The 55,427-nt window shown below is 67.5% G+C and carries 54 protein-coding genes (1 of these 54 only partly in view); 18 read left to right on the forward strand and 36 right to left on the reverse strand.

Annotated elements, in window-relative coordinates:
- The 12 genes from nifH to hemB form a co-directional block, all read right to left on the reverse strand.
- Positions 1-833: nitrogenase iron protein (gene nifH / locus DSD19_RS10835; RefSeq protein WP_113669645.1), on the reverse strand; the 833-nt coding region annotated here is incomplete at its 3' end.
- 369 nt (positions 834-1,202) lie between these two features.
- A complete protein-coding gene (locus tag DSD19_RS10840; protein ID WP_113669596.1) occupies positions 1,203-2,030 on the reverse strand; it encodes an SIR2 family protein in 828 nt (275 codons plus the stop codon).
- Positions 2,031-2,035: 5 nt separating this feature from the next.
- Positions 2,036-2,245, reverse strand: coding sequence for a putative nitrogen fixation protein NifT (nifT, locus tag DSD19_RS10845; RefSeq protein WP_075786404.1), 210 nt, complete (start codon positions 2,243-2,245; stop codon positions 2,036-2,038).
- Positions 2,242-2,529, reverse strand: a complete 288-nt coding sequence (locus DSD19_RS10850) for a nitrogen fixation protein NifZ (RefSeq protein WP_075786403.1) — start codon at positions 2,527-2,529, stop codon at positions 2,242-2,244. Before DSD19_RS10850 ends, nifT begins: the two co-directional genes overlap by 4 nt.
- Positions 2,516-3,304, reverse strand: coding sequence for a 4Fe4S-binding leucine-rich repeat protein (locus tag DSD19_RS10855; protein WP_113669597.1), 789 nt, complete (start codon positions 3,302-3,304; stop codon positions 2,516-2,518). The genes DSD19_RS10850 and DSD19_RS10855 overlap by 14 nt, the downstream gene beginning before the upstream one ends.
- Positions 3,305-3,312: 8 nt before the next feature.
- Positions 3,313-3,507: a 4Fe-4S dicluster domain-containing protein gene (locus DSD19_RS10860; protein WP_075786401.1), complete on the reverse strand. Its 195-nt coding sequence runs from the start codon at positions 3,505-3,507 to the stop codon at positions 3,313-3,315.
- A 32-nt stretch (positions 3,508-3,539) separates the two neighbouring features.
- Positions 3,540-5,018, reverse strand: coding sequence for a nitrogenase cofactor biosynthesis protein NifB (gene nifB, locus DSD19_RS10865; protein WP_075786400.1), 1,479 nt, complete (start codon positions 5,016-5,018; stop codon positions 3,540-3,542).
- Positions 5,019-5,267: 249 nt separating this feature from the next.
- Complete coding sequence (gene nifA / locus DSD19_RS10870; RefSeq protein WP_371412577.1) at positions 5,268-7,058, reverse strand: nif-specific transcriptional activator NifA; 1,791 nt, start codon at positions 7,056-7,058, stop codon at positions 5,268-5,270.
- 325 nt (positions 7,059-7,383) lie between these two features.
- A complete protein-coding gene (locus tag DSD19_RS10875; protein ID WP_113669598.1) occupies positions 7,384-8,427 on the reverse strand; it encodes a cytochrome-c peroxidase in 1,044 nt (347 codons plus the stop codon).
- A gap of 375 nt (positions 8,428-8,802) precedes the next feature.
- On the reverse strand, positions 8,803-9,297 hold the full coding sequence (gene tagF, locus DSD19_RS10880; RefSeq protein WP_165828109.1) for a type VI secretion system-associated protein TagF: 495 nt from the start codon (positions 9,295-9,297) through the stop codon (positions 8,803-8,805).
- 159 nt (positions 9,298-9,456) lie between these two features.
- Positions 9,457-9,939, reverse strand: coding sequence for a type VI secretion system tube protein Hcp (locus tag DSD19_RS10885; RefSeq protein ID WP_113669600.1), 483 nt, complete (start codon positions 9,937-9,939; stop codon positions 9,457-9,459).
- 605 nt (positions 9,940-10,544) lie between these two features.
- Positions 10,545-11,546 (reverse strand): porphobilinogen synthase, encoded by a 1,002-nt coding sequence (gene hemB / locus DSD19_RS10890; RefSeq protein WP_113669601.1) that lies wholly within the window; start codon positions 11,544-11,546, stop codon positions 10,545-10,547.
- A 106-nt stretch (positions 11,547-11,652) separates the two neighbouring features.
- Here hemB and DSD19_RS10895 point away from each other — a divergent pair, with 106 nt between their 5' ends.
- Both DSD19_RS10895 and mfd read left to right on the forward strand, forming a co-directional pair.
- Positions 11,653-12,174 carry a component of SufBCD complex gene (locus DSD19_RS10895; protein ID WP_113669602.1) on the forward strand — a complete coding sequence of 174 codons (522 nt, stop codon included), beginning with the start codon at positions 11,653-11,655 and terminating at the stop codon, positions 12,172-12,174.
- Between the two features lie 67 nt (positions 12,175-12,241).
- Positions 12,242-15,685: a transcription-repair coupling factor gene (gene mfd, locus DSD19_RS10900; RefSeq protein WP_113669603.1), complete on the forward strand. Its 3,444-nt coding sequence runs from the start codon at positions 12,242-12,244 to the stop codon at positions 15,683-15,685.
- Between the two features lie 8 nt (positions 15,686-15,693).
- Here the strand turns inward: mfd and DSD19_RS10905 are convergent, their stop codons facing one another.
- The 3 genes from DSD19_RS10905 to DSD19_RS10915 all read right to left on the reverse strand — a co-directional run bounded on the left by DSD19_RS10905 (position 15,694) and on the right by DSD19_RS10915 (position 19,207).
- A complete protein-coding gene (locus DSD19_RS10905) occupies positions 15,694-16,890 on the reverse strand; it encodes a multidrug effflux MFS transporter (RefSeq protein ID WP_113669604.1) in 1,197 nt (398 codons plus the stop codon).
- Positions 16,891-17,040: 150 nt separating this feature from the next.
- Entirely contained in the window at positions 17,041-17,691 is a 651-nt protein-coding gene (locus tag DSD19_RS10910) for a DsbA family protein (protein WP_113669605.1), read from the reverse strand.
- Positions 17,678-19,207, reverse strand: coding sequence for a class I adenylate-forming enzyme family protein (locus DSD19_RS10915; RefSeq protein WP_075786390.1), 1,530 nt, complete (start codon positions 19,205-19,207; stop codon positions 17,678-17,680). The genes DSD19_RS10910 and DSD19_RS10915 overlap by 14 nt, the downstream gene beginning before the upstream one ends.
- Positions 19,208-19,268: 61 nt before the next feature.
- Here DSD19_RS10915 and DSD19_RS10920 point away from each other — a divergent pair, with 61 nt between their 5' ends.
- Complete coding sequence (locus DSD19_RS10920) at positions 19,269-19,892, forward strand: helix-turn-helix domain-containing protein (RefSeq protein WP_113669606.1); 624 nt, start codon at positions 19,269-19,271, stop codon at positions 19,890-19,892.
- 17 nt (positions 19,893-19,909) lie between these two features.
- On the opposite strand, the gene DSD19_RS22080 is transcribed toward DSD19_RS10920, so the two are convergent.
- Complete coding sequence (locus tag DSD19_RS22080; protein WP_202241669.1) at positions 19,910-20,035, reverse strand: entericidin EcnA/B family protein; 126 nt, start codon at positions 20,033-20,035, stop codon at positions 19,910-19,912.
- Between the two features lies 1 nt (position 20,036).
- Positions 20,037-21,869 carry an extracellular solute-binding protein gene (locus DSD19_RS10925; RefSeq protein WP_113669607.1) on the reverse strand — a complete coding sequence of 611 codons (1,833 nt, stop codon included), beginning with the start codon at positions 21,867-21,869 and terminating at the stop codon, positions 20,037-20,039.
- A gap of 399 nt (positions 21,870-22,268) precedes the next feature.
- On the opposite strand from DSD19_RS10925, the gene DSD19_RS10930 reads away from it, so the two are divergent.
- Positions 22,269-23,042, forward strand: a complete 774-nt coding sequence (locus tag DSD19_RS10930) for a 3-hydroxybutyrate dehydrogenase (protein ID WP_075786387.1) — start codon at positions 22,269-22,271, stop codon at positions 23,040-23,042.
- Between the two features lie 7 nt (positions 23,043-23,049).
- Positions 23,050-24,093: a patatin-like phospholipase family protein gene (locus DSD19_RS10935; protein WP_113669608.1), complete on the forward strand. Its 1,044-nt coding sequence runs from the start codon at positions 23,050-23,052 to the stop codon at positions 24,091-24,093.
- 8 nt (positions 24,094-24,101) lie between these two features.
- Here DSD19_RS10935 and DSD19_RS10940 read toward each other — a convergent pair whose 3' ends face one another.
- The 4 genes from DSD19_RS10940 to DSD19_RS10955 all read right to left on the reverse strand — a co-directional run bounded on the left by DSD19_RS10940 (position 24,102) and on the right by DSD19_RS10955 (position 27,465).
- Positions 24,102-24,707, reverse strand: a complete 606-nt coding sequence (locus tag DSD19_RS10940) for a LysE/ArgO family amino acid transporter (protein ID WP_113669646.1) — start codon at positions 24,705-24,707, stop codon at positions 24,102-24,104.
- Between the two features lie 22 nt (positions 24,708-24,729).
- Positions 24,730-25,506: a DUF502 domain-containing protein gene (locus DSD19_RS10945; RefSeq protein WP_113669609.1), complete on the reverse strand. Its 777-nt coding sequence runs from the start codon at positions 25,504-25,506 to the stop codon at positions 24,730-24,732.
- 175 nt (positions 25,507-25,681) lie between these two features.
- The gene (locus DSD19_RS10950) at positions 25,682-26,581 is read right to left on the reverse strand and encodes a pseudouridine-5'-phosphate glycosidase (RefSeq protein WP_113669610.1); all 900 of its coding nucleotides are present in this window, start codon (positions 26,579-26,581) and stop codon (positions 25,682-25,684) included.
- Positions 26,566-27,465 carry a PfkB family carbohydrate kinase gene (locus DSD19_RS10955; RefSeq protein ID WP_113669611.1) on the reverse strand — a complete coding sequence of 300 codons (900 nt, stop codon included), beginning with the start codon at positions 27,463-27,465 and terminating at the stop codon, positions 26,566-26,568. The genes DSD19_RS10950 and DSD19_RS10955 overlap by 16 nt, the downstream gene beginning before the upstream one ends.
- Before the next feature lie 222 nt (positions 27,466-27,687).
- On the opposite strand from DSD19_RS10955, the gene rpsB reads away from it, so the two are divergent.
- Both rpsB and tsf read left to right on the forward strand, forming a co-directional pair.
- On the forward strand, positions 27,688-28,464 hold the full coding sequence (rpsB, locus tag DSD19_RS10960; RefSeq protein WP_113669612.1) for a 30S ribosomal protein S2: 777 nt from the start codon (positions 27,688-27,690) through the stop codon (positions 28,462-28,464).
- Between the two features lie 83 nt (positions 28,465-28,547).
- Positions 28,548-29,444, forward strand: coding sequence for a translation elongation factor Ts (tsf, locus tag DSD19_RS10965; protein ID WP_075786381.1), 897 nt, complete (start codon positions 28,548-28,550; stop codon positions 29,442-29,444).
- 151 nt (positions 29,445-29,595) lie between these two features.
- Here tsf and DSD19_RS10970 read toward each other — a convergent pair whose 3' ends face one another.
- Positions 29,596-30,957 carry a diguanylate cyclase gene (locus DSD19_RS10970; RefSeq protein ID WP_113669613.1) on the reverse strand — a complete coding sequence of 454 codons (1,362 nt, stop codon included), beginning with the start codon at positions 30,955-30,957 and terminating at the stop codon, positions 29,596-29,598.
- Positions 30,958-31,134: 177 nt separating this feature from the next.
- Here DSD19_RS10970 and DSD19_RS10975 point away from each other — a divergent pair, with 177 nt between their 5' ends.
- Positions 31,135-32,517 carry a hypothetical protein gene (locus DSD19_RS10975; RefSeq protein ID WP_113669614.1) on the forward strand — a complete coding sequence of 461 codons (1,383 nt, stop codon included), beginning with the start codon at positions 31,135-31,137 and terminating at the stop codon, positions 32,515-32,517.
- A gap of 417 nt (positions 32,518-32,934) precedes the next feature.
- Here DSD19_RS10975 and DSD19_RS10980 read toward each other — a convergent pair whose 3' ends face one another.
- From DSD19_RS10980 to DSD19_RS11020, 10 genes are all read right to left on the reverse strand, one after another.
- Complete coding sequence (locus DSD19_RS10980; RefSeq protein WP_371412578.1) at positions 32,935-33,723, reverse strand: LuxR family transcriptional regulator; 789 nt, start codon at positions 33,721-33,723, stop codon at positions 32,935-32,937.
- A 516-nt stretch (positions 33,724-34,239) separates the two neighbouring features.
- Entirely contained in the window at positions 34,240-34,446 is a 207-nt protein-coding gene (locus DSD19_RS21430; protein WP_133260403.1) for a hypothetical protein, read from the reverse strand.
- A gap of 647 nt (positions 34,447-35,093) precedes the next feature.
- Entirely contained in the window at positions 35,094-36,197 is a 1,104-nt protein-coding gene (locus DSD19_RS10985) for a cytochrome-c peroxidase (RefSeq protein WP_207802449.1), read from the reverse strand.
- A 243-nt stretch (positions 36,198-36,440) separates the two neighbouring features.
- Positions 36,441-37,133 carry a phosphate regulon transcriptional regulator PhoB gene (gene phoB, locus DSD19_RS10990; protein WP_075786378.1) on the reverse strand — a complete coding sequence of 231 codons (693 nt, stop codon included), beginning with the start codon at positions 37,131-37,133 and terminating at the stop codon, positions 36,441-36,443.
- Positions 37,134-37,137: 4 nt separating this feature from the next.
- Positions 37,138-37,848, reverse strand: coding sequence for a phosphate signaling complex protein PhoU (gene phoU / locus DSD19_RS10995; RefSeq protein WP_237399714.1), 711 nt, complete (start codon positions 37,846-37,848; stop codon positions 37,138-37,140).
- 25 nt (positions 37,849-37,873) lie between these two features.
- Complete coding sequence (pstB, locus tag DSD19_RS11000; RefSeq protein ID WP_075786377.1) at positions 37,874-38,671, reverse strand: phosphate ABC transporter ATP-binding protein PstB; 798 nt, start codon at positions 38,669-38,671, stop codon at positions 37,874-37,876.
- A gap of 25 nt (positions 38,672-38,696) precedes the next feature.
- Positions 38,697-40,082, reverse strand: a complete 1,386-nt coding sequence (gene pstA / locus DSD19_RS11005) for a phosphate ABC transporter permease PstA (RefSeq protein ID WP_113669615.1) — start codon at positions 40,080-40,082, stop codon at positions 38,697-38,699.
- Positions 40,079-41,542, reverse strand: coding sequence for a phosphate ABC transporter permease subunit PstC (gene pstC / locus DSD19_RS11010; RefSeq protein ID WP_113669616.1), 1,464 nt, complete (start codon positions 41,540-41,542; stop codon positions 40,079-40,081). Before pstC ends, pstA begins: the two co-directional genes overlap by 4 nt.
- 78 nt (positions 41,543-41,620) lie before the next feature.
- A complete protein-coding gene (locus DSD19_RS11015) occupies positions 41,621-42,655 on the reverse strand; it encodes a substrate-binding domain-containing protein (RefSeq protein WP_113669617.1) in 1,035 nt (344 codons plus the stop codon).
- A 166-nt stretch (positions 42,656-42,821) separates the two neighbouring features.
- Positions 42,822-43,862: an ATP-binding protein gene (locus DSD19_RS11020; protein ID WP_075786373.1), complete on the reverse strand. Its 1,041-nt coding sequence runs from the start codon at positions 43,860-43,862 to the stop codon at positions 42,822-42,824.
- A 204-nt stretch (positions 43,863-44,066) separates the two neighbouring features.
- On the opposite strand from DSD19_RS11020, the gene DSD19_RS11025 reads away from it, so the two are divergent.
- Positions 44,067-44,447, forward strand: coding sequence for a hypothetical protein (locus DSD19_RS11025; RefSeq protein WP_075786372.1), 381 nt, complete (start codon positions 44,067-44,069; stop codon positions 44,445-44,447).
- A gap of 37 nt (positions 44,448-44,484) precedes the next feature.
- On the opposite strand, the gene DSD19_RS11030 is transcribed toward DSD19_RS11025, so the two are convergent.
- From DSD19_RS11030 to DSD19_RS11040, 3 genes are read right to left on the reverse strand one after another with little or no spacing between them, the layout of a single operon-like run.
- Complete coding sequence (locus DSD19_RS11030) at positions 44,485-45,012, reverse strand: gamma carbonic anhydrase family protein (RefSeq protein ID WP_075786371.1); 528 nt, start codon at positions 45,010-45,012, stop codon at positions 44,485-44,487.
- Positions 45,009-45,650: a guanylate kinase gene (gene gmk / locus DSD19_RS11035; RefSeq protein WP_075786370.1), complete on the reverse strand. Its 642-nt coding sequence runs from the start codon at positions 45,648-45,650 to the stop codon at positions 45,009-45,011. Before gmk ends, DSD19_RS11030 begins: the two co-directional genes overlap by 4 nt.
- Positions 45,651-45,656: 6 nt before the next feature.
- Complete coding sequence (locus tag DSD19_RS11040) at positions 45,657-46,550, reverse strand: YicC/YloC family endoribonuclease (protein ID WP_113669618.1); 894 nt, start codon at positions 46,548-46,550, stop codon at positions 45,657-45,659.
- Positions 46,551-46,708: 158 nt separating this feature from the next.
- Between DSD19_RS11040 and DSD19_RS11045 the strand changes: the two genes are divergently transcribed.
- A complete protein-coding gene (locus DSD19_RS11045; RefSeq protein WP_113669619.1) occupies positions 46,709-47,347 on the forward strand; it encodes a PAS domain-containing protein in 639 nt (212 codons plus the stop codon).
- Between the two features lie 183 nt (positions 47,348-47,530).
- Here DSD19_RS11045 and DSD19_RS11050 read toward each other — a convergent pair whose 3' ends face one another.
- The gene (locus DSD19_RS11050; protein ID WP_113669620.1) at positions 47,531-48,901 is read right to left on the reverse strand and encodes a class II 3-deoxy-7-phosphoheptulonate synthase; all 1,371 of its coding nucleotides are present in this window, start codon (positions 48,899-48,901) and stop codon (positions 47,531-47,533) included.
- Between the two features lie 320 nt (positions 48,902-49,221).
- Here DSD19_RS11050 and DSD19_RS11055 point away from each other — a divergent pair, with 320 nt between their 5' ends.
- The 8 genes from DSD19_RS11055 to DSD19_RS11090 form a co-directional block, all read left to right on the forward strand.
- Positions 49,222-50,139 (forward strand): GlxA family transcriptional regulator, encoded by a 918-nt coding sequence (locus DSD19_RS11055; RefSeq protein ID WP_113669649.1) that lies wholly within the window; start codon positions 49,222-49,224, stop codon positions 50,137-50,139.
- A gap of 129 nt (positions 50,140-50,268) precedes the next feature.
- The gene (locus DSD19_RS11060) at positions 50,269-51,453 is read left to right on the forward strand and encodes an ABC transporter substrate-binding protein (protein WP_113669621.1); all 1,185 of its coding nucleotides are present in this window, start codon (positions 50,269-50,271) and stop codon (positions 51,451-51,453) included.
- A 115-nt stretch (positions 51,454-51,568) separates the two neighbouring features.
- Positions 51,569-52,357 carry an ABC transporter ATP-binding protein gene (locus DSD19_RS11065; RefSeq protein WP_075786364.1) on the forward strand — a complete coding sequence of 263 codons (789 nt, stop codon included), beginning with the start codon at positions 51,569-51,571 and terminating at the stop codon, positions 52,355-52,357.
- A gap of 114 nt (positions 52,358-52,471) precedes the next feature.
- Positions 52,472-53,182, forward strand: a complete 711-nt coding sequence (locus tag DSD19_RS11070) for an ABC transporter ATP-binding protein (RefSeq protein ID WP_075786363.1) — start codon at positions 52,472-52,474, stop codon at positions 53,180-53,182.
- Positions 53,183-53,184: 2 nt separating this feature from the next.
- Positions 53,185-53,628 carry a hypothetical protein gene (locus DSD19_RS11075; protein WP_075786362.1) on the forward strand — a complete coding sequence of 148 codons (444 nt, stop codon included), beginning with the start codon at positions 53,185-53,187 and terminating at the stop codon, positions 53,626-53,628.
- Between the two features lie 54 nt (positions 53,629-53,682).
- Positions 53,683-54,144: a hypothetical protein gene (locus DSD19_RS11080; protein WP_113669622.1), complete on the forward strand. Its 462-nt coding sequence runs from the start codon at positions 53,683-53,685 to the stop codon at positions 54,142-54,144.
- Complete coding sequence (locus DSD19_RS11085) at positions 54,144-55,154, forward strand: branched-chain amino acid ABC transporter permease (RefSeq protein ID WP_113669623.1); 1,011 nt, start codon at positions 54,144-54,146, stop codon at positions 55,152-55,154. Before DSD19_RS11080 ends, DSD19_RS11085 begins: the two co-directional genes overlap by 1 nt.
- 2 nt (positions 55,155-55,156) lie before the next feature.
- A protein-coding gene (locus DSD19_RS11090; protein ID WP_113669650.1) for a branched-chain amino acid ABC transporter permease crosses the window boundary here: on the forward strand, positions 55,157-55,427 show its beginning. 1,022 nt of this gene lie beyond the right edge of the window; the window shows 271 of its 1,293 coding nt (coding positions 1-271); its start codon is at positions 55,157-55,159; the stop codon falls past the right edge of the window.

Here is a 55,427-nt window from a genome sequence, read left to right on the forward strand (position 1 = left end):
GACTGCATGATGCCGAAATCCATCAGCATCTCTTCCAGCTCTTCCATGGTGATCGGGGTGGGGACGACGCCCTGGCCCGAGTTGTTATGGATCTTCTGGGCCAGCTGGCGGTACTCGTCCGCCTGGCTGCTGTCGGGGGCGTACTGGATCACGGTCTCGCGGCGCAGCTCGGCGTGCTGCACGATGTTGTTGCGCGGCACGAAGTGGATCATCTTGCAGCCGAGCTTCGAGGCCAGCGCCTCGGCCAGTTCCAGCTCGCGGTCGGTCTGACGTTCGTTGCAGATCAGGCCGCCCAGACGCACGCCGCCGGAGTTGGCGTATTTCAGGATGCCTTTCGAGATGTTGTTGGCGGCGTAAAGCGCCATCATCTCGCCCGACATGACGATGTAGATTTCCTGGGCCTTGTTCTCGCGGATCGGCATGGCGAAGCCGCCGCAGACCACGTCGCCGAGCACGTCGTAGGACACGTAGTCCACGTCATCGTAGGCGCCGTTTTCTTCCAGGAAGTTGATGGCGGTGATCACGCCGCGACCGGCACAGCCGACGCCCGGCTCGGGGCCGCCGGCTTCGGTGCATTTGATGCCCTTGTAGCCGATTTTCATCACGTCTTCGAGTTCGAGATCCTCGACCGAGCCCGCTTCGGCGGCGAGGTGCAGCACGGTGTCCTGCAGCTTGGTGTTGAGGATCAGACGGGTCGAGTCCGCCTTGGGATCGCAGCCGACGATCAGGATCTTCTGACCCATCTCGACCAGGGCGGCCAGCGTGTTTTGCGAGGTGGTCGACTTGCCGATCCCACCTTTACCGTAGAAGGCGATCTGTCTCAGAGAGCCCATGGGGATATCCTTTGCAGCTAGGTTCGTTTCCGTGTCGTGTCGCGAGAAGGCATCGCGGCCGCTCTCGAATGGAAATAAGCAGGAAGCGTGCCAAGCTGCTTCGGGGTTTAAAATCACATGAATACAAAGGCCTTTTGGGATTTCGTTGGCGGTGCCCCGATGTGTCGAACGCGACAAAGACCCGACAATTCCGCCCTGCTTCCGGCGTCTCGCCTGCGGCGGGTGTCCGGTCATGGGTATTTGGACCAAGAAGAAGCGGCAAAGGGGGGCATATTTCTTCTTGGCCGAAATACCCAAATGCAGACGGCCCCCGAAGGGGCCGCCAGGTGAAACCATGCGCGCGGGATATGTGCGCCGCCGGATCTGTCATCAGGCGGGGGCGGCCAGCGCCTCGGTCACCGCATCGAGCGGCAGGTCGAGCCGTTCGATCCCGAGTTCCTCGAGAAAGCGCGCCTCCATCCGGGTCAGATCGCCCTCGATGACCGCGGCATGGCCTTTGGCCGAGCGTTTGGCGATCTGGCGGGCGAAGGTTCTCAGCATCTGGTCGTCGAACCGGCAGCCGAGAAACAGGAAGGGGCGGCCGGTACGGCGGTTCTGCACCTCTTCGGGGATCGGCGACTGGATGTCGATCTCTGTCAGAACCTCGACATAGTCGTTGTCGGACATCAGGAAGGCATGGCCTTCGCGGATCAGCCCGTGGGGCTTGTAGATCAGCATGTCCCAGGCGGGATCGGGCTCTTCGCCCACAAGGCTGCCCGCCGCATCATAGGCGCGGGTCCAGATCTCGCTCCATTCGCCGTGGCGGCTGACGCCCTGAACGAAGCCCCACCCGCCGGTGCCCTCTGCGGCCGCGATCAGCGCGCCGTCATACCAGGCATCGACCACCAGCGGCGGGCGGACCTGCGCGATCCAGCGATGCACCGGCCCGGGGTCGGGCCGTCCCGCGAAGGCTTCCTGCACGATGGCATCGAGGGTGCGGCGGAACCGCCGTCCCTCGACATATTGCGCCACCGACCACAGATTGCCCGAGGCGCGTTTCGGCGCGCGCACCCTGGCCTCGATCGCGGCACAGAGCGCCCCGGGCGAGGCGGGCTGGCCGCCGGCGGCGGTGGCGGCGACGCCCGCGCCCAGATAGGGCACGCGGCGCCCGGCCGCGACCTCGTCGAGCAGGGCGGACAGCCGGTCCGCGGCCGCCATCCCGCTCACTCCGTCGAGAGGCGGCGCGCCTCGATCGTGATCGGCAGCGAAGGCGGCGTGTCATAGGCGGGCATGTCGAACACCCAGCCATTGGTCAGCTTCGCCCAGCCGCCCCAGATCCCGGGATGCTCGGAATCGACGATCAGCTCTTCGAGGTCCTTCTTGGCCACGTAGACTTCCATGCCCTTGGGCGTGTCGCGAACGGTGATCTTCATGCGGTCTTCTCCTTGGCGGGGGTGTCGAGGCTGTCGAGTTCGTCGCGGCGCATGCCGACGATCGAGCGGCTGTCGATGAATTCGACCGCGTAGACGTAGAACTGCTGCAGGAAGGTGCCGATGTCGCGCACATAGCCGACCTCGCCCTTCCTGACCACGAATTCGCCGATCTCGCGGCCGGGCACGGTGCCGTCGTTGCGGATATGCTTGCGCGCGCGAACCTTCTCGCCGGGCTGGAAGGCGGGCGGGCCGTAAATCTCGATTTCCTTGTCATCCGTCGACATCGCTGTTCCTTTCGGCGGGAGGGGCGGCGGCACCGATTTCGGCCAGCCGGTCGGCGGCGGCCTGACGGACCGGCGCTTCGGGGTCGTCCAGAAGCCTGCGGGCAAGCGCGGCCCCGGCGCGTTCGGCCACCGCGTGACGGACCCTGAGGTCGCTGTCCTCGGCGAGCGGCCCGAGCCGGGCGGGGTCGATCCGATGGGCCACGGCGCGGCGCACCGCAGGGTCAGGATCGACCATCAGCGGGTCGAGCCAGCGCGGCGCCACCCGCTCGGCGACCAGCTTGCGGATCTCGGGGGCGGGGTCACGGGTCAGGATCGGCAGCACACCGGGATCGGCGCGCCGGGCCGCGACCTGCCGCACGAACGGATCGGGGTCGCGCAGAAGCGGCACCAGATCGGCAAAGGGCATCCGCCAGGCCAGCGCGATCCGCACCTCGCGGTCGGGATCGTCCAGCGCGGCCTTCGACTGCGCGGCGGGCAGGCGGACCGCCGCGACCGCGCGCACCCCCGGATCGGGGTCGTTCAGCAGCGGGCGCAGGCGGAAGATGTTGGCGATCCGCGCGGCATGGGCGCGGGTCTCCGAATAGGGATCGTCGAGACAGCTGTCGGCCGTGTCGGGGTTCATCATGAAGAACCGCGCGATCCTTGCCGCATAGCGGTCGAAGGCGCAGGACCAGCCCGGGCCGCATTGCCGGCGGGCCAGAAGCCCGGAAAACCGGCAGGCGGCGCAGTCAAGCGCCGTTCCCTGCCAGTCGACCGGGTCTGGACCGCCGGTCATGGGCGGGCTCAGGCCGGAACGCAGGTGTTCGGCACCGGGCAGACGGCCGCGCATTGCGGGGCGTCGAACTGGCCTTCGCATTCGGTGCATTTCTCGGCATCGATGATATAGGCGTCGCCCTTGAACTTGATGGCGGCGTTCGGGCATTCGAATTCGCAGGCGCCGCAGACGGTGCATTGCGATTTGACGATTTTCAGGGCCATGGGAGTCTCCTTCGGGTTTGGTCTTGGTCGGGTCACGCGCTCTCGGCAGTCCGTCCGGGGTGCGCGGTTTTCGAGTGCAGGACGGCGGCGATGGCCGTCTCGATGTAATCCTGGGCGAGGCCGTCGATCGCCTCGATACCTGCCTCGGCCAGGCGTTTCTTCGGGCCGGCTCCGATCTTGGAACAGAGCACGTAGGGCACATCCTCAAGCACCCTCAGGATCTCGTCCATGCGCGCTTTGTCGCCATGCCCGCCCAGGCAGTAATTGTCGGCGCGGCGGTGGCCGACAAAGCGGATGCCCTCGGCATCGGCCTCGTAGATCTGGAATTCGGTGACCTTGCCGAAATGCATGTTGATGCGGCCCGAGCCGCGCGTGCAGACCGCAAAAAGCGTCGATTTCCCGGTCTCGGCCACGGTCGCCTCGGCCTGCGCCGCGGCGGCGGCGCGGTCGCGGCGTTCCTCGGCCACCCAGTCGCGATAGGCGGTGCGGGCTTCGGTCGCGTCCGCGATCACCTCGGGCAGCTTGTCCAGCGTGAAGTCCTGGCCCCGGTCCTCGCCCAGAAGACCGACCGCATCGGCGCGGCACTGGCGGCAATGGCGCATCAGGTTGGCGCCGCCCGCGCAGGCGTCCTGCACCTTCTTCAACTCGGCGCCGGTCGGGCCGCGCTGGCCGGTCAGGCCGAAATGGGTGCCATGGGCCGGGTCCGAGATCAGCGGCATGATGTTGTGCAGGAAGGCGCCGCGCGCCTTCACGGCCTTGTTCACCTCGATCAGGTGGTCGTCGTTGATGCCGGGGATCAGGACCGAGTTGACCTTCACCAGGACGCCGCGCGCCTTCAGCATCTCGAGGCTCAGCAACTGGCGGTCGCGCAGGATGGTGGCGGCCTCGATCCCGGTGCGGCGCTTGCCGTCGTAGAAGATCCAGGGATAGATGTGCTGCCCGATTTCGGGGTCGATGGCGTTGATGGTGATGGTGACGTGGTCGATGTTCATCGCCACGATCTCGTCGATATGATCGGGCAGGGCGAGCCCGTTCGAGCTGAGGCACAGCTTGATGTCGGGCAGGTCCTTCGAGACCAGATCGAAGGTGGCCTTGGTGCGGCGCCAGTCATAGGCCGCATCGCCCGGGCCCGCGATCCCCAGCACCGACAGCTGCGGCACCGAGGCCGCGACCGCCAGCACCTTGCGGGCTGCCTGTTCGGGCGTCAGTCGTTCCGACACCACGCCGGGGCGGCTTTCATTGGCGCAGTCGTACTTGCGGTTGCAGTAGTTGCACTGGATGTTGCAGGCGGGCGCGACCGCCACATGCATCCGGGCAAAGTAGTGATGCGCCTCTTCCGAATAACAGGGGTGATCCTTGACCTTGGCCCAGGTCTCGGGGTCCATGTCGGCCGGGCCCTGCGACGATCCGCAAGAGCCCGAGGAACAGCCGCCGCCCTTGGCCATCGCCTCGCCCATGTCCTTGCGGGACGCGACCTGAAGGCCGGAAATCGGGATCAGAGTGGCGGACATCGGCACGTCTCCTCGCAGAAATCGGGTTCCGGGTAGGTAGAAGCATTCAGCGTGCCAAGTCTTGTGGGCAGACCGGACCCCTTGTTTGCAGTGCGTTCGGGCGCTGCGGCGCGGGCGGCGACGGAACAACGATCCGACAGAACGTCCGAAACCCGACAAAGAGGTGTGGGCGGTGCGGGGGCGCACACGAAAAGGGCGGCCCCGTCCGGGACCGCCCCTCGTTTCGTCTGCGTCGGTGTCGAGGCCCGCCTAGAACCGGCGCAGCGGAATGTTGTGCTTTTTCAGCGCATAGCCGATCTGGCGCGGGGTCAGGCCCAGAAGCCGCGCGGCCTTGGCCTGCACCCAGCCCGCCCGTTCCATCGCGTCGACCAGCCGGGCACGCTCGTCCTGGGGCTCGGGCTCGGGCGGACGCGCCGCGGCGGCAGGCGCCTGGCAGGCGGGGGCCGCCGCCGGTCCCTCTCCGAAGCCGATCGGACAGGCGGTCGCCGGCGGGCGCTGGCCCGACCCGCTGTCGATCACCGGCAGGGGTGTGCGCACCGCGGCAAGCCCGCCGATCGGAGACTGCTCGCCCGTCTGCATCCGCCACAGCTCGGCCGAGAGGCAGGTACCCTGATGGCAGGCCAGTTCCTGCGCGCCGATCTCGCTGCCCGAGGACAGCGCCGCCACCCGGCTGATGCAGTTTTCCAGCTCGCGCACATTGCCCGGGAACTGACAGCGCGCCAGCGCCGAGACGGCCTGCGGCGTCATCCGCTTGTTCATGCCGTTCTGTTCGTTGAACCGGTCGAGGAAGGCCTGCGCCAGTTTCGGAACGTCCTCCAGCCGGTCGCGCAGCGGCGGCAGCAGGATCGGCACCACGCAGATCCGGAAGTACAGATCGGCCCGGAACGCACCGCGCGCCACCGCCGCCTCGAGATCGCGGTTGGTGGCCGTCACCAGCCGCACGTCGACGCGCAGCGTCTTGGCGCCGCCCACGCGTTCGAATTCGCCCTCCTGCAGGATGCGCAGCAGCTTGGCCTGGAATTCGGGGCCGATCTCGCCGATCTCGTCAAGGAACAGCGTCCCCTTGTCGGCCAGTTCGAACCGCCCCTTCTTCTGCGCCACGGCGCCGGTGAAGGACCCTTTCTCATGGCCGAACAGCTCGGATTCCAGCAGCGACTGGCTCAGCGCGGCGCAGTTGACCTTGACGAAGGGCTTGTCCTTGCGGTCCGACAGCGCATGCACCGCGCGGGCGAACAGCTCCTTGCCGGTGCCGCTTTCGCCGCGCAGAAGCACCGGCGTCCGGGTCGTCGCCACCTTGCGGATCTGCGCGATCACCGACTTGATCGCCGGGCTGTCGCCGATGATGCCCCGGATCGGTTCGGCCGGAACCCGCGCCTCGGCCACGGATTTCTCGTTGGCATGGCGCAGCGCCAGCCGCGCCTCTTCCATCAGCCGTTCGCGGTCGCGCGCGACCAGACGGCGGAACTTGACCGACTGTTCGAGGATCGCGGCGACCATGGTCATCACCCGCTGGTCCTCGTCGATATTGGGGTAAAGCTCTTCGGTCAGGTCGCGCCAGGCGCCGAGCACGCCGATCACATAGGGCGAATGCACCTGTTCGCGGATCGGCACGGCGATGAAGGCAAAGCGGTCATGCGGCGCCTGCGGCGGCAGCGCCTCGGGGCCAAGCTCGCCCGCCACGTCGCAGGAGACAAGCGCCACCCCGGTCCGGAACACCGCCCTGGTGGCGGCGACCGGCATCGCGCGGCTGGCCGCGGGCGCGCTGGCCGCCCCGCGCGAGGTGGCCGCGATCACGAAGGGGTTGACCTTGCCGGATGCGGTCTGACCCGCGCCGCTGTCGTCGAGCAGCGCCAGAGCACCCATTTGAAGGCCCATGAACGAGGACAGGACGTTCAGGACGGACGGCATGGCCGCGACCGGGTCGCTTGCGCCGGTCAGGATCTTGGCGGCCTCGCAGACGGTATCGAGCGGAAACCGCTCGCGGACGTCAAACTTGGGCAGCGCGGGGCTGCCGCTCAGAGTCATACTGGTGGAGGACATCGCGCATCTCTATGCTTCTGATTGAATAATTCCAACGCTTTGCGCGCTTGTCCAATGGATTGTCGGAAACGGGACAAAATGACAGGTTACTTTCCGTTTTCTTTAATCGCCCTGCCTGAATGAAAGACAGTTGATGTCGCGCTGCCGCATATTTCGGCGGTCGTTTGAAATGAATCGGACATGATTTGTCATTGGCGGCGCAATCTTTTCACCCCGGGCCCGCCGGGACGGGTCTTGGCCGAGTCGAAACCGGGGCGGGGCCTGCAAAGGGAAGGGCCGGCGCGATGGCCGGCCCTTCCGAGGTTCGCGGAGACAGACGGCCGGGCTAGCGTTGCATCACCTCGGCGGTCGGGCGCGGCGTGGCATCGGTTTCCGGCGGCAGCACCGGCGTGGTGATCGCGGGCATGGTGCCGGTCAGGCTGTCGAGGAAGGCCACGATCCGGGTCGCTTCCTCGTCCGAGACATCCTCGCCCAGCTGGGCCGCGCCCATCACCTGCACGGCGGTCCTCAGGTCCCAGACCTTGCCCGAATGGAAATAGGGCGCGGTCAGCGCGACGTTGCGCAGCGGGGCCGCGCGGAACACGTATTCGTCGCTGGCCGTGGCGGTCACCGAATAGCGGCCCTTGTCGCCCTCGGGCAGGATGTCGGCGCCGGGTTTCTCGACCAGGCCGAAGGGGAAATAGCCGTTCCCGCCCAGGTTGACGCCGTTGTGGCAGGTCACGCAGCCCTTGTCGACAAAGAGCTGAAGCCCCTCTTTCTGGGTGTCATCCAGCGCCATCTCGTCGCCGTTCAGGAAGGCGTCGAAGGGGGCGGGGGTGATCAGCGTGGCCTCGAAAGCCTCGATGGCGCGGGCCATGTTGTCGAAGCTGACGGCATCGGCCTCGCCCGGGAAGGCGGCCTCGAACCAGTCGACATACTGTCCCATGGATTTCAGCGTCACGACCACGTTGTCGGGGGTGTTGGCCATCTCGACCCCGGCCTGCACCGGCCCCTTGGCCTGGGCCTTCAGGTCTTCGGCGCGGCCATCCCAGAACTGGGCGATGTTCAGCACCGCGTTCAGCACGGTGGGCGCGTTGCGCGGGCCTTTCTGCCAGCCATGGCCGATCGAGGTTTCCAGGTTGTCGTCGCCGCCGGTGGTCAGGTTGTGACAGGAATAGCAGGAAAAGACGCCCGAGGCCGACAGGCGCGGGTCGAAGAACAATGCCTTGCCGAGGTCGATCTTTTCGGGCGTCACGCGGTTGTCGGCCATTTGCGGCACGGTCGAGGGCAGGGGCTCGAAATAGTCGAGCGCCATGTCGCGCAATTCGGACGCCGAGGCCGGAACGGCGAGTGCGGTGGAGAGAAGGGCTGTTGCAAGGAGGCGTGTCATGGGAGGAACCGTTTCTTTTTGGATGGCGCGCGCAAGGTTGAAATTAGAAGACTTCCAGATGGAAGCTTTGACCTGCATCAAGTTTGCCCGCCATTGCGGTCGCTGCGGCCGCAGGTCGCAATCGGGTGGGGTGCCGGGGCGTGGTGGCAGGGTCGAGCCGACCGGGAAAACGGTTCGGAATCAGGATGCTCAACCGGGTTCCGCATGTTGCGCACAAGCCGGACGTGTCGCGCGGCCTTCAACCGGCGGCGACATCGCCGCATGGGACTTGCCCCGGCAGGGGGGGCTGAGATGCACGAAAGCCTCCGGGCGTCCGGTGGTGGCTTGACCGGCCGGCATCCGCTGGCGCCTGCACGCTCGTTCCCGGCGCCCCGGTCAGACCGCGCCGATCGGACCCATCAGTGCGGCGAGGACCTGTTCGACCGACCGGTTTTCCGCGGCGGGCGGGTCTGCGATCCAGAGCCCGGGTTCGGGGTCGATGCCGCGCGCGGGGGGCAGTGCCTCGAGGGCCGCGCCAAGGCTGCCCGGCGACAGCGCTCCCGCGACCGCCGCCCGCGCGGTCGGCAGCGCGGCGTCGCACCATTCCTCGGCCGCGTCCCAGTCGAGGCCGGGCAGCCTGCAGCAGGCCAGCGGGAAGGCCCGGCCCGACCTGTCGCGGCTGGGCAGGATCAGCGCGGTCAATGTCCCCTTGCCCAGCTCCAGCGTGGCCCTGAGCCCGGTTTCGGGCCAGGACCCGGGCCAGGCCGAGCGCGTCGCCAGATGCGCCGTCATCCAGCGGTCGAGCGCGATCCGCATCATCCCGGGCACGCCCTGGGTGACGAAATCGCCCGCGCTCGGGATCTTTCCGAAGAAACCGGTGGCAGGGGTCACGGGGCCTCCGGACGGACAAGAGCCGCGATGGCCCGGCATGTCGCCGCGCCCGCAAGCGTCACACTGACAAGCGATGGTCCGGGGCATGACGGCCCGCGACATGACAGCCCGCGCGGACCCGCGTCGGCACGGGGCGGATGCGACCGGGACCCGCCCACCTCAGGCGCGGGCCCCGATATCATGGCCGATTTCGTGCCCGTTCCCGGACGAATGGCCGACCGCCTGCCCGGTATAGCGGATGTTGACCGCCTCGAAGACCAGATCGAGCCGCTCCTGCAGGACCGCGGGGTCCCTGTCGGCTCCGACGATCTCGTAATGGCTGACCGTCGCATTGCTCAGGGTGATTGTCAGATCGTCCAGATCCATGTCGTTGAAGGGCGTCCGCAGCATGATCGCCGCCTCGGGGAAGGACTTTCCGAGAAGAAGCGCCAGCGCGAGATGCGGCGAGGCGGCGTCGTCCCATTTCCAGACCGCAAGCGGACCCACGCCGGGGCGGCCGCGCACACGCCCGGTTCCGGCGCTGGTGCGCAGGTCGCGGCCGAGCGCCCATTGGATGTCGAGGACGTCGATTTCGCGTTCATGCCCGACGCGGACCGATTCCCCCTCGACATCCGGCAGCTTCATGAAGGCGGTCAGGGTCATGACGGTCCTCCCGGGAAAAAGGCGCTGAGGGGACAAGGGCTTCCGGAACGCGCCGCCGTTGCCGGATCCGCAATCCGGTTCCGGCAGTGCCCTCAAACGGCACCGGGCACGCAAACGAGTCGATCAACGCCTAAATCCGTAAAATCAGTTTCAATCCGGCGATAATCTCAGAATCATGCGTGCACTGCAACGGTGCGGAAATTTTGTTGCTGACCCTGTGTCGCGGCCTGGGGGTGCCGCGTTCCTTGGAGGCGAAAGATCCGCCCGCACCGGAGGGTGCGAGCCGCAAGGGTCCCCGCCGTCTGCCTCGGGAGCCCCTGCCCGGGTCCGGTCTGCATTCAGCGGCTTCGCATCTGCCTGGGGTCTCGCTCAAGATCGTGACCAGAGGCGATCTTCTGCGGGCGAGCGCTGACCGACGCGCAAGGGGCGCGGATCGGGGGGCATCCGTCCGGGCGCGATGGGGGCCGGAGCGGCGGAGACACCCGGTTGTTTGCGGACGCGGTGCGGCGAACGCCCCTTCGGCCGCCGCACCGTTCGACGGGATCGAGGGCGTTTCCTCCCCCTCTCGATCCGCTCCGATCAGCCCCGATCCGCGCGGACGGGGGCTAGCGCGCGTTCAGGATCTTCGCCGCGGCGGGGGCGAAATAGGTCAGGATGCCGTCGCAGCCCGCGCGTTTGAACGCCATCAGGCTTTCCATCATCACCTTGTCATGGTCGAGCCAGCCGTTCTGGATCGCGGCCATCAGCATCGCGTATTCGCCCGAGACCTGATAGGCATAGGTCGGCACGCCGAATTCGGTCTTCACCCGGCGGCAGATGTCGAGATAGGGCATGCCGGGTTTCACCATGACCATATCGGCGCCCTCCATCAGGTCGCGCTCGATCAGCCGCACCGCCTCGTCGGAATTGGCCGGGTCCATCTGATAGGTCTTCTTGTCACCCGTAAGCGCCCCCGAGGCGCCGACCGCGTCGCGGAACGGACCGTAGAAGGCCGAGGCGTATTTCGCCGAATAGGACATGATGGTCACGTCCTGATGGCCGTTTTCCTCTAGCGCCTTGCGGATCGCGCCGATCCGGCCGTCCATCATGTCCGAGGGCCCCAGGATATCGGCCCCGGCCTCGGCCTGGGCCAGCGCCATCTTGACCAGCGCTTCGACGGTTTCGTCGTTCACGATCACGCCGTCCCGCACGATGCCGTCATGGCCGTTCGAATTGTAGGGGTCGAGCGCGATATCGGTCATCACCGCGATTTCGGGAACTTCCGCCTTGATCGCGCGGATCAGCCGGTTCGACAGGTTGTCGGGGTTCCAGGCCTCTTCGCAAAGCTCGGTCTTCAGCGAGACGTCGGTATAGGGGAAGATGCAGACCGCCGGGATGCCCAGCGCGGCCGCCTCCTTGACCGCCGCGACAGACAGATCGACCGACCGCCGCATCACGCCCGGCATCGAGGGCACCGGCTCTTCGACACCCTCGCCCGCGCGCACGAAGATCGGCCAGATCAGATCGCCCACCGACAGCGTGGTCTCGCTGGTCAGCGCACGCAGCGCCGCAGTGCGGCGGCTCCGGCGCAGGCGCGTGGTCGGGAAGGGGGCAACGGTCGGGCGCATGGCAAGGGCTCCTTCAACATTTTCTGCGACTGCGTTACACCCAACCGGGCCCCTCTTAAAGGGCGGGAATCGTCCCAGGCCTCAGCACAGAGGAAAGGCGCGCCAGGTGGATCTTTACGGCAGAGTTTTCGATCTGATCGACATGCGGTCCTTTTCGAACCTGTGGTACTGGATCGCGCTGGCCGTGCTGTGGTCGACCTCCAGCCACTGGGTGCTGGGCGTGCCCTTCGACCTGATCCAGCGGGCGCGCCGCCGGGGCGGTCAGGCGGCCGAGGATGTGGCGACGCTGGTGGGCGTGAACGCGCGGCGGTATCTTTACATCGCGTCCGAGGCCGGGCTCTGGATCGCCGCGTTCACCGGCTTTGCGCTGGCGGTGCTTTTCGTGCTGGGCTTCGGCTACGGGGTCGAATTCTGCCAGGCGGTGTTTCTGCTGGTCGCGCCGACGACGCTGGTCGGGCTCTGGTCGGTGCGGACCGCGCGCCGCTATGCCAAACGCGCGCCCTCGGGCGAGGCGCTGTACCGGATGCTGCGCTGGCACCGTCTGGGGGTGCAGGCGATGGGCATCGTTTCGGTCTTCGTCACCGCGATGTGGGGCATGTGGATGAACATGGTGGTCACCGGGCTCTGAGTGCCGCGCCCGGCTTCGGGCGGGTTGCGGTTGACACCGCCCGCGCCGCACGTATCTGAACCTTCCCATGGAAGATCCGCGTCACATCACCGCCGGCGGCGCCCCCGAAGGGTTCGATGCCCGGCTTCTGGCCCGCGAGCTGACCCGCAGCGGCCGGCCCATCCTTCATGTCGCCCGCGACGACAAGCGGCTGGCGGCGATGCGCGCGGCGCTGGCCTTCTTCGCGCCCGAGGCGGTGGTGCTGGACTTCCCGGCCTGGGACTGCCTGCCCTATGACCGGATCTCGCCCAATGCCGATGTCGAGGCGGCGCGGATGGCGACGCTGGCCACGCTGGCCGCGGGGCTCTCGGGTCCGTTCATCCTGCTGACCACGCTTGGCGCCGCGACCCAGCGCGTCCCCGCGCGCGAGGTGCTGCAGGGCGCCTCCTTCACCGCGCGGGTCGGCATGCAGATCGACGAGGCGGCGCTGAAGGCCTTCCTTGTCCGCATGGGCTTCACCCAGGCGCCGACGGTGATGGAACCCGGCGACTATGCGATCCGGGGCGGGATCGTCGATATCTACCCGCCGGGCGAGGCCGGGCCGGTGCGGCTCGATCTTTTCGGCGACGTGCTCGATGGCGCGCGCCGCTTCGATCCGGCGACCCAGCGCACGACCGAGAAACTGAAATCGGTCGAACTGGCGCCGGTGTCCGAGGTGATCCTCGACGACGCCGCGATCACCCGCTTCCGGCAGAATTACCGGATCGAGTTCGGCGCGGCGGGCACCGATGACCCGCTTTACGAGGCCGTCAGCGCGGGGCGCAAGCATGCCGGGGCCGAGCATTGGCTGCCCTTCTTCCACGACCGTCTGGAAACGATCTTCGACTATCTGCCCGGGGCCGCGATCTATCTGGACGATCAGGTCACGCCCGCGCGGCTGTCGCGTTGGGAGACCATCGAGGACCAGTACCAGACCCGGCGCGAGGCGATGGCGCAGAAGGGCCGGATCGACACCGTGTACAAGCCCTGTCCGCCGGGGCTGATGTATCTGGACGATGCCGCCTGGGACGCTGCCGTGGCGGGCCACCGGGTGGTGCAGCTGGCGCCGTTGCAGCAGGGGCTGGGGCCGGGCGTCATCGACGCGGGCGGCCGCATCGGGCGCAATTTCGCACCCGAGCGAAAGCTGGAACAGGTCAGTCTTTTCAGTGCCTTGAAAGACCATATTCAGACTCGGCGCGAAGAGGGTGCGGTGGTCGTCGCGTCCTATTCCGAAGGCGCGCGCGAACGGTTGCAGGGGCTTCTCGAGGATGAGGGGCTGAGCGAGGCCACGCTGATCTCGGACATTCGCGAGGTGGCCGAGGGGCGCGGGCTCTATCTGACGGTCTGGGCGCTGGAACATGGCTTCGAGGGGCCGGGCCTGACCGTCATCTCGGAACAGGACGTGCTGGGCGAGCGGCTGATCCGCGGCCCGAAGAAACGCCGCCGGGCCGAGAATTTCCTGACCGAGACGCAGTCGCTGTCGCCCGGCGATCTGGTCGTGCATGTCGAGCATGGGGTCGGGCGCTATACTGGGCTCGAGACCATCGCGGCGGCCGGTGCGCCGCATGAATGTCTGGCGCTCGAATATGCCGGCGGCGACCGTCTGTATCTGCCGGTCGAGAATATCGAACTGCTCAGCCGCTACGGCCATGACGAAGGGCTTCTGGACAAGCTGGGCGGCGGCGCCTGGCAAGCCAAGAAGGCCAAGCTCAAGGAACGCATCCGCGAGATGGCCGACAAGCTGATCCGGGTGGCGGCCGAGCGTGTGCTGCGCCACGCCCCGATCCTTGAGCCCGCCCATCACATGTGGGAGGCGTTCTCGGCGCGTTTCCCCTATCAGGAGACCGACGACCAGCTGGCCGCCATCGAGGATGTGCTGACCGACATGGCCTCGGGCACGCCGATGGACCGGCTGATCTGCGGCGATGTGGGCTTCGGCAAGACCGAGGTCGCGATGCGTGCGGCTTTCGTCGCGGCGATGTCGGGGGTGCAGGTCGCGGTTGTGGCGCCGACCACGCTGCTGGCGCGCCAGCATGCCAAGGGCTTTGCCGAACGCTTCCGGGGCTTTCCGGTCGAGGTGCGACAGCTGTCGCGTTTCGTCCCCGCCAAGGAGGCGGCGGCGACGCGGGCAGGGCTGGCCGAGGGCACGGTCGATATCTGCATCGGCACCCATGCGCTTCTGGCCAAGGGCGTCAGGTTCCGAAATCTGGGCCTGCTGATCATCGACGAGGAACAGCATTTCGGCGTCGCCCACAAGGAGCGGCTGAAACAGATGCGGTCCGACGTGCATGTGCTGACCCTGACCGCGACCCCGATCCCGCGCACCTTGCAGATGAGCCTGACCGGCGTGCGCGATCTGTCGATCATCGGCACGCCGCCGGTCGACCGGCTGTCGATCCGCACCTATGTCAGCGAATTCGACACGGTCACCGTCCGCGAGGCGCTTCTGCGCGAACATTATCGCGGCGGGCAAAGCTTCTTCGTGGTGCCGCGCGTCAAGGACCTGCCCGAGATGGAGCATTTCCTGCGCGACCAGGTGCCCGAGGTCAGCTTCATCACCGCCCATGGCCAGCTGGCGGCGGGCGATCTCGACGAGAGGATGAATGCCTTCTACGACGGCAAGTACGATGTGCTGCTGGCCACCACCATCGTGGAATCCGGGCTCGACATCCCGACCGCCAATACCATGATCGTGCACCGCGCCGACATGTTCGGGCTCGCGCAGCTGTACCAGATCCGGGGCCGGGTCGGGCGCTCGAAGGCGCGGGCCTATGCCTATCTCACCACGAAGCCCCGCGCGCCGCTGACGCCGCAGGCGCAGAAACGGCTGCGCGTGCTGGGCTCGCTCGACACGCTGGGGGCGGGCTTCACGCTGGCCAGCCAGGATCTCGATATCCGCGGCGCGGGCAACCTGATCGGCGAGGAACAGTCTGGCCATGTCCGCGAGGTGGGCTTCGAACTGTACCAGTCGATGCTGGAAGAGGCGATCGCCCGCATCAAGTCGGGCGAGCTGGAGGGAATGGCCGATACCGACAGCGACTGGTCGCCCCAGATCAATCTGGGCGTGCCGGTGCTGATCCCGGACGATTACGTGCCCGATCTCGACGTGCGGCTGGGGCTTTACCGGCGGCTCTCGACGCTCTCGACCAAGGTCGAGCTGGAAGGCTTTGCCGCCGAACTGATCGACCGTTTCGGCAAGCTGCCGAAAGAGGTCAACACGCTTCTGCTGGTGGTGCGCATCAAGGCGATGTGCAAGGCTGCGGGCATCGCCCGGCTCGACGGCGGGCCGAAGGGCGCGACCGTGCAGTTTCACAACGACAAGTTCGCCAATCCCGCCGGGCTGGTGGCCTTCATCCAGGACCAGCAGGGGCTGGCCAAGGTCAAGGACAACAAGATCATCCTGCGCCGCGACTGGAAGAAGGACAGCGACAAGATCAAGGGCGCCTTCGCCATCGCCCGCGATCTGGCCGAAAAGGTGCGCCAGACCGCCTGAGCGGAGCCCTAACGCTTCGGCACGGTCAGCATCACGGCAAGCGCCGCGCCCACGGCGATGAAACAGCCGGTGGCCAGCGGCCGCGGCGTGCCGTCGAAAAGAAGCCCGATGGGCGAGGCCAGAAGCGCCGACAACGCGGTCGCGAAGGCGCCGATGATCGAGGCCGCCATCCCCGCCACATGGCCGAGCGGCTCCATCGCCAATGCGTTCAGGTTGCCGATGGTCAGTGCGTTCATCCCGAAGAAGGTGATCGACCACAGGATATAGGCCGGAAACTCGGCCCAGCCCGGCAAGAGGTGCAGCCAGAACGCGGCCATCATGACCCCCGACAGGACGAATTGCGCCATCAGCGCGGTCCGGATCAGGTAGCGCATGCCCAGCCGCCCGACCAGCATCGCGTTGAGAAAGCTCGCAGATCCGGCGCAGACAGCGACCACGCCGAACCAGACGGGAAAGCTGTCGCCCTTGTCGAAATAGATGTCATAGACCTGCTGGGTCGAGGTCAGGAACCCGAAGAACCCGGCGAAGATGAAGGTCTGCACCAGCGTCGCGCTACGCGCGACCGGCGAGCCCAGCACCTCGCGCGCCGCCGCCAGAAGCGGGCCGGGGCGCAACGGGCGGCGCGACTCGGGCGGCAGGGTTTCGGCCTGGCGCAGCCCGAACCAGCCCATCGAGACGACCGAAAAGACGAGGAAGGCGCCGAAGATCCCGCGCCAGCCGAAGCCCGCCATGATCACCGCGCCGACCGAGGGCGCCAGCGCCGGCAGCAGTGTGAAGATCGTCATGACGAAAGAGACGATCTTTGCCATGTCGCGCCCCGAATACAGGTCGCGCACCACGGCCAGCGCCACCACCCGGACGCCCGCCGCGCCGAAGCCCTGGATCGCCCGGCCGATCAGCAGCCATTCGAGGCTTTGTCCAAGCCCCGCGATGGCCGCGCCCAGCATATAGGCCAACGCGGTGCCGAGGATCACCGGCTTTCGCCCGAAACAGTCCGACAGCGGCCCCATGATCAGCGTGCCCGCCCCCATGCCCAGCATGAAGCTCGTGACCACGAATTGCGCTCGGTTCAGCGTCTCGGGCGTCAGTTCGGCGCCGATCTCGGGCAGGGCGGGCAGCATCGCGTCGATCGAGAAGGCGACGGTTGCAAAAAGCAACGCCGTCATGGCGACGAATTCGACCCGCGAGAGACGCCGTGCGGCCATGAGCTGTCCTTTCCTGCTGAGGGATTAGATCCGGGCGGGCGAAGCGCCCGAAAGCCGCCGGTCCGGCCTCTCGCCCTTAGACGATCCTGCGAGGTCGGACAAGGCAGCGCCACTGTGCGTCAGTGCACAACTTGCGGGACCTGCTGCGGATCAGTGCGGCCCGGCGGCGGTCGGCGCGCCTGAGAGCTCGGCGATGACGTCGAGCCAAAGCTCGGTCGGCTGGGCGCCCACCAGCACATGCGTATCGGCCAGGATGAAGGTCGGTACCCCGCTCACGCCCCGCTCGCGCGCATGGGCGTCGCGGGCGCGCACCCCGTCCAGATCGGCGTCACTGGCCAGAAGCCGCGCGATCATCGTCCCGTCGAGCCCGGCCGAGGCGGCCAGGTCGGTCAGCACCTCCGGGTCGCCAATGTCGCGGCCCTGCTGGAAATAGGCCTCGAAAAGCGCGGTCACGACCTCGGTCTGGCGGTGTTCGATCCCGGCCCAGTGGATCAGCCGGTGTGCGTCGAGCGTGTTCGGTGTGCGGGCGATGGCGGCAAGGTTCAGCTCGATCCCGGTCTCGCGGGCGCGGCGGTCGATTTCGGCATAGGCGCGAACGGCCTCGGTCTGGCCGCCGAACTTGGCCTCGAGATAGGCGCGCCGGTCCATGCCCGCGCGCGGCATGCCGGGGTTCAGCTGGAAGGGCTGCCAGGCGATGGTGAAGGGATGGTCGGGGCGCTCGGCCAGGGCCGCGTCCAGCAGCCGCTTGCCGATCAGGCACCAGGGGCAGATCGGATCCGAGAAGATATCAAGCCGGATCATGCGCGGCCTCATGGCGTTGCCGGATCAGGCGGCGGTTGAGCTTGCCATTGGGGTTCTTCGGCAATTCGTCGAGATGGACGTAAAGCCGGGGCTGCTTGTAGCGCGCCAGCCGCTCGGCGGCAAAGGCGGCCAGCTCGGCCTCGTCCAGCGGCGTGCCGGTATAGAAGGCGGCAATCACGGTGGTGTCGGCCTTGACCGCAATCTCGGTCGCGGCGACCTCGTGGATGGCGGGGTGTTCCATCAGCGCACGTTCGACCTCCAGCGGCGAGACCCGCACGCCGCCCGCGTTCAGCATGTCGTCGCCGCGCCCCAGATAGGTGATGGCGCCGTCCTGGGCCATTTCGACCATGTCGCCGGTCAGGAACCATTCGCCCGCGAACCGCGCGCGGGTCTCGGCCTCGGCCTTGAGATAGCCCAGCATCACCCCCGGATCGCGGTTCGAGACCGCGAGCTGCCCGGGCTCGCCGCGCGCGACGGGGGCGTTGTCGGGGCCCAGAACGGCGATGCGGCGCCCGGCCTGCGGATAGCCCGAGGCCGGAAGCGGCGCGGGACGCGCGGGGCTGCCCGAGACGAAGGTCGAGCATTCGGACATGCCGAGCGCCTCATAGACGAAGGTGCCGGTCGCCTCGCGCCAGGCGGCCCGGGTGGCTTCGGGCATCTTCTCGCCCGCCGACAGCCCGTGGCGCAGCTTCGGCAGCACGATTTGCGGATGCGCCTTCAGCATCTGCCGGTAAACCCCCGGCGCGGCGGCAAAAAGCGTCGCATCGAAGCGGCGCAGCAACAGCGGCAGGTCGCCCGGCTGCACCCCCGGGGCCGGGATCAGCGCCGTCGCGCCGATGGCCCAGGGATCGAGAAGCCCGGTGCCCAGCGTATAGGTCCAGTTGAAGGCCCCGGCATGCAGCAGCCGGTCCTCGGCCGAAAGCCCGTACCAGCCGTCCCACATCATCCGCCGCGCCCAGACGGCGCGGTGCGCATGGATCACGCCGCGCGGCTGGCCCGAGGTGCCCGAGGTATAGACCACATAGGCGGGCCGGTCCGGATCGCCCAGCACATAGTCGGCGGGCGCATGGGCGTAAAACCCGCGCTGGGTCTCGATATCCAGCACCGGTGCGGGGCAGTCCTCGGGCAGCGCCACGTTCGGCCCGGCGAAGATCGCCACCGGCTCGATCTCGGCGGCGAGCTTGCCGATCTCGATGCGCGTCAGCATCGCCGAGGTCGGCACCGGCACCAGCCCGGCGGCGATGGCCGCCAGATAGGCGATCGGGAACTCGACCCCGTTGCCCAGCCGCAGCAGCACCCGGCCGCCCTCCGGCAGGCCCATTGCCAGAAGGCCTGCGGCAAGGCCGCGCACTGCGGCCTCGAGCCGGGCATAGGACCAGCGCTCGGCGCCATGCGGGCCGACGATGGCCAGCGCCACCTTGTCGGGCGACAGCGCGGCCGGGGCCAGCACATAGGCGGCCAGGTTGAACGGGGCGGGGCAAGGCGCGGGCGCGCCCTCATCGAAGATCGCGTGCATGCCAGAGGTGCTAGCCGCGCGACCTTGCGGTTGCAAGGGGCAAGCTCTAAGAGCGGAGCGCATGGACGAGCAGAGCGAACACAGCCTGATCCGCATCGCCCGTGCCCAGGGCGACGCCGAGGCAGCCGAACCGCTGGATCTGGGGCGCCGGGTGCGCGAGCTGCGCACCGAGAAGGGCTGGACGCTGGAACAGGCGGCCCGCCAGGCGGGTCTTGCGCGCTCGACCCTGTCCAAGATCGAAAACGACCAGATGTCGCCGACCTATGACGCGCTGAAGAAGCTGGCGACCGGGCTGGGCGTGTCGGTGCCGCAGCTGTTCACGCCGATGCGCGGCGCGCGGGCGGGCGGGCGGATGGCGGTCACGCGCACCGGCGAGGGCGCGGCCCATGCCACCGCCACCTACGAGCACGAGCTGATGGCGGGCGCGCTGGCGCGCAAGCGCATGATGCCCTACCGGACCCGGATCCGCGCCCGCGACGTGGCCGAGTTCGACGGCTGGGTGCGGCACGAGGGCGAAGAGTTCCTTTATGTGCTGACCGGCGTCGTGCGGCTTTACACCGAATTCTACGCGCCGGTGGACATGCGGCGGGGCGACAGCGCCTATTACGATGCGACCATGGGGCACAATCTGGTCTCGGTCAGCCAGGAGGACGCGACCGTGCTTTGGGTGACCTCGGTCGATTGACGCGTCCGGCGCGGGTCCTAAAGCGCGTTCCGAACGGCGCGGGCGCTGGCCGAGATGTCCTTGCCCACCCCCTCGACGGTCGAGCATCCGGCCATCGCGAGCGCCAGCGCGACAAGAAGCAGACGGGGAAGAATACGGGCCATCTCAGTTCTCCTCGGACCACCAGACATCGGGCAGGAAGCCGACCCAGTCGCCATAGACCGGGATCGTCCCGGGGTAGTGCAGCCTGGCGGCATGGGCAAGATGCGAGCTGGGCGCGTACCAGATCGGGATGACATAGCGCCCGGTGGTCAGCACCCGGTCAAGCGCGCGGGTCGCGGCGATGAAGTCGTCTCTCCCGGTGGCGTTCAGAAGGGACCGGATCATCGCCTCGGCGGCGGGGCTGTCGATGCCCATCCAGTTGCCGGTGCCGGGCTGGGTCACGCCCGCCGCCCCCCAGTACAGCCATTGCTCGTTGCCCGGAGACAGCGACAGCGCGCGGGCGTAGACAGTCATGTCGAAATCGTAGGACGCGGTGCGCTGGACATATTGCGCCGCATCGACCTGGGTCACGCGGACCTCGATGCCCATCCGCTGCAGCGCATCGGCAAACAGCGTCACGATGCGTTCGCTGTCCGAGGCGCCCTGCACCAGCAGGATCTCGAACCGGAAGGGCGCGCCCTTATCGTTTCTGAGCCTGCCCCCGGGGCCGACCGTCCACCCGGCTTCGGCCAGCCGCGCCAGCGCCGCGCGCAGGTTGCGCCGGTTCTGCGGCCGCCCGTCCGAGACCGGCAGCGCATAGCCGTCCAGCGCGCCGGGCAACAGGCTGTCGGCAAAGGGGGCCAGCAGGTCGCGCACCTTTCCCTCGGCCGGACCCGGACGCATGCCGAGTTCGGAATTCGAGAAATAGGACGCGATCCTGGGCTGGGTGCCGCCGGTCAGGGTCTGGTTGATGAATTCGAAGTTGAACGCGAGGATCATCGCGTCGCGCACCCGCCAGTCGGCGAAGACCGGCCGCCGCGTGTTCATCGCGAGGCCCGAAATGCCCGAGGGCCGGTGATGCGGGATCTCGGCCTTGACGATGCGGCCGTCGCGGACCGCCGGAAAGTCGTAGGCGCTTTGCCAGCGGGCATCGTTCGTTTCGCGGTAGATGTCGACCTCGCCCGCGGTGAAGGCCGCGAACAGCGCGGCCCCGTCGGCGTAGTAGTCGTGGCGGATCTCGTCGAAATTGTGCTGGCCGCGGTTGAAGGGCAGATCGCGCCCCCAGTAGTCGGGATTGCGGCGCAGGCTGACGAAGCGGCCCGGCTCGACCTCCGAGACGACGTAAGGCCCGCTGCCGATCGGCGGCTCAAGCCCGCTCCGGCTGAAGTCGCGGCCCTCCCATTGCGCCTTCTTCAGGATCGGTCTCAGCCCCAGGATCAGCGGCAATTCGCGGTCGGGGGCGTTGAAGGTGAACCGGACGCTGCGCGGCCCCACGGCCTCGGCCCGGGCGATCTTCTCATAGCCGTTGCGATAGCGCGGATGACCCAGCGTGCCCAGCGTCTCGACCGACCAGAGCACATCCTCGACGGTGACCGGGCTGCCATCCGAGAACCGGGCCTCGGGCCGCAGGGTGAATTCGACCCAGTCGCGATTCGGGCCGGTGGTGACGGTCTCGGCCAGAAGCCCGTAAAGCGTAAAGGGCTCGTCCCAGGATCGGCCCATCAGGCTTTCGTAGCTTTCATGGCCCAGCGCCCAGGGCGCGGTGCCTTTCAGCAGGAACGGGTTCAGGCTGTCGAAACTGCCGGTCTCGCCCAGCACGATTCGCCCGCCCTTGGGCGCGTCGGGATTGGCATAGGGCAGGGCCACAAAATCCGGTGGGAGAGCCGGGTCGCCATACATAGCGATGCCATGGGCGGGGGCAGGCGCGGCGGCCTCGGCCAGGCCGAGACCGGCCGAGAGAATCACGCCGAGTGCTGCGCCTGCGACTCGCGCCGCGCGAAGGGGGATGCCTGTCATGGTGCTCGGGCCTTGTTCCGGCTGGGCCTTGTTTTGCTTGACCGCGAGCCTACGCGGAGCACCGTGGCTTTTCAAACTTTTAGCTTGGCCCTCGGCGCCGGATTGCGTATAAAGAACCCACTGCTCGATAGGTTTCTTGCCTGTATGAAACCTGCCTCAATAACTTAACGCCCGCCTCGTGCGGGCGTTTTTTTCTGCGCGTTCGATAGATATCCCGGGCAAGAGAATCGGCCGGGCGCGGGGCGCATCGGGTCCCGGCCGCAGCGGCCTCCGCCTACAGGCCGCAGCCGGTCGAGCCAATTCACTTCGGCTCCCGTTCGCGTGTGTTTCCCTGCTATGCCGCCGTCCCCGCGCCATGTAGGATTTCTGCAACTGCAGCATTCATGAAAGGGGTTTCAAATGTCGCTTTCCGGAAAAACCGCCATCGTCACCGGGTCGAACTCGGGCATCGGGCTTGGCGTGGCGCATGAGCTGGCCCGGGCGGGCGCCGATGTCGTGCTGAATTCGTTCACCGACCGCGACGAGGATCACAAGCTGGCCGAAGAGATGGCCGCGCAGCACGGGGTGAAGGTCCGCTACATCAAGGCCGACATGTCCAGCGGCGAGGAATGCCGCGCGCTGATCGAAAAGGCCGGGGCCTGCGATATCCTGGTCAACAATGCCGGCATCCAGCATGTCGCCCGGATCGACGAATTTCCGGTCGCCAAGTGGGATGCGATCATCGCCATCAACCTCAGCTCGGCCTTCCACACCACCGCCGCGGCGCTGCCGGTGATGCGCAAGGCGGGCTGGGGGCGGATCGTCAACATCGCCTCGGCCCATGGCCTGACTGCCAGCCCCTTCAAAAGCGCCTATGTCGCCGCCAAGCACGGCATCGTGGGCTTCACCAAGGTGACCGCGCTGGAAACGGCCGAAGAGCCCATCACCTGCAACGCGATCTGCCCGGGCTATGTGCTGACGCCGCTGGTCGAGGCGCAGATCCCCGACCAGATGAAGACCCACAACATGGACCGCGAGACGGTGATCCGCGAGGTGATGCTGGACCGCCAGCCCTCGAAGGAATTCGCCACGGTCGAGGAGATCGGCGGCACGGCCGTGTTCCTCTGTTCGGACGCCGCCAAACAGATCACCGGCACGACGATCAGCGTCGACGGCGGCTGGACCGCGCTGTGAGGGCGCGATGACGACCCGGCGCATCAACCTGGCGCTGCAGGGCGGGGGCGCGCATGGCGCCTTCACCTGGGGTGTGCTGGACCGGCTGCTGCTGGACCCCGAGATCGAGATTGCGGCGATCTCGGGCGCCTCGGCGGGCGCGATGAACGGCGCGGCGGTCAAGGCCGGGCTGGTCTCGGGCGGCCGCGAGGCCGCGCGCGAGAACCTCGACTGGTTCTGGGAACAGGTGGGCGCGGTCGGCGACATGCGGCTGACCAGCTGGATGGCGGCCTTCCTGCCGGGCGCGGGGGCGGTGGCGCAGTTCATGGAAAACGCCCTGCCGATCTCGCTGATCGACAATGCCAGCCGCTCGGTCAGCCCCTATGCGCTGGGGCCGTTCTACCGCAACCCGCTGGAACGGGTGGTGCGCCGCTTCGATTTCGGCAAGGTCTGCGCCAGGGCCGAACCGCTTCTGTTCGTCGGCGCCACCAATGTGCGCACCGGCAAGGTGCGGGTCTTCCGCGGCGACGAGATCGACAGCGACGTGTTGCTGGCCTCGGCCTGCCTGCCGACGCTGTTTCAGGCGGTCGAGATCGACGACCCCGACACCGGCCGGACCGAGGCCTACTGGGATGGCGGCTATACCGGCAACCCGGCACTCTTTCCGCTGTTCGAGCCGGAACTGCCCGAGGACATCGTGGTGGTGTCCATCAATCCGATGGAGCGCGACGAGGTGCCCCGGACGCCGCAGGACATCCAGAACCGGATCAACGAGATCAGCTTCAACTCGTCGCTGCTGCGGGAGCTCAGGGCGATTTCGCAACTCGAACAGCTGATCGCCGAGGGCCGGATCGATGCAGGCTCGCTGAAGGTGCCGCGGATTCACATGATCTCGGATGACGCGCTGATGAACAGCCTCAGCATCGTCACCAAGCTGATGCCAAGCCCGATCGTGCTGGCCGAGCTGAAAGAGGCCGGACGGGCGGCCGCGGACCGGTTCCTGCGCGAGGTCAAGCCCGCCTTGCAGACCGCCAGCAGCGTGAACCTCAAGCGGATGTGCGAAGGGACCTGAGCCGCCGGTCAGGTCCCGAGGATCAGCCGCGCCGCGATGGCCCACATCACCGCGGCGATCAGCGCGTCAAGCACCCGCCAGGCGACGGGGCGCGCCATCGCCGGGGCAAGGACGCGCGCGCCGTAGCCGAGCGCGAAGAAGAAACAGAACGAGGCCAGCACCGCCCCCAGCGCAAAGGCCTCGCGCGCGGCGCCGGGGTCGAATTCGGTCGAGACGGCGCCGATCAGGCCCAGAGTGTCCAGATAGACATGCGGGTTCAGCCAGGTCAGCGCGGCGGCCGTGCCCAGCACCGCCCAGACGCTGCCCGCCCGGCCCTCGGCGGTCAGCCTGTGCCCGCCCTGCCAGGCGGCGCGGGCGCGAAGCGCGCCATAGACGATCAGGAAAGCCGCCCCGCCAAGGCTCAGCGCCTGCGGCAGCCAGGGCAGGGCGCCGGTGACCGCGCCGAAGCCTGCGACCCCGGCCGCGATCAGCACCGCGTCCGACAGCGCGCAGAAAAGACACAGCGCAAAGACATGGCAGCCCAGAAGCCCCTGGCGCAGAACGAAGGCGTTCTGCGCCCCGATGGCAAGGATCAGCGACAGCGAGGTCGCGAATCCGGTCAGTGCCGGTCCCAGAACGGTCACGCTGCGGGCGCCTTCAGGCGCCGAGCCGTTCGCGCTGGCGCGGGCGCCGGGCGGCCTCCTGCACGGCGCGCGGGGCGGCGGCGGCGGCCGCGGCCAGAACCCGGGGGTCTTCGGGCGCCACCAGCCCGGCCGAGATCACCAGCTTGGCGGCTTCCTCGACGCTCATCTCAAGCTCGATCACCTCGCTTTGCGGCACGAACAGCAGAAAGCCCGAGGTCGGGTTGGGCGTGGTCGGCAGAAAGACCGACAATAGGGGTTCTTCGCCCGGGATCACGCGCTTGATCTCGCCCTTGGCGCTCGTCGAGACGAAGGCCAGCGCCCAGATCCCCGGGCGCGGATATTGCACCAGCACGACCCTGTCGAAGCTGGTCTCGGTCTGGGCGAAGACGGTCTCGGCGATCTGCTTGAGCCCGTTATAGACCGAGCGGATCACCGGCATCTGCCCGACGACCCGTTCGCCCCAGCCGATGAAGGACCGCCCGACCATGCCCTTGGCCATCCAGCCGACAACCAGGGTGAAGATCAGGAAGAAGATCACGCCAAGGCCGCGGATGTCGATGCCGATATATTGCTCGGGCTGGAATTTCTGCGGCACGAAGGGCAACACGAAGCCGTCGATCCAGCCGGTCACGGTCCAGATCAGCCAGACGGTCAGGCCGACCGGGGCGATCACCACCAGCCCGGCCAGGAAGTTGTTGCGAAGCCGCGCGAGGACGCCGCGCCAGAACGGGCGCGGATGCGGGTCCTGCGGTTCGGGATGGTCGGCAGAGGGCTCTTTGGTCTCGAACATGTGTGGCTGAAATCTCCCGTGTCGGACCATACCTAGGCAGGGGCCTGCCGCCCGGCAATAGCCGCGCCGAGAAGCGGCGAGGATTTCGGCGCCAGAGGGGCGCCGACCGGGCATTCCGCCACCGGTCTGCCTCTTCGCCGGGCGATCCGGAGCCGGCGGCAGGCGGCGTGTCCGCTCAGGCCAGGCGGAGGGCGATTTCGGCCGCGAGCCGGGCATTCGCGCGCACCAGCGCGATATTGGCCTCGAGCGTGCGCCCGCCGCTGAGTTCATAAAGCCGGGCCAGCAGGGCCGGGGTCACGTCCTTGCCCGAGGCCCCGGCCGTGTCGGCCATCGCCCGGGCGATCATCGGCTCGATCTCGGCGCGGGGGATTTCGTCTTCCTCGGGGATCGGGTTGCCGACAAGCTGGCCGCCCGGCAGGCCCAAGAGCCCGCGCATCCGGTGGGCGGCGGCGATTTCGGCGGCGCTGTCCATCCGGAGCGGCGCGGCCAGACCGGACGAGCGCGACCAGAAGGCCGGGAAGGCGTCGCTTTGATAGGCGATGACCGGCACGCCGAGGGTTTCCAGCACTTCCAGCGTCTTCGGCAGGTCGAGGATCGCCTTGGCCCCGGCGGAAACCACGGTCACCGGCGTCTGCGCCAGTTCCTGCAGGTCGGCCGAGATGTCGAAGCTGGTTTCGGCGCCGCGATGCACGCCGCCGATGCCGCCGGTCGCGAAGACCGCGATCCCGGCCAGGCGGGCGCAGATCATCGTGGCCGCGACCGTGGTCGAGCCGGTGATGCCGCGCGCCAGTGCCGCCGCCAGATCGGCCCGGCTGAGCTTGGCCACGCCCCCGGCCCGGGCCAGCGCCTCAAGCGCGTCGGGCGCCAGTCCGGCATGGATGCGCCCCTCGATGACGGCGATGGTGGCGGGCACCGCACCCGCCGCGCGCACCTCGGCCTCGACCGCCAGCGCGGTTTCGAGATTGCGCGGCCAGGGCATGCCGTGGGTGACGATGGTGCTTTCCAGCGCGACGATGGGCGCGAAGGCGGCCTTGGCGTCGGAAACTTCGGGCGAGTAGCTCAGCGAGAGGGGCATGGATCGGCCTCGGCGGTGACATGACGGGTGGCGGCGGCAAGAGCTGCGGCAAGCGCCGCCTCGGCAGGGACGCCGCCCAGTTCGGCGGCGATATGGGCGGCCATCAGCGCGTCGCCCGCGCCAGTGACATGGGCGGCCTCGACAGGCGCCGGGCAGGCCGCGACAAGCCGGTCGTCCGACGCGAAGGCGGCCGCTTTGGAGCCATCGGTGACCAGCACCCGCGCCGCGCCTGCGGCCCGCAGCGTGGCAGCCGCCGTCGGCGCGTCGGCAAGCTCGCGCCCCAGGATCAGCCCCGCCTCGGCCCGGTTCAGATAGAGCGTCGCCCCGGGCCGGGCAAGGAAGGGCGCGATCCGCTCGGCCTTGCCGGGGCTTGCGGGCGCCACGCGCAGATCGGCGGCGGCGAAGGCCGGATGGGCGGCGATCTTGGCCAGAAGCCCGGGCAGCAGGTTGCCGTCCAGCACCACGGTGCCCGCGAAGGGCCGGTCGGGCGTGCCGAGCGGACCCTCGATCAACGGCGCCAGCACCGCGGCTCCGGCGGCCTCCAGCCCGCCCGCATCGGCGATGGCGGCCACGAGCCCGGTCGCATCCTCGATCGCCATATAGATGTCGGTGGGCTGCGCGCCGCGGCAAAGCCAGCGGGTCTCGATCCCCAGCTCGGCGGTGGCGGCGATCAGCGCCGCGCCTTCGGCGTCGCGCCCGACCGCCCCCAGGACCGCCGGGCGGAGACCGTGCCGCGCCAGAGCCGCCGCCACGTTCAGCGCCACGCCGCCGGGGCGGCGCGAGATCCGGCCCGGGCGGTCGTCGCCCGGCGCCATCGGGCGGGGCGCGCGGCCGATCACGTCCCAGAGGACGGCACCGATGCAAAGAAGAAGATCCGCGCTCATGGCGCCTTTCTGATCCGCGTCCCGGCCGGTGACAAGTCGCGGGATTTGGGTATTTTCGCCAGAAAGAAGCGGCAGGGCTTGTGCGGGCGGCCGAATGACGGTATTCGCGCGCTACTTCGACAGGCGGGGCTGGGCCCTGCGGGGAGACATCCCGCAGCGGTCCGCCGGTTGGGCATTTGCCCTTGACGTCCCGCCCAGGCGCAAACCGGAAAGGACAAGGACATGGCGCTTCCCGATTTCTCCATGCGTCAGCTGCTGGAAGCTGGCGTTCACTTCGGTCACCAAACCCAGCGGTGGAACCCCCGCATGGCGCCCTTCATCTATGGCGACCGCAACGGCATTCACATCATCGACCTGACCCAGACCGTTCCGATGCTGGACCAGGCGCTGAACGTGATCCGCGATACCGTGGCGCGCGGCGGCCGCATCCTCTTCGTCGGCACCAAGCGGCAGGCGCAGAAATCGGTGGCCGATGCGGCCGAGAAATGCGCCCAATACTACATGAACCACCGCTGGCTCGGCGGTACGCTGACCAACTGGAAGACCGTGTCGCAGTCGATCAAGCGTCTGAACGAGATCGACGAGCGCATGTCTGCCGGCGCCGAGGGCCTGACCAAGAAGGAACGGCTGCACATGGAGCGCGAGCAGACCAAGCTGCAGGCGTCTCTGGGCGGGATCCGCGAAATGGGCGGTCTGCCGGATCTGCTGTTCGTCATCGACGTGCGCAAGGAAGACCTGGCGATCCTCGAAGCCCGCAAGCTGGGCATTCCGGTGGTCGCGGTGGTCGATACCAACTGCTCGCCCGACGGCGTGGACTATATCATCCCGGGCAATGACGACGCGGCCCGCGCGATCCAGCTGTATTGCGACCTGGCCAGCCGTGCCGCGCTGGACGGCATGAGCGCGCAGATGGATGCCGCCGGCGTCGATATCGGCGCGCTGGAAGAGGCGCCGGTCGAGGAACTGCTGGCCGAGGCCCGGACCGAGGAAGAGGCCTGAGCCTCATCCGCTGTCACGGAATCGATACCGGGCGCGGCTAGAGCCCGCCCGGTCACCCAACGACTATCGAGGAGAGCCGAACCATGGCGATCACCGCTGCACTGGTGAAGGAACTGCGCGACAAGACCGGCGCGGGCATGATGGATGCCAAGAAGGCGCTGACCGAAACCGATGGCGACATGGACGCCGCGGTCGACTGGCTGCGCACCAAGGGTCTGGCCAAGGCCGCCAAGAAATCCGGCCGCACCGCCGCCGAGGGCCTGGTGGCCGTCGTCGTCGAGGGGGGCAAGGGCGTCGCGGTCGAGGTGAACTCGGAAACCGACTTCGTGGCCAAGAACGCCGAATTCCAGGCGATGGTCGCGGAGATCGCCAAGGCGGCCATCGGCGTCGATGACATCGAGGCGCTGAAAGCGGCCGATCTGGGCGGCAAGTCGGTGGCCGACACGCTGACCGACAAGATCGCCACCGTCGGCGAGAACATGACGCTGCGCCGGATGGCGAAGATCGAGGGCGACCAGCTCGTGGCCTATGTCCATAACGCGGCCGCCGACGGCATGGGCAAGATCGGCGTTCTGGTCGCGATGACCGGCGGCGACGAGGCCTTCGGGCGTCAGGTGGCGATGCACGTCGCCGCGGCGAATCCGGCGGCGCTGTCCGAGGCCCAGATGGACCCGGCCGTGATCGAGAAGGAACTCGCCGTCCAGACCGCCAAGGCTCTGGAAGAAAACGCGGGCGCCGCGAAACCGAAGCCCGAGGCGGTGATCACCAACAACATCATCCCGGGCCGGATGAAGAAGTTCATCGCGGAATCGACCCTGATGGGTCAGGCCTTCGTGGTGAACCCCGACCTGACCGTCGAGGCGGCCGCCCAGGCCGCCGGTGCCACCATCACCGGCTTTGTCCGGATCGAGGTCGGCGAAGGCATCGAGAAGGCCGAAGAGGACTTCGCGGCCGAAGTGGCGAAAGTCGCGCAAGGCTGATCTGGCGCTGATCCTGTCCGCCGGGGCCGCAAGGCCCGGACGATCAGACGACGACGCGGCCCAAGACAAGGCGGCGCGGCACCCGGACGGGGCCGCGCCGTTTTCGTACCCCGACGCGGGGGCACGCGGGCTTGCGCGGGCGGGGGCCGGTTCAGGACACCAGCCGCGCCGGCTCGATCGGGGCGACGGCGGGCAGCGTGCCGGGATCGGCCTCGCAGAGCGCGGCGGCCGAAAAGACGCGGTTGCGGCCGCGGATCTTGGCGGCATAAAGCGCCTCGTCGGCCCGGCGGATCGCCGCGGCGATGCCGGTCTCGCCGGGATGCGCCATGCTGACGCCGAAGGAGGCCGTCACCGGGCGGGTGGTGGCGCCGATCCGCATCGGGGTATGGGCGGCGATGGCCTGTCGCAGGCGTTCGGCGGTCTGCACCAGCAGCACCTCGGCCGAACTGGTCATCACCACCAGGAATTCCTCGCCGCCCCAGCGCACCAGAAGGTCGCTGTCGCGCACGTTCCGGGTCACGATTTCTGCGATGTCGCGCAAAAGCTGGTCGCCTGCGTCATGGCCAAGCGCATCGTTGACCGCCTTGAAGTGATCGAGGTCGAACAGCACGACCCCGCGCGCCTCGTCGCGGCTGCCCAGCGCCGCTGACAGGCCGCGCCGGTTCAGGGCGCCGGTCAGCGGGTCGTGACGCGCGGCGTGTTCCAGCGCGAGGCTCGATTTCTCCATCAGATGGCCGATGCTCAGCACCAGCGCCAGCATGATCCAGCCGATGAAGCCGAAGGCAAGCTCCAGCGCCAGATGGGTGGCGGGATCGGGCCGCACGTTGAGGAAATAAAGAAAGCCCGACATCCAGGGAACGACCAGTGCCCCGGTGACCAGCGCGCGGGTATAGGTGCCATAGCTTGTCTGGGCGAAAAGCGGCCGCAGGAACGGCTGGTCGCGCAGCTTCAGCGTCTGGGCCGAGCAGACCAGCACCATGGTCGCGAGCGCATAGGGCGACATTTCTCCGCGCCAGAGCGTCAGATTGAAGGCGAGCTTGAGAACGCCCATGGTGGTCGCGACCCAGGCCGCGGCCAGGAACAGCAGCGAGGCCTGACGCTGATGCGGCTCGGCCAGCAGGCCCAGATTGAGCACGGCAAGCGCGAAGGAGGTTTCGACCGACAGCACGCCACGCAGCCCCACGCCTTCGATCGCGGACTCGATCCGGGGATGACCCACGATCTGCATCCAGCCCGGAACCGATGCCTCCAGGAGGTGCTCGATCGCCAGAAGTGCGACGATGGCGGCCATCATGCGGATCGGGGCGTTGCGGTTCAGGATCTGCGGGCCGGTCAGGAAGACCAGCCCGAAAAGCGCAAAGCCGATGGCCGGCAGGGGATGGAGCGCCGCCGCGCTGTCGTCGGGGGGAGACACGAGATTCTGAATGAGCCCGAAACCGATCACCAGAAGGATGGCAAGGCCCAGAACGCGCATCGCTCCGGATTTCCGCATTGTCAGGCCACTGGTCCACATCGTACCGCTCGCTCGTCACCATTTATGCGGCGGAATTGGGCAGCGATAGGTTTAATATTTGGTTACGCGCCGCACGTTATTTCGTCCTATCGCGCAATCTTATTAACCTTAACTGCGGATTAGGGTCAAAACATTACGGTTTTTGCGCCGAGATTTCCCAGCCTTGGGGGCCAGACCGTGCCGAGCCTCGCCGCCTTTCCCGCCCATGCCCTGTCGCGTCAGGCGCTTCGCCTGCTTGGCCTGGCCATGCTGGTCGCGGCCCTGGCCGGCGCGCTGCCGGTGTCGCTGTTCCCGCCGCAGCGCGAGGCGGCCGCGCTTCATCCTGCCGCCGCCGCCGGTTTCATGCTGTTTGCGCTGTCGCTGCTCGGGCGTCGGCCCGCCGGACGGTCGCTGAAGATCTGGACCGGGCTCGGGCTTGGCGCCGCGCTGATCGGCGCGCAGGGGCTTCTTGAGGCCCTGCTGCCCGGCTGGCCGCAGGCACTCTCGGGCACGTCGCTGCCGGGGATGCTGGCAACCGGCGCCGGTTTCGACCTGCCATCGGCCTATGCGGTGCTGACCCTGAACCTCGGCCTCGCGGTCAAGCCCTTCAGCCGGGGCGCGGCGCTCGCGCTGCTGGCGGCCGCCTGGGCGGGGATCTGGTGGTTTCTGATGGGCACCGTCCTGTCGGCCGCGGACGGCCGCCAGCCGGTCGCGGCCTTCGGACTTGTCTGCATGCTGTTGGGCGGTCTTGCCCTGGGCCATGTGCTGCGGGCCGATCCCGTCCTGCACCCGTTGTTCGCGCGGGGGCGCCACGGGCTCCGGGCGCGCGGGCTTCTCGGGCTGGCGCTGGCGATGCCCTGGCTGGCTGGCCTGGCGGCCGAGCGGCTCTTTCCCGAAGTCCGGGCGGCCCGGCCCGCGCTCGAACTGCTGATCGCGCTTCTGGGGGCGGCGCAGGTCGCGCTGGTGCTGGCGCTGGCCGCGAGCATCGACCGCGCCGTCCGCGCCGAGGCCCGGACCGAGCGCTTCGACCCGGTCGCCGGGCGCACCAGCCGGTTCCGGCCCGACCGCGACCTGCTGGACGGCAAGGGACCGGTCGGGGTGATCCTCTGTGCGCCAGCCGGTCACGGGACGGCGACCGATCCTGACGACCGGACGATGGGCCGGGCGCTTCAGAGGGCCACGCGCCATCTCAGGGACGAGGACAGCGTCGGCCGCTGGCGCGGGCGGAACCTTCTGGTGGTGGCCAATGTGCCCAGCGAGACCGAGCTTGCCCGGATGGCCGAGCGTCTGGCCCTGGTGCTGGCGCCGGACCTGCCGGAGGCTGCCATCGGGCTCAGCATGGCCGCGTTCGACGAGCCAAGCGTCGAGGCCGCGCTGCGCCGGGCCGAAGGCGCGCTTTACATCGCCGAACGCCGCAGTTCCCGGCACCCGGTCCGCGCCTCGGGCCTGGCGGACGGGACCGACCCGTCGTCACGGCGGCCCGACAGCGATCCGGAGGGGCAGGGGGGGCACGGGTGGGTCGGGCCCGTCCGCGCCGCAAACCTGAAAGGTGCAAGATCCGGGAATGTGCGAGAGGAATGAAAGGGGCGGCAAACCCCCCTTAACTTGCTTGCCGCCCCTCGAACCCTTTCGCGCGCCGCCCGCTGGGGTGGACGACCCTGCCGAAAAGGTGCAGGTCGCGACCGCCGAAAAAGGACGACCACAACCTGCTCCGGTTTCCCGGTTCGGCGCTCTCCGCGAAATTGCGCGGTTCCTCGCCGAGACTGTTCCTTGGCCCAAGGCCACCACTCACGGAACGGCAGAAACTTGCCGATCTGGCGGCCAAAAGTGTAGTCAGGGAATCCGTACTTCCGGGGAAGCTGAAAATTAAGGAAATTCAACCCAAAGGCGACGACTCTTCGCGCATTGCGACCTCCGATGTAACCTTACGTCACTTCGGGATGGGCAAGCCCGGTCAAGGGGCTGGGTCTGGGTCTGGGTCTGGATCTCGGGCGACGTTTATGGCGACTCGGCGCGGAAGATCTGGTTCTGGAACCAGGCCTTCAGAACCGCCTGGGCGGTCGTCTCGACATCCAGCGCCTCGCGGGCCAGACGCAGGTGCTTTTCCACCGTGGCCTGGGTGACCCCGAGGATGGTGGCGATGTCGAGCGTGGACTTGCCGTCGCCGACCCATTCCAGCACCTCGCGCTGGCGCGGGGTCAGCGGCGGGCGCTGTGCGGCATAGGGCAGGTTGTGCACCTTCAGGTGCATCACGTCGTTCATCAGCTGGATCACGTCGCCATGTTCGGCCCAGATCCGGTCGACATCGTCCTGATCGAGCCCCGGCCGGGCCGCAAGCCCGATGGCGCCCTTGGCGCGGACCGAGATTTCGCTGAAGCTGATCGTGTAGCCCGCGACCACGCCCATGGAGCGGTTGAATTGCAACACTTCCAGCTCTTCGGGCGGAAGTTCGCCCCGGGCCATCCGCTCGGTGATGATCCGCCAGCTGCTGGTGCCTTCGTTCCGCGAGGCCCAGCGGACCATCGGGGCATTCATGTAAAGGCCCTTGTCGACAAAGGCGCGGACATAGTCCGGCGAATGGTTCGACAGGACGATGACGTCATCGCGGTCGCCGAAGCTGTTGGCGGCGCGGAATCGCGTGAATCCGTAGATCAGACGGTCAAACCCGAAATCGGCCATCTTCTGGGTGTGCAGCGCCCAAAGCTCTTCGACGCTGCGCGCAGCGATCAAGGCGCTCAGATGTTCAAGGCTCATGAAGACCTCGACCTCGCGGTTCCGGAAGCGCACAGACGCACGGACACGGTTTGCCGAACTCGACCCATCATGACTGACCCTCCACACATGCCTTTTTGTTAGTTCAGGTAAGCGGCTCCTGTCGAGCGCCGCCGTGCAGCGTAACGGTGGGCAAAACCGGGCGCGCAACGTCCCGTTTTTCGGGTCCGGTCTTGCAGACGGCGCGGCGGCCGCAGTCTAGCCTTTGTTATCACGGCACTTTGTTCCACTCAACGGAACTTCCCGCGAGTGACGCTGGGAAACGGCCTGATGGATCCGGGGTTGAATTGGTCGCAGTCGCAGTCGCGCGTCTCTCAAAGTGCGTGAGTAACATAATCATGATTATCGGCCTTGTGGTACCGCGCAGTTGTGGCGCCCGTTCGGCGCCGGTCCATGTACCACCCTGACGCTGGCCCTCAAGATCGTGATCCGGGCGCCGCTGGCTCGCTGGCGGCGGTCGCCCACTCTGATGCTTACCGCGTGTTCTGCGGATACGTCCGAGATGCGGGCCGACCGTTCTCCGATCTCGACCTATGAACAAGCCGTCTTCGGGCTTGTTCGCCTGACCGGATCGGCGCGTTTGAAGACTTCTTCACGCCGCAAAGGCGTCTTGCCGTCGCGCGTGAGATCGCGTCGCTCGACGGCATCGGCGTGGTGTCCGGTCATGGCGATCACGCGGCGAAGCTGTGTCCGGGCTTCAAGGTCGATCCCGAACCTGTCGAACCTGCGATAGTGCATCGCGACATGATGAGTGCATCGCGACATATCGAGCCGGATCGGCTGCGCGAGACCCTCTGCTTGACCCTCTGCTTGCGCGACCAACGCTATGTCAGTCAGCAGCCTGTCTTCTCCGACGATCGCTGGCGGATCACCCTTCAGGAAAGCACATCACACGGGCGCTGCCGGGCAGGTCCGTCGACACCTAAGAGTTTGCCGATGCCAGCCTCGAGGGTCGCTGGAAGGGTTTCCGGCTCCCCTGCTCTGCCTTCTACAAGAACCAGCGCGTGAGCCATGCGGCGATCGCCGAAAACAAGCGCCTCGGCGCGGCGCTGGCCGACCTCAAGGAGGGGCAGGAAAAGACGCCACCAAGGAAACGCCGGGCCGGCCAACAACGCACCTGCTACGACCCGGCCGGTCGCCGCAACGACGGCTGGAACTCATTGGCCGCCCGGCGCGCAAAGGGACCCGCAAAGCCAGCCAGGGCTGCGATATCCGAGGTCTCCGCCCTGTCAGGCTGTGCTCTCCTCTGCGCCCGGGTGGAACATTTCCGTTTTGCGGAAAGCGGAACATTTCAAAGCGGTTGCAACAGTGTGACCGCGCAAGAGCCGCTGCCCCGGCTGTTTTCAACGGCTCCGTCCGGCATTACGTTCCAGGGACCGCCCCTCTCACTTCAGCAGATCCTCATAGCGGCGGTCGGTCAGCGTTCCCAGAAACGCCACCAGCGCGTCGATCCGTTCGTCGTCAAGCGCAGGTCCGGTCGTCAGTTCGTCCATCGACAGCGTGTCCGGCACTTCTGGCGCGGCCCAGGGTGCGCCCGTTTCCGGGTTGATCTGCCGCGCCGCCGCCTTGCTGTTGTATTTGTTGTAGAACAGGATCACGGTCCGCAGATCCTCGAACACGCCGTTATGCATGTAAGGCCCGGTCACAGCGACGTTGCGCAGCCCGGGCACCTTGAACTTGCCCGCCTCCGCCGGATCGTCGACCGCCTGATTGGCCAGAAGCCCAAGATCGGTCGCGGTGATGCCGGTGACCGCGCGCGCGGCCGTATTCGCCGGGACGCCGATATTGTGATAGCTGTAATCGGTGAAGGTCTCGTCCGCCGCCATGGGAGACCGGCGCAGCTGGTGGCAGAGATTGCAATTGGTGAACTGCTGCGAAAAGAACAGGACACGGCCCAGCTCTTCTTCATCCGTCAGCTGAACTTCGCCCCGCAAGTATCTGTCATACCTGGAATCGAAGGGCGCGAAGAGATCGGTCGCCTCGAAGGCCGCGATGGCCGAGGTCGCGGCGCGATAGACGGCCTCGGGGTCCGAGGCGGTCCCGGGGCCGTAAAGCGCGTCGAGCGTCGCGTCGTAACGCGGGTTTTCCAGGATGCGCGCGGCGGCCTCGTTCACATCGGCCAGCCCCATCTCGATCGGGTTCAGCGGCGGCCCGCCCGCCTGTTCGGCCAGACCGGCGGCGCGGCCGTCATGGAACTGGCCGCCGACATAGCTGCCATCGGCGCGCCGGGCGAAGGTCGGCGAGAACATCGCATAGGCGGCGGTCGGTGCGTTGCGGTCGCCCAGCGAGTGGCCGTCGGCCCCCAGCGACACCGCGCGCCCCGCCGCGGTCGGCCTCGGGTCGGTGAAGGCCCGGGCCGGATCGTGGCAGGTGGCGCAGGCCTGACTGCGGGTCTTCGAGAGGTTGACGTCAAAGAACAGCGCCTCGCCGAAGGCTTCGGGCGTGGCATAGGGACCGGCGGTCGCGCCCCCCTCATCGGCCGACGCCATCCCCGACGCAAATACCAAAACTGCCGCGGCGGTCGCGATGCCCGCTGATCCCATGCGCATGTACCTGTCTTCCCGGAGCCTCGGCGCCAAGTTTCTCGATCCCTGCGCCGCAGGGAAAACGGCCCTGCGACACCGGGACACCATAGGTCGGCCTCGGTCGAGGATCAATTCCCGACCAAAAAAATCGGATAAAAACCAAGCCCCGCCGCTTGCGCGCTGGCCGTCAGGACAGGACAGACGGGCTCAGCCCAGCGCGTAGCCCGCGCCGCGCACGGTGCGGACCGGATCGGACCCGCCATGCTGGCACAGCGCCTTCCTCAGACGCCCGATATGGACGTCCACGGTGCGCGTGTCGACATAGATGTCGCGCCCCCAGACCCGGTCGAGCAATTGCTCGCGGCTCCAGACCCGGCCGGGCTTTTCCATGAAGGTCGAGAGCAGCCGGAATTCGGTCGGCCCAAGCTTCAGCGGCTTGTCGGACCGGAACACCTTGTGGGTTTCGGCATCCAGCAGGATGTCCTCGAATTCCAGCCGCTGGCCGACGGCCGCCGGGCGCGTGCGCCGCAGCTGGGCGCGCACCCGGGCCATCAGCTCGACCACCGAATAGGGCTTCACCACATAGTCGTCGGCGCCGGTTTCCAGCCCCCTCACCCGGTCGACCTCTTCCGACCGGGCCGAAAGCATGATGATCGGCACGCCACGGGTATCGGCGCGCGATTTCAGCCGACGGCAGACCTCGATCCCCGAGACCGAGGGCAGCATCCAGTCGAGAACGATGATGTCGGGCGCCTGCTCGTCCACGAGCAAAAGCGCCTCTTCGCCGTTCTCGGCCTTCGAGACCCGAAAGCCCTCGGCCTGAAGGTTGTAGGCCAGAACTTCACGCTGGGCGGGCTCGTCCTCGACGATCAGGACCGTGGGCTGTTCGGTCGGGCTCATGCGGTCAGCTCCGGCCCGCATCGACCGAGGTCCGGTCGGCTTTCGGGCGTTCGTCCTCGGGCAGATGGCCGGTCGCCAGATAGATCACCTGCTCGGCCATCGAGGTCACGTGATCGCCCATCCGCTCGATGTTCTTGGCGATGAAATGCAGATGCATGCAGGCGGTGATGTTGCGCGGGTCCTCCATCATGAAGGTCAGGAATTCGCGGAACAGCGCATTGTACATCTGGTCGACCTCCAGATCGCGCTGGCGCACGTCCTCGGCCAGTTCGGCGTCGCGCTGGATATAAGCGTCCAGCGCGTCCTTCAGCATCAGCTCGACCGCCTTGGCCATCCGCCGGATCGCGCCGGCCGAACCTTCCATCGGCGCCATCTGCACCAGCACGCCGGTGCGCTTGGCCATGTTCTTGGCATAGTCGCCGCAGCGTTCCAGATTGGCCGAGATCTTCATCACCGACAGCACGGTGCGCAGATCGCCCGCCGAGGGCTGGCGCAGCGCCAGAAGCCGCGCGGCCTCTTCGTTGACCTTCTCTTCCAGCGCGTCGATGGCCTTGTCGCCCTTGCGCACCTGTTCGGCCAGTTCCTCGTCCCGGGTCTCGAGCGAATTCGCGGCCTCCAGGATCGCGGTCTCGACCAGACCGCCCATCTTCATGATGAGCGCCTGGATCGATTCGAGATCGCGGTCGTAGGATTTGACGATATGCGGGTCCTTCATCACGTCCGACATTCTGGAACCTTTCTCAGCCGATCCGGCCGGTGATGTAGCTTTCGGTGCGGGGGTCTGTCGGATTGGTGAAGATGTGCCCCGTCTCGCCGTATTCCACCAGGCTGCCCAGATGGAAGAAGGCCGTCTTCTGGCTGACCCGCGCCGCCTGCTGCATCGAGTGGGTCACGATCACCACCGAATACTGGCTGCGCAGCTCGTCGATCAGCTCCTCGACCTGGGCGGTCGCGATCGGGTCGAGCGCCGAACAGGGCTCGTCCATCAGCAGCACCTCGGGTTCGGTCGCGACGGCCCGCGCGATGCAAAGCCGCTGTTGCTGGCCGCCCGACAGCCCGGTGCCGGGCGCATCGAGCCGGTCCTTGACTTCCTCCCAGATCGCGGCACGCCGCAGCGAGCTTTCGACGATCTCGTCGAGATCGGCCTTGCCGCGCGCCAGCCCGTGGATGCGCGGCCCGTAGGCCACGTTGTCGTAGATCGATTTCGGGAAGGGGTTCGGCTTCTGGAACACCATGCCGACCTTGGCGCGCAGCTGCACCGGATCGACCCGTTTGTCGTAGATATCCTCGCCGTCCAGACGGATGTCGCCCACGACCCGGCAGATGTCGATGGTGTCGTTCATCCGGTTGAGGCAGCGCAGGAAGGTGGACTTGCCGCAGCCCGAGGGGCCGATGAAGGCGGTGACCGTCTTGTCCTCGATGTCGATATCGACATCCTTGATCGCATGGGTATCGCCGTAGAAGACTTGGCATCCATGGGCCGCGATCTTGATGTCCCTCGTCACCGTCGTCCTCGCAAGATCTGGATTGTCGTACATGTCTTAGATGTCCTTTCGCGGCGATCTACCAGCGGCGCTCGAAGCGGCGGCGCAGGATGATGGCGATGATGTTCATGGTCATCAGGAACAGAAGCAGGATGATGATGCCGCCCCAGGCCCGTTCGTAGAAGGCCGGGTCGGCCCGTTTGGCCCATTCGTAGATCTGCGCGGGCATGGCCGAGTTCGGCGCGAGAAAGCCCGAGACCGCGCCGTCGGGATAGTTCGAGGCGATGAAGCCGACCATCCCGATCAGCAAGAGCGGCGCGGTTTCGCCCAGCGCCTGGGCCAGTCCGATGATGGTGCCGGTCAGGATGCCGGGCATCGCCAGCGGCAGCACATGGTGAAACACCGCCTGCATCTTCGAGGCCCCTACCCCCAGCGCCGCGTCGCGGATCGAGGGCGGCACCGCCTTCAGCGAGGCGCGGGTCGAGATGATGATCGTCGGCAGGGTCATCAGCGACAGCACCAGCCCGCCGACCAGCGGCGCCGATTGAGGCAGGTGGACGAACTGGATGAAGACCGCCAGCCCGAGGATCCCGAAGACGATCGAGGGCACCGCCGCGAGGTTCGAGATATTGACCTCGATGATGTCGGTAAAGCGGTTCTGGGGGGCGAATTCCTCCAGATAGATCGAGGCCGCGACCCCGATGGGCAAGGACAGCAGAAGCACCACGATCATCATGTAAAGCGAGCCCAGCATCGCCACGCCCAGCCCCGCCTGTTCGGGGCGCGCGTCCGAGGCGTCGGGCCCGGTGATGAAGGCCAGGTTGAAGCCCTTGGTCGCGACGCCCGCATCGCGCAGCTTGTCGATCAGGTCCAGATGGACCGCGTCGAGGTTCTTGTCGCGCTCGATCGACTCGCGGCTGACGCGCCCCTTGAGATAGCCATCGACCCGTGACGAGGCGAGGATGCGTACCGCGACCGTGTGCCCGATCAGGCTCGGGTCGGCCAGCACCATGTCGCGCAAGGTCGAGCGGGCGCCATCGGAAAACAGCTTGTCGAGCGGCGAGGAAAAGCCGGTGACCTTGGCATCGGCCAGCGGCGTGTCGATCCCGTGCGTCTCGATCTCGCGCAGCATCGCCGCGCGCAGCAGCGGCGAATAGGCGAAGGTCTTGACCGACTTGATATCTTCGAGGTCGCGATTGCCGGTCTTGTCCAGAACGTCCTCGCGGAATTCGACCTGCAGCGTGTAGCCGGTCTGCTGGAAGGCGCCGATGCCGTTCGAGAAGATGGCGTAAAGCAGCGCCGCCAGGAAGAACAGGCCGACCCCGACCGCGGCGATCCCGTACAGCCGGAACCGGGCTTCGGCGGCGTTGCGGCGGCGGGTGCGCGCGTCGGCCTCGAGCAGCGAACCGGTGCGGGCGGGCCGGGCCGGGCCGGACGATGCGTCGGTGAAGGGGACGTCGGTCATTCGTACTGCTCCCGGTACTTGCGCACGATGTAAAGGGCGAAGACGTTCAGCCCAAGGGTGATGACGAACAGCGTCATGCCAAGCGCGAAGGCGACCAGCGCCTCGGGGCTGGCGAAGTCCGCGTCACCGGTCAGCTGGCTGACGATCTTGGCGGTGACCGTGGTCATCGCCTCGAACGGGTTCAGCGACAGGTTGGCCGCGGCCCCTGCCCCCAGCACCACGATCATGGTCTCGCCGATGGCGCGGCTCGCGGCCAGAAGGATGGCGCCGACGATGCCCGGCAGCGCCGCCGGAAGGACAACCTGGCGAACGGTTTCCGACCGGGTGGCGCCAAGCCCCAGCGAGCCGTCGCGCATCGACTGCGGCACCGCGTTGATGATGTCGTCCGACAGCGAGCTGACGAAGGGGATCAGCATGATGCCCATCACCAGCCCTGCGGTCACGACGGCCGTGCCCGCCTGCATGAGGCCGACCCCGTCCTGACCGAAAACCTTCAGCAAGAGGGGCCCCACCGTCAGCAGCGCGAAGAGGCCGTAAACGATGGTCGGAATGCCCGCCAGCACCTCGATCATGGGCTTGGCGAAGGCGCGGACATGCGGTGTGGCGTATTCCGACAGGTAGATCGCCGCGAACAGCCCGATCGGCACCGACACCGCCAGCGCGATGATCGAGATATAGAAGGTGCCCCACAGAAGCGGCAGGATGCCAAGGTCGGACCCGCCGCCGAAGCTGGGGCTCCAGGTCGTGCCGAAGAAGAAGTCCCAGGCGGGATAAAGCCGGAAGAAATCGATGGTGTTGAAGACCAGAGACAGCACGATGCCGATGGTGGTCAGGACCGCGATGGTCGCCGCGAAGATCAGCACATAGCGGATGCCGGTCTCGACCGAGTTCCGCGCCCGGAAGCTGGGCGTCGTGCGGATCAGCGATAGCGCGAAGCCCCCCAGCGCCAGCGCCAGAACCGCGCCGGTCATCGCCAGACTGCCCTCGCCCGCAATCCTGCGGTAGCGCTGGGCGGCGAAAAGCTCGGGCGCGCCGACCCTCGAACCCAGCGCCACGCCGACCGCGCCAAGCCGGTTGCGGACATCGGTAAACTCGGCCCGGATGTCGCGCGCCTGGGCATGGGTCATCGCGCCCTCGGCCACCGCCTTGTCGAGCCCCTCGGCGATGCGGCGCACGTCGCTCATCACCAGATCGCGGGTGGTGCCTTCGGAAATGGCGCTGTCGGGCAGCAAGGCCGACACTTTCGCATCGACCACGATCGGCTGCACCAGAAGCCAGATGCCCAGAAGGAACAGAGCCGGGACGACGGTCAGCAAGGCGACATTGGTGCCGTAGTAAGAGGGCAGCGAATGCAGCAGGCGAATGTCGCCCCCCGCCCCGCCAAGGGCGCGGCGCCGGCCCAGCACGAAGCCGAGGGCGCCGAGGGCGAACACGATGAGCACGAGCCAGAGAACAGGCATGACCGCTCCGTCTGTGGGATGAAACAACCTAAAAGACGGAAGGGCGGCGTGGGGGCCGCCCTTCCGGACCTGCCGAGCTTAGTTGCTCATGGTCTCTTCGTTGGCAACCTTCGCCTGGGTCGCCGCCAGTTCCGGGTCCGACACCAGGCCATAGGCGGCCAGCGGGCCGTCGGGGCCGGCCATTTCGTCCGACACGAAGAATTCGGCGAATTCCTTCAGGCCGGGGATCACGCCGATATGGGCCTTCTTGATGTAGAAGAACAGCGGACGCGACACCGGATATTCGCCCGAGGCAATGGTCTCGGTCGAGGGCGCGATGCCCGACATGGTCGCCACTTTCAGCTTGTCGGTGTTGTTCTCGTAGAAGGCCAGTCCGAACACGCCGACGCCGTTCGGGTTGGTGTCGATGCGGGCCAGCGTCTCGGTGTAGTCGCCGTCGATATCGACCGACTTGCCGTCGGTGCGCACCGCCTTGCAGGCCTTCTCGGCGTCTTTCTCGTCCATGCCCATGCCGACCATCGCCTCAAGCGCGCCGGTGGCCTTGCAGCCCTCGATCAGCACCTTCTCTTCGAAGACTTCGCGGGTGCCATGCTTGGTGCCGGGGATGAAGGCGGCGATATCGACCGCGGGCAGCTCGGGATTGGCATCGGCCCAGGTCGAGGCGGTGTTCGCGACCATCTTGCCGTCGACCGGCAGTTCGGCGGCCAGCGCCTTGAAAAGGTCCGAGGGCGTGAAGGCGGTGAAGGCCGGGCCGTTCAGCTGGCTGGCGAAGACGATCCCGTCATAGCCGACGCGGACCTCGATGATGTCCGAGACGCCATTGGCCTTGCAGGTTTCGATTTCCTTGTCCTTGATCGGACGCGAGGCGTTCGCGATGTCGATCGAGGTTTCGCCGACGCCTTCGCAGAAGCGTTTCAGACCGGCCGACGACCCGCCCGATTCCACGACCGGGGTCGGGAAGTCGAAGTTCTCGCCGAAGGCTTCGGCGACGATCGAGGCGTAAGGCAGCACGGTAGAGGACCCGGCAACCTGGACATTGTCGCGCGCCGCGGCGGCGGTCGCCGAAACGGCAGCGATGGCGAGCGCCGAGGCGGTCAGTTTCGCAAAGGACATGAATAGCTCCTGATTGGTTTCGGCCGCGGGACTGCGGGCGGCCTCGGCCCGGGTCCTAGACCTGCGGCGCCAACCTTTTGTGACACTGAAGTAACGGTTTTATGACAGTCGTCATATTCGGCTGCGACATCTCGGGGTCCCGCTTTCGCATTGCCACCATGGGTTGTCAGGCCATCGGCAGCATCACCGAAAACGTGCTTCCCTCGCCCGGAACGCTGTCGATCCGGAATCGGCCGCGATGGCGGTTCACGATATGCTTGACGATGGCCAGCCCCAGCCCGGTGCCGCCCATCTCGCGCGAGCGGTGGCTGTCGACCCGGTAGAACCGTTCGGTCAGGCGCGGGATATGCACCGGATCGAACCCCTCGCCCCGGTCGATCACGTCGATCCGCACGCCGGGGCCGCGAAACGCCAGCTCGCGCTCGGACCGGGTCAGGACCAGCCGCAGCACCCCGCCCGAGCCGCCATACTTGATGCCGTTCTCGATCAGGTTGTGAAACACCTGGGTCAGCTGATCCTCGTCGCCCAGCACATGGGTCGCCTCCTCGGCCCCCTCCAGCGTCATCTCGACCCCGGCGCCGCGCGCCAGCGACCGCAAGGTCTGCACCGAGGTCCGCAACAGCGCCGCCACATCGACCCGCGCGCCGGGCCGCATCCGCTCTTCGGCCTCGACCCGGCTCAGCGACAGCAGATCGCTGACCAGCCGGTTCATCCGTTCCGCCTCGCGCGCCATGATGTCGAGAAACCGCTCGCGCGCGGCCGCGTCGTCCCGGGCCGGGCCGCGCAGGGTCTCGATAAAGCCCATCAGCGCGGTCAGCGGGGTTTTCAGCTCGTGGCTGACATTGGCCACGAAATCGCGGCGGATCTGCCCGGCCTGCTCGCGGTCGGAAATATCGGCAAAGCTGAGAACGACGCCGCCCGCTGCCACGCCCTCAAGCGGGCTGGCGGTCACGTCATAGGTCGAATCGCGCCCCAGATCGCTGCGCAGATAGCGCGCGCGGCGCGGCTGGCGCAGCCGAAGCGCCTCTTCCACACAATCGAGAAGCGCCGGATGGCGCAGCACGGTCACATAGTGCCGACCGGTTCCGCTGGGGCCGAACAGGGCCATGGCCGCATCATTGAGGGCGCTGACGCGCTCGTCCCGTCCGATCAGCACCACCGGAACGGGAACGCCGGCAATAATTGACAACCCTAAAGAATCGTTCACTTTTCACCCCATCCCTGAAGACCGGCCCCGGCCCGGCCATGACGGCTGGACGTTACGGAATCGACCTTTGGGCAATTGCCAGATTGCCCACCCGCGCGCTATAGGCAGACTTGTGTACATGGCGTAATGAACAGCTTGACAGTGTTGTTGACGAGGTTTTCCGAAATTCGGCCGTGATGGCCAGTCGCCAAAAGGAGCGCGGCTATGGATTATACAGGCCCCGGACAAGCCCCTCATGCCGAACCCGGCCCCGGCCGTGGCGGAATGGCGCTTCTGATCGGTTTCGATCGGGTCGATCAGCCCGAAATCGGCATGCCCTTTGCCAGCGCGCGCGTCGAGCGGCTGCCCTACGGTCTGGTTCAGGCCGCGCTGTCCTCGGTGCAATCGGTCGACATGGTGGTCTCGCCGCTTCTGACCGAACAGTTCGACGCGATGGATCTGGCCACGCAGCTGGAACTTGGCGGTTATCGCGGGCTTTATGTCGTGGTGACGCCCGTCGTGCCCAACCCCGAAATCATCCGGCGCGAAATCGCGGCACTTTGCCCGGGCATCACGGTTCAGCTGATCCCCCGCGCGCGGCACTAGCGCCCCTCGCGTGGCGGAACGGGCCGCCCGGTCGGTCTCATATCGCGACAAGACCCGCCCGGTAGCGGCGCGCGTTTTCCTGATAGTGCAGCGCCGACTGCCGCAGCCGCTCGATGGCCGCCTCATCCAGCTGCCGCACGAACTTGCCCGGCGCGCCCATCACCAGGCTGTTATCGGGGATCGCCTTGCCCTCGGTGATCAGGGCCGAGGCGCCGATCAGGCAGTTCCGGCCGATCCGGGCGCCGTTCAGCACCGTGGCGCCCATCCCGATCAGGGTGTTCTCGCCGATGGTGCAGCCGTGCAGCATCGCCTTGTGGCCGATGGTGCAGCCCGCGCCGATGGTCAGCGGATAGCCCATATCGGTATGGCAGACGGTGTTTTCCTGGATATTGGTCCCGGCGCCGACGGTGATCGGCTCGTTATCGCCCCGAAGCGTGCTGCCGAACCAGATCGAGGCGCCCGCGCCGAGGATCACGTTGCCGATCACGTTGGCGTCGGAGGCAACCCAGTAGTCGCCGTCCTCGGGCAGGGTGGGGGCAAGTCCGTCAAGCGCGTAAAGGGTCATGGCAGGGCCTCGAATTCGGCCTGCAACGCGCGCACATGCTCGGTCAGACCGGGCTGCTGGCTGCGCCGCAGGCGGGTGGCGGTCAGGATGGTCTTCAGCTTCTCTTCGGTGGCGTCGAGATCGTCGTTCACCAGCACGAAATCGTAGCCGTCCCAGTGGCTGATCTCGTCCCAGCTTTTCTGCATGCGGCCGGCGATGGTCTCGGCGGTGTCCTGACCGCGGCTGACCAGACGCCGGCGCAGTTCGGCAATCGAGGGCGGCAGCAGGAAGATCGACAGCGTGTGCTGGCCCAGCGACGAATTGCGGATCTGTTGCGCGCCCTGCCAGTCGATGTCGAACAGCACATCCTGCCCGGCCTCGATGGCGGCACGCACCGGCGCCTCGGGCGAGCCGTAGAAATTGCCGAAGACGAAGGCGTGTTCCAGCATGGCCCCGCGCGCGACCTGCGCCTTGAAGGCCTGTTCCGACAGGAAATGATAGTCGTGCCCGTCGACCTCGCCCGGCCGCGGCGCCCGGGTGGTGGCCGAGACCGAAAAGGCAATCGCCGGGTCCCAGTCGCGCAACCGGCGCGCCAGCGTCGACTTGCCCGCGCCCGAGGGCGAGGACAGGATGATCAGCAATCCGCGCCGTGCCGCCATCGGCTCTTACTCCACGTTCTGGACCTGTTCGCGCATCTGATCGATGACCGCCTTGAGGTCAAGCCCGACCCGGGTCAGCTCGGCCGACTGCGCCTTGGAACACAGCGTGTTGGCCTCGCGGTTGAATTCCTGCATCAGGAAATCGAGCTTGCGCCCGGCCGGTTCGCCCGCCGCCATCAGCGCCCGGGCCGCCGCCACATGGGCCCTGAGCCGGTCGATCTCTTCGGTGACGTCGGTCTTGACCGCGATCAGCGCCAGTTCCTGCGCGACCCGGTCGGGATCGGCGCCCGCCGCGCCCTCCAGCACCCGCGCAAGCGCGGTCGTCAGTGTGTCTTCCATCTGCCCGCGCCGGGCCTCGGCCGCACGGGCGGCGGTCTCGGCCAGTGACGAAATTGTGGCGAGATGGTCGCAAAGCACGGTGGTCAACGCCCGGCCCTCGGCCGCCCGCATCGCCACAAAGTCGTCAAGAAGCGGGCCGAGATCGGCGGTCAGCGCCGCCAGCAGCGGGCCGGTATCGGGGTCGGGCGCGGCGCTGTCGGCAAGCCCCCGCATCGCCAGGATCTCGACCGCGCTCGAGGGCGCCAGACGAAGCCCCTGCCGCGCCGCCTCGGCCTCGACCCGGGCCAGCAGCGTCAGCGCCGCCGTCAGCGCGGCCGGGTCCACATGCAGGGCATTATGGGCCGAATCGCGGGCCGTGAGTCGCAGCCCCAGGGTCACGCTGCCGCGCGCCACCCGCCCCTGCACCGCCGTCCGCACCGCCTGTTCCAGCCCGGACACCCAGTCCGGCAGCCTCAGGCGCAGGTCCAGCCCCTTCCCGTTCACGCCCCGCAACTCCCATGTCCAGACATGCGTTTCCGTCTGTCCGGAGCGGGACGCGAAGGCGGTCATCGACTGCAACATGAACCCGTTAACCTTCGGTATAAAAAAGGCGCGAATAAGTGGCCATTTTGTGGCAAATTCCTTTCAACAGAGGTCGTATCGCGATAGCACTTCGATCGGGTGGCGACAACGCCGCGGACAGGGTGCCCGCGGCGATACCGAGATGCAAGGAGACTGCCATGGTGGAGTCCGAAACCCGTCCCCGCGCTGCGGTGATCGCCCTGTCGGGATACCGAACCGGAGGCGCCCTGTCCGCCCTGGACGACGTCGAAACCTATTGGGCCGGGCTGCGTGACGATCAGGGCACATTGCCCAGCCGGGCCCAGCTCGATCCGCGCGGCTTCTCGCGCGCGCTGTCGAACTGCTTCGTGGCCGAGGCGATGGCGCCGCGCCACCTGCGGCTGCGGCTGACCGGCCAGCACATGACCGACCTGATGGGCATGGACATGCGCGGCATGCCGCTGTCGGCGATGATCCTGCCGGAATCGCGCCCGGTGCTGGAAGACAAGATCGAGGCGCTTCTGGCGGGCGACGGGGCGGGCGTGCGGCTGACGCTGATCTCGCCGCGCAGCTACAACCGCCAGGCCCTGTTCGCCGGGATGATCCTGCTGCCGCTGGCCCGCGAGAACGGCTCGCCCACCAAGATCCTCGGCGCGCTGGCCACGGTCGGCACCGTGGGCTGGACGCCCCGCCGGTTCCAGATCCTCGGCGAAACCGCCAATCCCGAACCGCGCCCCGCGCAGGACACGGGCGAGGCGCGCCGCCCGGCACTGACGGTCATTCAGGGCGGGATCGTCGAACCGGAACCGGCGTTCTGACATCAAGGAATGGTCCTCTCCGGACGCCGGGCGACGGGTATCGCCTGTCCGGAGGAAACGTCCCGTCCGCCAGAAGGCGGGCGGGATTTTTTTGTTGTTCTGGAATAGGTTGCCGGGCGGTCTTGCGCCCTTGCATGAAGCGTAGTCCGGCAGGGGCACTGTGCCCCCGCCGGCCAGAGCGGATCACATGGCGGCTGCGGCCGCGGCCGCGTCGTTGCGCGCCGACAGTTCCTCGGCGACGAGGAAGGCCAGTTCCAGCGCCTGGCTGGCATTGAGCCGCGGGTCGCAGGCGGTGTGATAGCGCGAGGACAGGTCCTCGTCGGTCACCGCGCGCACGCCGCCGGTGCATTCGGTCACGTCCTTGCCGGTCATCTCGAAATGCACCCCGCCGGGGATCGTGCCCTCGGCCTTGTGGACGGCGAAGAACTCCTGCACCTCGCACAGCACCGCGTCGAAGGGCCGGGTCTTGAAGCCGCTCGGCGACTTGATGGTGTTGCCATGCATCGGGTCGCAGACCCAAAGCACCTCGGCCCCCATCTCGCGCACCACCTTGATCAGCCGCGGCAGGTGATCGCCCACCTTGCCCGCCCCGAAGCGCGAGATCAGCGTCAGCCGCCCCGGCACGTTCTTCGGGTTCAGCTTCTCGATCAGGATCTTCAGGTCGTCCTCGGCCATCGAGGGCCCGCATTTCAGCCCGATCGGGTTCATCACACCCTGGCAGAAGGCGACATGGGCACCATCGACCTGACGGGTGCGGTCGCCGATCCAGATCATGTGGCCCGAGCCCGCGATCCAGTTGCCCGAGGTCGAGTCGACCCGGGTCAGCGCCTCTTCGTATTCCAGCAGAAGCGCCTCGTGCGAGGTGAAGAAATCGACCGTCGAGAGCCCGTTCATGGTCTCGCCGTTGACGCCCGCCGCGGTCATGAAGGCCAGCGTGTCGCTGATCCGGTTGGCCATGTCGCGGTATTTCTCGGCCTCGTCGCGTTCGAGGAAGCCCAGCGTCCAGGCATGCACCCGGTGGATATCGGCGAACCCGCCCTTGGAAAAGGCGCGCAGCAGATTCAGCGAGGCGGCGGCCTGGGTATAGGCCTGCAGCATCCGCGCCGGATCGGGGATCCGCGCCTCGGGGGTGAAGTCGAAGCCGTTGATGATGTCGCCGCGATAGCTGGGCAGCTCGACCCCGTTCATCGTCTCGGTCGCCGCCGAGCGCGGCTTGGCGAACTGGCCCGCCATCCGGCCGACCTTGATCACCGGCACCTTGGCGCCCCAGGTCAGCACGATGGCCATCTGCAACAGCACCTTGAAGGTGTCGCGGATCGTATCGGCGGAGAATTCGGCGAAGCTTTCGGCGCAGTCGCCGCCCTGCAACAGGAAGGCCTTGCCCTGCGCCGCCTGTCCGAGCTTGGCGGTGAGGTTGCGCGCCTCGCCCGCAAAGACCAGCGGCGGATACTTGGCAAGCTGCGCCTCGACGGCCGTCAGGGCCGCCGCATCGGTGTAGTCGGGCATCTGCACCCGCGGGCGGGCACGCCAATCCGATTTCTGCCAGGGGGTCATCGTCGTGGTTCCATGCTCTTCGTCAATTGGCGCCTTATAAGAGCTGAGACCGCATCCGGCTACCCGGAATTCGCCGCGCCTCCCCGGCCGTGCCGCCGCCCGCCCGTCGGCGCGCCCGTCAGCCGCGCGGTCAGACCCCCCTGCCCGCCCGCGCCTGCGCGCGCAGGCCTTGATCCCGACGGACAATTCTGTATCGCTGATCGACACGACGCGCGGAGGGATGCTTGGCCCCGGTTCCCGACAGATCCAGCACCGCACTCGCGGCCGCCTCCGGGCGGAAACCGCAGGACGTCGTCTTCGTCCTGCTCGACCGCTTCACCATGATGAGTTTCGCGGGCGTCATCGAGCCGTTTCGCATCGCCAACCGCATGGCCGGGCAGACGCTTTACCGCTGGCGGCTGGCGGGCGAAGGCGGCGGCGAGGCGGCCTGTTCGAACGGCAGCCGGGTGCTGCTTGACATCGGCCTCGAGCCGCTGGGGCGCGACGAGATCGTCATCGTCTGCGGCGGCATCGACGTGCAGAAGGCCACCACCCGGACGCTGGTCGGCTGGCTCCGGCGCGAGGCGCGCAAGGGGCTGATCGTGGCCGGGCTGTGCACCGCGGCGCATGCGCTGGCCAGGGCCGGGCTGCTCGACGGCAAGCGCGCGACCATCCACTGGGAAAACCAGGACGGCTTTCTGGAGGATTTCCCCGAGATCGAGCTGACGCGCTCCGTCTTCGTGATCGATGGCAACCGGATGACCACGGCGGGCGGCACCGCCTCGATCGACCTCGCGCTGACGCTGATCGCGCAGACCCATGGCCAGGATCTGGCCAATGCGGTGGCCGACCAGTTGATCTATTCCTCGATCCGCACCGATCAGGACACCCAGCGGCTGTCGATCCCGACCCGGATCGGGGTCCGCCATCCCAAGCTGAGCCAGGTCATCCAGGTGATGGAGAAAAACCTCGAGGACCCGATCTCGCCCGCGACGCTGGCGCGCGATGTGGGCATGTCGACGCGCCAGCTCGAACGGCTGTTCCGGCGCTATCTGAACCGCAGCCCGAAACGCTACTACATGGAACTGCGGCTGTCGAAGGCGCGCAACCTGCTGATGCAGACGGACATGAGCGTGATCAACGTGGCGCTGGCCTGCGGCTTTGCCTCGCCCAGCCATTTTTCGAAATGCTACCGCGCCCATTACGACACCACGCCCTACCGCGAACGCGGCAGCCGCGGCGGGAGGCTCGAGGCGTGAGGCGCCGGACGGGCGCGGGCGGGCTGTCCTGCGGGCCGGGATCCCGGGGCGCCGAGGCACGCCCTTTTCTTTTTCTTGCGCGGCTTTTACGGTCACGATGAATTTCGTTCCAACACGGGAGTTCTAAGAATGAAGAAACTGCTTCTGGCCAGCGCGGCCACGCTGGCCCTCGCTGGCGTCGCGAACGCCGAAGAGGTCAAGATCGGCATCCTTCTGGGCTTTACCGGCCCGCTGGAATCGATCACGCCGAACATGGCCGCGGGCGCGGAACTGGCGATTGCCGAGGTCAACAAGGCCGGCACGCTGCTGGACGGCGCCACGGTAAGCTCGGTGCGGGCCGACTCGACCTGCGTCGACGCCGCCGCCGCCACCGCCTCGGGCGAACGGCTGGTCACCTCGGACAAGGTGAACGGCATCGTCGGCGCCGACTGTTCGGGCGTGTCCGGTGCGGTGCTGCAGAACGTCGCCCGGCCGAACGGCGTGGTGATGATCTCGCCCTCCTCGACTTCGCCCGCGCTCTCGACCGCCGAGGATGACGGGCTGTTCTTCCGCACCGCGCCGTCGGACGCGCGCCAGGGCGAGGTGATCGCCGACGTGCTGAAGGAACGCGGCATCTCCTCGGTCGCGATTTCCTACACCAACAACGATTACGGCAAGGGTCTGGCCGACTCGATCCAGTCCGCCTTCGAGGCCGCCGGCGGCACGGTCACGATCTCGGCCGCGCATGAGGACGGCAAGGCCGACTATTCGGCGGAGGTCGCGGCGCTGGCCTCGGCGGGCGGCGACATGCTGGTCGTGGCAGGCTATGTCGATCAGGGCGGCAAGGGCATCATCCAGGCTTCGGTCGATACCGGCGCCTTCGACACCTTCTTCCTGCCCGACGGCATGTATGGCGACTCGCTGATCGAGGCCATCGGCTCGCCGCTCGACGGCTCGTTCGGCACCGTGCCCGGCACCGACAGCGACGGCGCGCAGACCATCCTCGACATGGCGGCCGAGGCGGGCTTCGACGGCACCTCGTCCTATGTGGCCGAAGACTATGACGCGGCTGCGCTGATGTTGCTGGCGATGCAGGCGGCAGGCTCGTCGGCGCCTGCGGACTACAAGGACAAGATCATGGACGTGGCCAACGCGCCCGGCGAGAAGATCCTGCCCGGCGAGCTGGCCAGGGGGCTCGAACTGCTCAAGGCGGGCGAGGACATCGACTATGTCGGCGCCACCAATGTCGAGATGATCGGGTCGGGCGAAAGCGCGGGCAGCTTCCGAGAGTTCACCATCACCGACGGCAAGGCGGTCACCGACCGGTTCCGCTGAGCCGCGCCGCGACATTAAGGCCGGACGGCCCGGGGCTGAAAAAGGTTGCCCCGGGCCGTGCCATTCGCTAAGCGCCCGCCGCCGGGCAAGGACGCGGCGGCAAAGGGAAACACCGATGATCAAGGTCGAAAACCTGCACAAGCATTTCGGCGGCTTTCATGCCGTCGACGGTGCCTCGATCGAGATCGAGACCGGCTCGATCACCGGGCTGATCGGGCCGAACGGTGCGGGCAAGTCGACCCTGTTCAACGTGATCGCGGGGGTGCTGCCGCCGACCTCGGGCCGGGTCCTGATGGATGGCGAGGACATCACCGGGCTGAAACCGCACGAGCTGTTCCACAAGGGGCTGCTCAGGACCTTCCAGATCGCCCATGAATTTTCCTCGATGACGGTGCGCGAGAACCTGATGATGGTGCCCGCGGGCCAGTCGGGCGAGGGGCTGTGGTCGGCCTGGTTCCGGCGCGGCCGGATCGCCCAAGAGGAACGCGCGCTGGCGCGCAAGGCCGACGAGGTGCTCGAGTTCCTGACGATCTCGCATGTCGCCGACGAGAAGGCGGGCAATCTTTCGGGCGGGCAGAAGAAGCTGCTGGAGCTGGGCCGGACGATGATGGTCGATGCCAAGATCGTCTTCCTCGACGAGGTCGGCGCGGGCGTCAACCGCACGCTTCTGAACACCATCGGCGAGGCCATCGTCCGGCTGAACAAGGAACGCGGCTACACCTTCTGCGTGATCGAGCATGACATGGACTTCATCGGCCGGCTTTGCGATCCGGTGATCGTGATGGCCGAGGGCAAGGTGCTGGCCCAGGGCAAGGCAGACGAGATCATGCAGAACGAGGCGGTGATCGAGGCCTATCTGGGCACCGGGCTGAAGAACAAGATGAAGGCGGGTGCCAATGCCTGAAACAGCGCCAGAGACTGGCGCCTGCTGAGACCGGCGTCCGACAAACCGCCCGGCCGGTGCCTCTTGCGGGCCTGGGCATGGGTATTTGAACCAAGAAGAAGAACGGAAGCGCGCATGGCAGAGCCTTTCCTGATCGGGGACCGGATGACCGGCGGCTATGGCGGGGCCGATATCCTGCACGGCTGTACGGTGGCGGTCGAGAAGGGCGAGATCGCGGTGATCGTGGGCCCCAACGGGGCGGGCAAGTCGACCGCGATGAAGGCGGTCTTCGGGATGCTGAACGTGCATGCCGGGGCGGTACGGCTGAACGGCGAGGACATCACCCGCCTCAGCCCCCAGGCCCGCGTCGCCAAGGGCATGGCCTTCGTGCCGCAGACCCACAACATCTTCACCTCGATGACGGTCGAGGAGAACCTCGAGATGGGCGCCTTCCTGCGCCGCGACGACATTTCGGGCACCATCGACGAGGTCTACCGGCTGTTCCCGATCCTCAAGGAAAAGCGGCGGCAGGCGGCGGGCGAGCTGTCGGGCGGCCAGCGCCAGCAGGTCGCGGTCGGCCGCGCGCTGATGACCCGGCCCTCTGTCCTGATGCTGGACGAACCCACCGCGGGCGTCAGCCCGATCGTGATGGACGAGCTCTTCGACCGGATCATCGAGGTGGCGCGGACCGGCATTTCCATCCTGATGGTGGAACAGAACGCGCGTCAGGCGCTGGAGATCGCCGACAAGGGCTATGTGCTGGTCCAGGGCCGCAACGCCTATACCGATACCGGCCGGGCGTTGCTCGACGATCCCGAGGTGCGGCGCACCTTCCTGGGGGGCTGAGCATGAGACATCTGGCAATCCTTGCGGGATCCCTGGTGGCGGTATCGGCCGGCGCGGCGGGGGCGGCGGCCGTCAGCCTCGACTGCGTGGCGCGGCTGACCTGCGTCAGCAATCTGGACGCGGGCCGCGCGGGCTGTCAGCCGACCGAGCTGCGCTATGCGCTGGAGGTCGGGCGCAAGACCGGCGCCAAGGTGGTGATGACGCCCGAGGGCGCCGACGAGACCGGGCGGTTCTACGAATTCCGCCGCCTGCCCGGCACCGAGGGTGTGCGCCTGCAGGCCAGCGGCGGCGGGCTGGAGCCCGGCCAGGGTGCGGGCGTGCTGACCGTCTTCGAGACGCTCGATTTCGTGCTGACGCGGCATGACGCGGTGCTGCTCGACCCCGAGGGCGGCACGCCCCGGGCGATTGCCGTCACCGTGCATGGCACCTGTGCCGAAAAGGACTGAAGCCTGTCCGGGCGCAGAGGCGCGCGCCCCGGACCCGTTCGAAGGAGTCACGCCGTGACCCACGCCCCCGAGATCGCGCCCCGGCCGCAGAGACTGGCCGCGCTGGCCGGGCTGCTCGGCCTCTGGGCCGCGCTGGCCCTGCCCGCCGCGGCCCAGACCGCCGAGCGGACCGCCCCTGATCCCGGCCCCAACGGGTTCGAGATGCGCTGTCATTTCGCCACCGCCTGCAGCGAGGCCGCGCCCTGCGAGGCGACCGATGTGACGGCTGCGGTCAGCGGACGGATCGGCGGCCTGGGGGCGGGGCTTCAACTGGCGCGCGCCGATCTGAGCCTTGCCGGCAGTCGCGTCGAGGCCATCGGCACGCTGAGCGGCCCCGGAACCGGCGGCACGCTCTTCCTGCAAGGCGGCGCCGGGACCGAGCGGCACTATCTGGCCATCGCCCGCTCCGCCGCGCGCTATACCGTTCATGCGGCCGAGGGGCCGGTTTCCACGACCTATATCGGGACCTGCGAGTGATGGAATTCCTCAACGCCCTTGTGGCTTTCGCCAATTTCGTGCTGGTCCCGGCCACCGCCTATGGCGCGCAGCTCGCGCTTGGCGCGCTGGGGGTCACGCTGATCTACGGCATCCTGCGTTTTTCGAACTTCGCCCATGGCGACACGATGGCCTTCGGGACCATGGTCACGATCCTCGTCACCTGGGCTTTGCAGGCGGCAGGGGTTTCGTTCGGGCCGCTGCCCACGGCCCTGCTGGCCCTGCCCTTCGGGATCGCCGGAACCGCGCTGATGGTGCTTGGCACCGACCGGCTGGTCTATCGCTTCTACCGCGAACAGCGCGCCAAGCCGGTGATCCTGGTCATCGTCTCGATGGGGGTGATGTTCATCCTCAACGGCGTCGTGCGTATCATCATCGGGCCGGGCGAACAGAACTTCGCCGATGGCGAGCGTTTCATCATCACCGCGCGCGAGTTCAAGACGATGACCGGGCTCGACGAGGGGCTGGCGATCCGCAGCACCCAGGGGCTGACCATCGTCACGGCGGTGATCGTGGTGGCGCTTCTGTTCTGGTTCCTGACCTATACCCGCACCGGCAAGTCGATGCGGGCCTTTTCCGACAACGAGGATCTGGCGCTTCTGTCGGGGATCAACCCCGAGCGCGTGGTGGCGATCACCTGGATCATCGTGGCGGCCCTGGCGACCATCGCGGGCGTGCTGTACGGGCTCGACAAGTCGTTCAAGCCCTTCACCTACTTCCAGCTCCTGCTGCCGATCTTCGCCTCGGCCATCGTCGGCGGCATCGGCAGCCCGCTGGGCGCCATCGCGGGCGGCTTCCTGATCGCCTATTCCGAGGTGATGGTCACCTATGCCTGGAAGAAGGTGCTGACCTATACCCTGCCCGACAATCTGGCGCCTGACGGGCTCGTGCAGCTTCTGAGCACCGACTACAAGTTCGCGGTCAGCTTCGTGATCCTGGTGATCGTGCTGCTGTTCCGGCCGACGGGGCTTTTCCGGGGGAAATCCATATGACCATGCGTGACCGGGCGCTTTTCGCGCTGGTGGCCCTTCTGATCGCGGGCACGGGCTTCCTGCAAAGCTGGAACGCCGCGCTCTTCATCCTGAATTACGGGCTGATCTCGGCGGTGATGGCGCTGGGGGTCAACCTGCAATGGGGCTATGCGGGGCTCTTCAACATCGGCGTCATGGGCTTTTCGGCGCTGGGCGGGCTGGCCGTGGTGCTGATCGCGATGCCCCCCGTGCCCGAGGCCTGGGCCGCGGGCGGGGTCCGCGTCTGGGCCGGGC

The organism is Rhodovulum sp. BSW8 (assembly GCF_003314725.1).
Classification (GTDB): Bacteria; Pseudomonadota; Alphaproteobacteria; order Rhodobacterales; family Rhodobacteraceae; genus Rhodovulum; species Rhodovulum visakhapatnamense.

Excerpts from the sequence above, each read along its gene's own strand:
- DSD19_RS10955 (WP_113669611.1), bottom strand. The coding sequence starts at position 27,465 with ATGAGCGCGGATCTTCTTCTTTGCATCGGTGCCGTCCTCTGGGACGTG.
- DSD19_RS11060 (WP_113669621.1), top strand. The coding sequence starts at position 50,269 with ATGAAGAAACTGCTTCTGGCCAGCGCGGCCACGCTGGCCCTCGCTGGC.
- DSD19_RS10905 (WP_113669604.1), bottom strand. The coding sequence starts at position 16,890 with ATGGCCGCACGGCGTCTCTCGCGGGTCGAATTCGTCGCCATGACGGCG.
- DSD19_RS11070 (WP_075786363.1), top strand. The coding sequence starts at position 52,472 with ATGGCAGAGCCTTTCCTGATCGGGGACCGGATGACCGGCGGCTATGGC.
- phoU (WP_237399714.1), bottom strand. The coding sequence starts at position 37,848 with ATGAAGGACCCGCATATCGTCAAATCCTACGACCGCGATCTCGAATCG.
- DSD19_RS10875 (WP_113669598.1), bottom strand. The coding sequence starts at position 8,427 with ATGACACGCCTCCTTGCAACAGCCCTTCTCTCCACCGCACTCGCCGTT.
- DSD19_RS22080 (WP_202241669.1), bottom strand. The coding sequence starts at position 20,035 with ATGGCCCGTATTCTTCCCCGTCTGCTTCTTGTCGCGCTGGCGCTCGCG.
- DSD19_RS11055 (WP_113669649.1), top strand. The coding sequence starts at position 49,222 with ATGATGAGTTTCGCGGGCGTCATCGAGCCGTTTCGCATCGCCAACCGC.
- DSD19_RS10950 (WP_113669610.1), bottom strand. The coding sequence starts at position 26,581 with ATGCCCCTCTCGCTGAGCTACTCGCCCGAAGTTTCCGACGCCAAGGCC.
- DSD19_RS11075 (WP_075786362.1), top strand. The coding sequence starts at position 53,185 with ATGAGACATCTGGCAATCCTTGCGGGATCCCTGGTGGCGGTATCGGCC.
- DSD19_RS10985 (WP_207802449.1), bottom strand. The coding sequence starts at position 36,197 with ATGGCGTCGGCCGATGAGGGGGGCGCGACCGCCGGTCCCTATGCCACG.
- DSD19_RS10930 (WP_075786387.1), top strand. The coding sequence starts at position 22,269 with ATGTCGCTTTCCGGAAAAACCGCCATCGTCACCGGGTCGAACTCGGGC.
- nifA (WP_371412577.1), bottom strand. The coding sequence starts at position 7,058 with ATGTCCTCCACCAGTATGACTCTGAGCGGCAGCCCCGCGCTGCCCAAG.
- DSD19_RS11015 (WP_113669617.1), bottom strand. The coding sequence starts at position 42,655 with ATGTCCTTTGCGAAACTGACCGCCTCGGCGCTCGCCATCGCTGCCGTT.
- mfd (WP_113669603.1), top strand. The coding sequence starts at position 12,242 with ATGGAAGATCCGCGTCACATCACCGCCGGCGGCGCCCCCGAAGGGTTC.
- DSD19_RS10920 (WP_113669606.1), top strand. The coding sequence starts at position 19,269 with ATGGACGAGCAGAGCGAACACAGCCTGATCCGCATCGCCCGTGCCCAG.
- DSD19_RS11025 (WP_075786372.1), top strand. The coding sequence starts at position 44,067 with ATGGATTATACAGGCCCCGGACAAGCCCCTCATGCCGAACCCGGCCCC.
- tsf (WP_075786381.1), top strand. The coding sequence starts at position 28,548 with ATGGCGATCACCGCTGCACTGGTGAAGGAACTGCGCGACAAGACCGGC.
- gmk (WP_075786370.1), bottom strand. The coding sequence starts at position 45,650 with ATGGCGGCACGGCGCGGATTGCTGATCATCCTGTCCTCGCCCTCGGGC.
- pstC (WP_113669616.1), bottom strand. The coding sequence starts at position 41,542 with ATGCCTGTTCTCTGGCTCGTGCTCATCGTGTTCGCCCTCGGCGCCCTC.
- nifB (WP_075786400.1), bottom strand. The coding sequence starts at position 5,018 with ATGTCCGCCACTCTGATCCCGATTTCCGGCCTTCAGGTCGCGTCCCGC.
- DSD19_RS10840 (WP_113669596.1), bottom strand. The coding sequence starts at position 2,030 with ATGGCGGCCGCGGACCGGCTGTCCGCCCTGCTCGACGAGGTCGCGGCC.
- DSD19_RS10855 (WP_113669597.1), bottom strand. The coding sequence starts at position 3,304 with ATGACCGGCGGTCCAGACCCGGTCGACTGGCAGGGAACGGCGCTTGAC.
- rpsB (WP_113669612.1), top strand. The coding sequence starts at position 27,688 with ATGGCGCTTCCCGATTTCTCCATGCGTCAGCTGCTGGAAGCTGGCGTT.
- DSD19_RS10925 (WP_113669607.1), bottom strand. The coding sequence starts at position 21,869 with ATGACAGGCATCCCCCTTCGCGCGGCGCGAGTCGCAGGCGCAGCACTC.
- pstB (WP_075786377.1), bottom strand. The coding sequence starts at position 38,671 with ATGTACGACAATCCAGATCTTGCGAGGACGACGGTGACGAGGGACATC.
- DSD19_RS10935 (WP_113669608.1), top strand. The coding sequence starts at position 23,050 with ATGACGACCCGGCGCATCAACCTGGCGCTGCAGGGCGGGGGCGCGCAT.
- phoB (WP_075786378.1), bottom strand. The coding sequence starts at position 37,133 with ATGAGCCCGACCGAACAGCCCACGGTCCTGATCGTCGAGGACGAGCCC.
- DSD19_RS11085 (WP_113669623.1), top strand. The coding sequence starts at position 54,144 with ATGGAATTCCTCAACGCCCTTGTGGCTTTCGCCAATTTCGTGCTGGTC.
- hemB (WP_113669601.1), bottom strand. The coding sequence starts at position 11,546 with ATGCGCCCGACCGTTGCCCCCTTCCCGACCACGCGCCTGCGCCGGAGC.
- DSD19_RS21430 (WP_133260403.1), bottom strand. The coding sequence starts at position 34,446 with ATGCACTATCGCAGGTTCGACAGGTTCGGGATCGACCTTGAAGCCCGG.
- nifT (WP_075786404.1), bottom strand. The coding sequence starts at position 2,245 with ATGAAGATCACCGTTCGCGACACGCCCAAGGGCATGGAAGTCTACGTG.
- DSD19_RS10885 (WP_113669600.1), bottom strand. The coding sequence starts at position 9,939 with ATGACCCTGACCGCCTTCATGAAGCTGCCGGATGTCGAGGGGGAATCG.
- DSD19_RS10945 (WP_113669609.1), bottom strand. The coding sequence starts at position 25,506 with ATGTTCGAGACCAAAGAGCCCTCTGCCGACCATCCCGAACCGCAGGAC.
- DSD19_RS11030 (WP_075786371.1), bottom strand. The coding sequence starts at position 45,012 with ATGACCCTTTACGCGCTTGACGGACTTGCCCCCACCCTGCCCGAGGAC.
- DSD19_RS11040 (WP_113669618.1), bottom strand. The coding sequence starts at position 46,550 with ATGTTGCAGTCGATGACCGCCTTCGCGTCCCGCTCCGGACAGACGGAA.
- DSD19_RS10970 (WP_113669613.1), bottom strand. The coding sequence starts at position 30,957 with ATGTGGACCAGTGGCCTGACAATGCGGAAATCCGGAGCGATGCGCGTT.
- DSD19_RS11050 (WP_113669620.1), bottom strand. The coding sequence starts at position 48,901 with ATGACCCCCTGGCAGAAATCGGATTGGCGTGCCCGCCCGCGGGTGCAG.
- pstA (WP_113669615.1), bottom strand. The coding sequence starts at position 40,082 with ATGACCGACGTCCCCTTCACCGACGCATCGTCCGGCCCGGCCCGGCCC.
- DSD19_RS10850 (WP_075786403.1), bottom strand. The coding sequence starts at position 2,529 with ATGTCGACGGATGACAAGGAAATCGAGATTTACGGCCCGCCCGCCTTC.
- DSD19_RS10910 (WP_113669605.1), bottom strand. The coding sequence starts at position 17,691 with ATGATCCGGCTTGATATCTTCTCGGATCCGATCTGCCCCTGGTGCCTG.
- DSD19_RS11045 (WP_113669619.1), top strand. The coding sequence starts at position 46,709 with ATGGTGGAGTCCGAAACCCGTCCCCGCGCTGCGGTGATCGCCCTGTCG.
- DSD19_RS11065 (WP_075786364.1), top strand. The coding sequence starts at position 51,569 with ATGATCAAGGTCGAAAACCTGCACAAGCATTTCGGCGGCTTTCATGCC.
- DSD19_RS10860 (WP_075786401.1), bottom strand. The coding sequence starts at position 3,507 with ATGGCCCTGAAAATCGTCAAATCGCAATGCACCGTCTGCGGCGCCTGC.
- DSD19_RS10915 (WP_075786390.1), bottom strand. The coding sequence starts at position 19,207 with ATGCACGCGATCTTCGATGAGGGCGCGCCCGCGCCTTGCCCCGCCCCG.